45 protein-coding genes (2 of these 45 only partly in view) are annotated in these 57671 nt (G+C 48.8%); 29 read left to right on the top strand and 16 right to left on the bottom strand.

All coding sequences use genetic code 11. The annotated features are described in order from the left end of the window. The 4 genes in view from ACFQNF_RS18660 to ACFQNF_RS18645 are tightly spaced (at most 40 nt apart) and all read left to right on the top strand, a layout consistent with a single transcriptional unit that may run on beyond the window. Positions 1 to 1581, top strand: the 3' portion of a protein-coding gene (locus ACFQNF_RS18660) for an FUSC family protein (protein WP_380189544.1). Its footprint begins 456 nt before the window's first position; the window shows 1581 of its 2037 coding nt (coding positions 457-2037); its start codon lies off the left edge, out of view; it ends in the stop codon at positions 1579 to 1581. 40 nt (positions 1582 to 1621) lie between these two features. Beyond that, positions 1622 to 1819 (top strand): DUF1656 domain-containing protein, encoded by a 198-nt coding sequence (locus tag ACFQNF_RS18655; protein ID WP_046351167.1) that lies wholly within the window; start codon positions 1622 to 1624, stop codon positions 1817 to 1819. Positions 1820 to 1821: 2 nt separating this feature from the next. Next, positions 1822 to 2739, top strand: coding sequence for an efflux RND transporter periplasmic adaptor subunit (locus ACFQNF_RS18650; protein ID WP_380189542.1), 918 nt, complete (start codon positions 1822 to 1824; stop codon positions 2737 to 2739). Positions 2740 to 2748: 9 nt separating this feature from the next. Then, complete coding sequence (locus ACFQNF_RS18645) at positions 2749 to 4155, top strand: efflux transporter outer membrane subunit (protein WP_380189540.1); 1407 nt, start codon at positions 2749 to 2751, stop codon at positions 4153 to 4155. Between the two features lie 340 nt (positions 4156 to 4495). Here ACFQNF_RS18645 and ACFQNF_RS18640 read toward each other — a convergent pair whose 3' ends face one another. Further along, positions 4496 to 4876: a RidA family protein gene (locus ACFQNF_RS18640; protein ID WP_380189538.1), complete on the bottom strand. Its 381-nt coding sequence runs from the start codon at positions 4874 to 4876 to the stop codon at positions 4496 to 4498. A 213-nt stretch (positions 4877 to 5089) separates the two neighbouring features. Here ACFQNF_RS18640 and ACFQNF_RS18635 point away from each other — a divergent pair, with 213 nt between their 5' ends. The 4 genes from ACFQNF_RS18635 (at position 5090) to ACFQNF_RS18620 (ending at position 9297) form a co-directional block, all read left to right on the top strand. Further along, complete coding sequence (locus tag ACFQNF_RS18635; protein ID WP_380189536.1) at positions 5090 to 5593, top strand: Spy/CpxP family protein refolding chaperone; 504 nt, start codon at positions 5090 to 5092, stop codon at positions 5591 to 5593. 315 nt (positions 5594 to 5908) lie between these two features. Then, positions 5909 to 6592 (top strand): response regulator, encoded by a 684-nt coding sequence (locus ACFQNF_RS18630; protein ID WP_380189534.1) that lies wholly within the window; start codon positions 5909 to 5911, stop codon positions 6590 to 6592. A gap of 475 nt (positions 6593 to 7067) precedes the next feature. Further along, a complete protein-coding gene (locus tag ACFQNF_RS18625; RefSeq protein ID WP_380189532.1) occupies positions 7068 to 8291 on the top strand; it encodes a HAMP domain-containing sensor histidine kinase in 1224 nt (407 codons plus the stop codon). A gap of 253 nt (positions 8292 to 8544) precedes the next feature. Next, a complete protein-coding gene (locus ACFQNF_RS18620; RefSeq protein ID WP_380189530.1) occupies positions 8545 to 9297 on the top strand; it encodes a PEP-CTERM sorting domain-containing protein in 753 nt (250 codons plus the stop codon). 71 nt (positions 9298 to 9368) lie between these two features. Here ACFQNF_RS18620 and ACFQNF_RS18615 read toward each other — a convergent pair whose 3' ends face one another. Beyond that, entirely contained in the window at positions 9369 to 9860 is a 492-nt protein-coding gene (locus ACFQNF_RS18615; RefSeq protein ID WP_380189528.1) for a GNAT family N-acetyltransferase, read from the bottom strand. 11 nt (positions 9861 to 9871) lie between these two features. Next, entirely contained in the window at positions 9872 to 10651 is a 780-nt protein-coding gene (locus tag ACFQNF_RS18610; RefSeq protein ID WP_380189526.1) for a substrate-binding periplasmic protein, read from the bottom strand. Positions 10652 to 10747: 96 nt separating this feature from the next. On the opposite strand from ACFQNF_RS18610, the gene ACFQNF_RS18605 reads away from it, so the two are divergent. From ACFQNF_RS18605 to ACFQNF_RS18590, 4 genes are all read left to right on the top strand, one after another. Then, positions 10748 to 11266, top strand: coding sequence for a chorismate--pyruvate lyase family protein (locus ACFQNF_RS18605; protein WP_380189524.1), 519 nt, complete (start codon positions 10748 to 10750; stop codon positions 11264 to 11266). 164 nt (positions 11267 to 11430) lie between these two features. Next, positions 11431 to 12300 carry a 4-hydroxybenzoate octaprenyltransferase gene (ubiA, locus tag ACFQNF_RS18600; protein ID WP_380190001.1) on the top strand — a complete coding sequence of 290 codons (870 nt, stop codon included), beginning with the start codon at positions 11431 to 11433 and terminating at the stop codon, positions 12298 to 12300. Positions 12301 to 12315: 15 nt separating this feature from the next. Further along, entirely contained in the window at positions 12316 to 13116 is an 801-nt protein-coding gene (gene hepT / locus ACFQNF_RS18595) for a type VII toxin-antitoxin system HepT family RNase toxin (RefSeq protein WP_380189522.1), read from the top strand. A gap of 51 nt (positions 13117 to 13167) precedes the next feature. Further along, positions 13168 to 13848: a hypothetical protein gene (locus ACFQNF_RS18590; protein WP_380189520.1), complete on the top strand. Its 681-nt coding sequence runs from the start codon at positions 13168 to 13170 to the stop codon at positions 13846 to 13848. 339 nt (positions 13849 to 14187) lie between these two features. Here ACFQNF_RS18590 and ACFQNF_RS18585 read toward each other — a convergent pair whose 3' ends face one another. Continuing rightward, positions 14188 to 14736: an NUDIX domain-containing protein gene (locus ACFQNF_RS18585; protein ID WP_046351156.1), complete on the bottom strand. Its 549-nt coding sequence runs from the start codon at positions 14734 to 14736 to the stop codon at positions 14188 to 14190. A 490-nt stretch (positions 14737 to 15226) separates the two neighbouring features. Between ACFQNF_RS18585 and ACFQNF_RS18580 the strand changes: the two genes are divergently transcribed. Then, positions 15227 to 16780 carry an MvaI/BcnI family restriction endonuclease gene (locus ACFQNF_RS18580; RefSeq protein WP_380189518.1) on the top strand — a complete coding sequence of 518 codons (1554 nt, stop codon included), beginning with the start codon at positions 15227 to 15229 and terminating at the stop codon, positions 16778 to 16780. Positions 16781 to 16920: 140 nt separating this feature from the next. Here ACFQNF_RS18580 and ACFQNF_RS18575 read toward each other — a convergent pair whose 3' ends face one another. The 6 genes from ACFQNF_RS18575 to ACFQNF_RS18550 form a co-directional block, all read right to left on the bottom strand. After that, positions 16921 to 17208 (bottom strand): very short patch repair endonuclease, encoded by a 288-nt coding sequence (locus ACFQNF_RS18575; RefSeq protein WP_380189515.1) that lies wholly within the window; start codon positions 17206 to 17208, stop codon positions 16921 to 16923. Beyond that, positions 17174 to 18601: a DNA (cytosine-5-)-methyltransferase gene (gene dcm, locus ACFQNF_RS18570; protein ID WP_380189513.1), complete on the bottom strand. Its 1428-nt coding sequence runs from the start codon at positions 18599 to 18601 to the stop codon at positions 17174 to 17176. Before dcm ends, ACFQNF_RS18575 begins: the two co-directional genes overlap by 35 nt. A 247-nt stretch (positions 18602 to 18848) precedes the next feature. Then, the gene (locus tag ACFQNF_RS18565; protein ID WP_380189511.1) at positions 18849 to 21296 is read right to left on the bottom strand and encodes a glycogen/starch/alpha-glucan phosphorylase; all 2448 of its coding nucleotides are present in this window, start codon (positions 21294 to 21296) and stop codon (positions 18849 to 18851) included. A 216-nt stretch (positions 21297 to 21512) separates the two neighbouring features. Next, entirely contained in the window at positions 21513 to 22949 is a 1437-nt protein-coding gene (glgA, locus tag ACFQNF_RS18560) for a glycogen synthase GlgA (RefSeq protein ID WP_380189509.1), read from the bottom strand. Positions 22950 to 23255: 306 nt separating this feature from the next. After that, positions 23256 to 24524, bottom strand: coding sequence for a glucose-1-phosphate adenylyltransferase (gene glgC / locus ACFQNF_RS18555; RefSeq protein WP_380189507.1), 1269 nt, complete (start codon positions 24522 to 24524; stop codon positions 23256 to 23258). Between the two features lie 161 nt (positions 24525 to 24685). Beyond that, a complete protein-coding gene (locus tag ACFQNF_RS18550; protein WP_380189504.1) occupies positions 24686 to 26299 on the bottom strand; it encodes an NAD(P)/FAD-dependent oxidoreductase in 1614 nt (537 codons plus the stop codon). A gap of 732 nt (positions 26300 to 27031) precedes the next feature. Between ACFQNF_RS18550 and ACFQNF_RS18545 the strand changes: the two genes are divergently transcribed. Next, complete coding sequence (locus tag ACFQNF_RS18545) at positions 27032 to 29047, top strand: bifunctional 2',3'-cyclic-nucleotide 2'-phosphodiesterase/3'-nucleotidase (protein WP_380189502.1); 2016 nt, start codon at positions 27032 to 27034, stop codon at positions 29045 to 29047. A 63-nt stretch (positions 29048 to 29110) separates the two neighbouring features. After that, positions 29111 to 29857 carry a tetratricopeptide repeat protein gene (locus ACFQNF_RS18540; protein ID WP_380189500.1) on the top strand — a complete coding sequence of 249 codons (747 nt, stop codon included), beginning with the start codon at positions 29111 to 29113 and terminating at the stop codon, positions 29855 to 29857. A gap of 65 nt (positions 29858 to 29922) precedes the next feature. Here the strand turns inward: ACFQNF_RS18540 and ACFQNF_RS18535 are convergent, their stop codons facing one another. After that, the gene (locus ACFQNF_RS18535) at positions 29923 to 32649 is read right to left on the bottom strand and encodes an ImpA family metalloprotease (RefSeq protein ID WP_380189498.1); all 2727 of its coding nucleotides are present in this window, start codon (positions 32647 to 32649) and stop codon (positions 29923 to 29925) included. A 408-nt stretch (positions 32650 to 33057) separates the two neighbouring features. Here ACFQNF_RS18535 and ACFQNF_RS18530 point away from each other — a divergent pair, with 408 nt between their 5' ends. Next, positions 33058 to 34518: a catalase gene (locus tag ACFQNF_RS18530; protein WP_380189496.1), complete on the top strand. Its 1461-nt coding sequence runs from the start codon at positions 33058 to 33060 to the stop codon at positions 34516 to 34518. A gap of 123 nt (positions 34519 to 34641) precedes the next feature. Here ACFQNF_RS18530 and ACFQNF_RS18525 read toward each other — a convergent pair whose 3' ends face one another. Next, complete coding sequence (locus ACFQNF_RS18525; RefSeq protein WP_380189494.1) at positions 34642 to 35088, bottom strand: SRPBCC family protein; 447 nt, start codon at positions 35086 to 35088, stop codon at positions 34642 to 34644. Positions 35089 to 35543: 455 nt separating this feature from the next. On the opposite strand from ACFQNF_RS18525, the gene ACFQNF_RS18520 reads away from it, so the two are divergent. The 4 genes from ACFQNF_RS18520 (at position 35544) to ACFQNF_RS18505 (ending at position 39237) form a co-directional block, all read left to right on the top strand. After that, entirely contained in the window at positions 35544 to 35996 is a 453-nt protein-coding gene (locus ACFQNF_RS18520; protein ID WP_380189492.1) for a disulfide bond formation protein B, read from the top strand. Further along, on the top strand, positions 35993 to 36637 hold the full coding sequence (locus tag ACFQNF_RS18515; RefSeq protein WP_380189490.1) for a DsbA family protein: 645 nt from the start codon (positions 35993 to 35995) through the stop codon (positions 36635 to 36637). The genes ACFQNF_RS18520 and ACFQNF_RS18515 overlap by 4 nt, the downstream gene beginning before the upstream one ends. Positions 36638 to 36775: 138 nt before the next feature. Further along, positions 36776 to 37213, top strand: a complete 438-nt coding sequence (locus ACFQNF_RS18510) for a hypothetical protein (RefSeq protein ID WP_380189488.1) — start codon at positions 36776 to 36778, stop codon at positions 37211 to 37213. Positions 37214 to 37620: 407 nt separating this feature from the next. Then, positions 37621 to 39237 carry a TIGR04141 family sporadically distributed protein gene (locus ACFQNF_RS18505; RefSeq protein WP_380189486.1) on the top strand — a complete coding sequence of 539 codons (1617 nt, stop codon included), beginning with the start codon at positions 37621 to 37623 and terminating at the stop codon, positions 39235 to 39237. Between the two features lie 28 nt (positions 39238 to 39265). On the opposite strand, the gene ACFQNF_RS18500 is transcribed toward ACFQNF_RS18505, so the two are convergent. Beyond that, positions 39266 to 40159, bottom strand: a complete 894-nt coding sequence (locus ACFQNF_RS18500) for a LysR family transcriptional regulator (RefSeq protein WP_380189484.1) — start codon at positions 40157 to 40159, stop codon at positions 39266 to 39268. Between the two features lie 691 nt (positions 40160 to 40850). Between ACFQNF_RS18500 and ACFQNF_RS18495 the strand changes: the two genes are divergently transcribed. From ACFQNF_RS18495 to ACFQNF_RS18455, 9 genes are all read left to right on the top strand, one after another. Continuing rightward, on the top strand, positions 40851 to 41540 hold the full coding sequence (locus ACFQNF_RS18495) for an MlaE family ABC transporter permease (RefSeq protein WP_380189482.1): 690 nt from the start codon (positions 40851 to 40853) through the stop codon (positions 41538 to 41540). Beyond that, positions 41537 to 42082 carry a hypothetical protein gene (locus ACFQNF_RS18490; RefSeq protein WP_380189481.1) on the top strand — a complete coding sequence of 182 codons (546 nt, stop codon included), beginning with the start codon at positions 41537 to 41539 and terminating at the stop codon, positions 42080 to 42082. The genes ACFQNF_RS18495 and ACFQNF_RS18490 overlap by 4 nt, the downstream gene beginning before the upstream one ends. Further along, a complete protein-coding gene (locus ACFQNF_RS18485) occupies positions 42072 to 43022 on the top strand; it encodes an MlaD family protein (protein WP_380189479.1) in 951 nt (316 codons plus the stop codon). The genes ACFQNF_RS18490 and ACFQNF_RS18485 overlap by 11 nt, the downstream gene beginning before the upstream one ends. 139 nt (positions 43023 to 43161) lie before the next feature. Continuing rightward, a complete protein-coding gene (locus tag ACFQNF_RS18480) occupies positions 43162 to 45822 on the top strand; it encodes a type VI secretion system Vgr family protein (protein ID WP_380189477.1) in 2661 nt (886 codons plus the stop codon). 35 nt (positions 45823 to 45857) lie between these two features. Beyond that, positions 45858 to 46790: a hypothetical protein gene (locus tag ACFQNF_RS18475; protein WP_380189475.1), complete on the top strand. Its 933-nt coding sequence runs from the start codon at positions 45858 to 45860 to the stop codon at positions 46788 to 46790. Beyond that, positions 46780 to 49347 (top strand): T6SS effector BTH_I2691 family protein, encoded by a 2568-nt coding sequence (locus ACFQNF_RS18470; protein WP_380189473.1) that lies wholly within the window; start codon positions 46780 to 46782, stop codon positions 49345 to 49347. Before ACFQNF_RS18475 ends, ACFQNF_RS18470 begins: the two co-directional genes overlap by 11 nt. Before the next feature lie 2 nt (positions 49348 to 49349). After that, on the top strand, positions 49350 to 50264 hold the full coding sequence (locus ACFQNF_RS18465) for a DUF6708 domain-containing protein (RefSeq protein ID WP_380189471.1): 915 nt from the start codon (positions 49350 to 49352) through the stop codon (positions 50262 to 50264). A 75-nt stretch (positions 50265 to 50339) separates the two neighbouring features. Next, complete coding sequence (locus ACFQNF_RS18460; protein ID WP_380189469.1) at positions 50340 to 51236, top strand: DUF6708 domain-containing protein; 897 nt, start codon at positions 50340 to 50342, stop codon at positions 51234 to 51236. Positions 51237 to 51282: 46 nt separating this feature from the next. After that, positions 51283 to 52215 carry a DUF6708 domain-containing protein gene (locus ACFQNF_RS18455; RefSeq protein ID WP_380189467.1) on the top strand — a complete coding sequence of 311 codons (933 nt, stop codon included), beginning with the start codon at positions 51283 to 51285 and terminating at the stop codon, positions 52213 to 52215. A gap of 136 nt (positions 52216 to 52351) precedes the next feature. Here ACFQNF_RS18455 and ACFQNF_RS18450 read toward each other — a convergent pair whose 3' ends face one another. The 3 genes in view from ACFQNF_RS18450 to ACFQNF_RS18440 are tightly spaced (at most 9 nt apart) and all read right to left on the bottom strand, a layout consistent with a single transcriptional unit that may run on beyond the window. Beyond that, on the bottom strand, positions 52352 to 53734 hold the full coding sequence (locus tag ACFQNF_RS18450) for an efflux transporter outer membrane subunit (RefSeq protein WP_380189465.1): 1383 nt from the start codon (positions 53732 to 53734) through the stop codon (positions 52352 to 52354). Next, complete coding sequence (locus ACFQNF_RS18445) at positions 53727 to 56864, bottom strand: efflux RND transporter permease subunit (protein WP_380189463.1); 3138 nt, start codon at positions 56862 to 56864, stop codon at positions 53727 to 53729. Before ACFQNF_RS18445 ends, ACFQNF_RS18450 begins: the two co-directional genes overlap by 8 nt. Positions 56865 to 56873: 9 nt before the next feature. Further along, on the bottom strand, positions 56874 to 57671 hold the 3' portion of the coding sequence (locus ACFQNF_RS18440; protein WP_380189461.1) for an efflux RND transporter periplasmic adaptor subunit. 360 nt of this gene lie beyond the right edge of the window; 798 of the gene's 1158 nt are visible here — the last part of the coding sequence; its start codon lies off the right edge, out of view; the stop codon is at positions 56874 to 56876.

Below are 57671 nucleotides of genomic sequence, written 5' to 3'. Positions count from 1 at the left end.
CACAGCCTGATCCTGCCTGTGCCCGTCGGCCCTAACTTGCTGGCACGGATTGATGAAGCACGGGATAAAGCAAGAACATGGATACTTGATGTTTTAAAAAGCAGCAAAGATAACGATAGCGATCGACGAAAAATGGCCGGCACCATTTCTGAACTGCGCCTTTTAGCCACCCACCTGCCCTTTGATACCTCGCGTCTGAGCTGGGCCTCGAGACTAGTCAATGGCCTATGCGATCAACTCGCCCTAGCGCTGCCGCTGCTTTACGCCATTGAAGACCGTAAGCTGGCACTGGGCGAGATCCCCCCAGAGTGGCAGGCTCTGCTCAATCGTATCGCCGCCTGGATTGAAGCGGGTACCGATGCCGCACAGGCCGATGCGCTTTATGCAGAAATTGCTGCGATCAATCCCAAGGCCAACGCGCAAAGTACCTGGCAAGATGTGCTGCTGATTAATTTGGGCACGCGGCTTACGGCGCTGATTCAGTGTTGCACTCATGCAGCAGAGATTCGCCGTGCGATGAATCAGTCATCCTCGATACTGAGCGCTGATCTAGAAAAAATTCTGATCAAAACCAATACCGATAAACTGCACCGAGACAGAGGCCTTGCCTTTAGATCGGCACTTACGGCCTTTTTGGCCATTACCCTTAGCGGCGCTTTCTGGATTGCCTCCGCATGGCCATCGGGCATGATGGCACCGGTCATGGCGGCCATCGCCTGCTCGCTTTTTGCCGCGCTGGATGATCCTGCCCCCGCCATTAAAGCTACTTTTATTCTGACAGTAGTTACCATTCCCCTCTCTGCTTTTTATCTGTTGGTGGCGCTACCCGCCACCCATAGTTTTGGCATGCTGGCGATGCTGATGTTCCCTGTGTTTTTTATTTTAGGCATTTTTATGATGCGGCCAGCCAGTGCTTTTCCTGCACTGATGATTACCTTGGTGCTGGCTAGCACACTGGCTTTGCAAGACACCGCAATGGCCGATATGAATACCTTTTTAAATAATAAATTTGGTGAATTAGCAGGCATCGCCAGTGCCCTTGTTGTAACGGGGCTTATTCGATCTTTATCAGGTGAGTGGGTCGTTAATCGCCTATTACTTGCCGGCTGGCAAGATTTAGCCAAGCTTGGCAAGGCAGCAACACCCGATAAAGCCTTTGCCTCACGCATGATAGACAGGCTAGGTTTACTTGCGCCGCGCTTAGCCACCCTGAGCGATCCCTCCCCTGCCGCCAGCGTGCTCAATGATTTACGCATCGGCCACGAAATGACCATTTTGATTCAGCACCAGGATCAGTTGCCCTTGCATATTCAGCCACTGCTCACGCAGCTATCGCAATACTTTGCAGGCCGCGCCAAACAGGCGATCCCTTCTACGAATCTACTTAGCCAATTAGATAGCACCTTGCGTGGGGCCATTCAGGAAACCGCCTCGGCGGCGCAGCTTGCCTTGATTGCCGCCTTAGTCGGCATCCGTCGTGATTTATTCCCAGATACCGTAGCAAATTTATCTCATCAACCCATCGCAGACTTATCGCAACAAGCCATAGCCCTGCCCAATCATCAGGACGAAAAACCATGATTAACCTTGCTTGTTTTCGGCCCGCTCAGGAGCCTCAGCAATGATGGAAATTGAATTGTTTGGCTTGTTTATGCCGCAGCTCTTAGTGCTCAGCATATTGGCCTTTCTACCTTACTGGCTCACCCGCTGGGTTTTTCAGCGGCTTGGCGTTTATCACTGGGTATGGCACCCAGCGCTGTTTGATACGGCACTCTACGTCATCCTTTTAGGCCTTATCAACACGCTTCTATCGAGTTAAAAATGAAAAAAATAATCCAGATTCTGATTACCTTAGCCGTAGTGGCCGCTGCCATTTTTATCGGCATGCGTTTATGGAATCACTATGAAGTAGAGCCCTGGACAAGGGATGGCCGCGTGCGCGCACAAGTGATTCAAGTGGCTCCCGATGTGAGCGGCCAGGTCACCGCGGTGGCCGTGCGTGATAATCAGGAAGTGAAAGCAGGCCAGCTCTTATTTGAAATTGACAGGGAACGCTTTGCACTCTCGTTACGCCAAGCCGAAGCGGCCGTACAAGCGCAGCGCAGCGCTTTAAAGCAAGCGGAACGAGAAGCCAGCCGCAACAAATCACTCGGCGGCATTATTTCTCAAGAAAGCATCGAGCAAACCCTTTCAAAAGTTGAATCCCTGCAAGCCGCGCTAGCCCAGGCCATAGCTAATCATGAAGTAGCCAAGCTTAATCTGGCACGCTCACGCGTCTACGCCTCGGTAAATGGCGTGATTACCAATCTGGATTTGCAAAAAGGCGGCTTTGCTACCGCTGGCAGACCCACACTGGCACTGGTTGATCGGGATTCCTTCTATGTGGAAGGTTATTTTGAAGAAACCAAACTGGGGAAAATAAAATTAAATGCCCCCGTCACCATGAATATCATGGGGCAAAAAATAGAAATTAAAGGCCATGTAGAAAGCATTGCCGCAGGGATTGCGGATAGGGATCGCGGTGCCAGCAGCAATCTTTTGCCCAATATCAACCCCACTTTTAACTGGGTGCGCTTAGCCCAGCGTATTCCGGTACGCGTGGCCATCGATCAAGTTCCAAGCGAAATCCATCTGGTGGCAGGGCAAACGGTGACGGTTAAAGTCCAGCCTGCAGACAAGAAGCATCAGGCCGCAGGGCCAGCGGCAACTGCAAGCTCCCAGCCTGCAGCAAAGAAATAAGAGATGATCATGAAAATACCTTTATTCGCCATAATTGCCTTGGCGGGCTGCGCGGCCGTTGGCCCTGATTACCAAGGCCCGAAGGATAGCAAAGTAGATAGCAGCGCCGCACAAGGCGGTTTTTTAGACGCTAAAAGCGAAGCAACCCTGCCTAAAAACTGGTGGCAGCTTTACCGTGAGCCTGCACTCAATAAACTGGTTGAGCAGGCCTTTACCGCCAACACCGATTTACGCCAAGCCGCCGCTAATCTCGCCCGCACCCGCGCCTTATTGGGTGAAGCACAGAGCCTGCAATCGCCCAATATCGGCATGAGCCTTGCTCCTGGCTATGGCCGCCCTTCTGCTGCCGCCAAAGGTTTACCCAAAGCGTTGGACGACGATTTTAGCTACGACACCGGCGTAAGCGTGTCTTACCAATTTGATTTGGTCGGCAAAATCAGTAGAGGGATTGAAGCATCACAAGCCGATAGCGAAGCTGCCAAAGCGGCTTATGATTTAGTCCGCGTCTCTGTTGCAGGCGAAACCACCCGTGCCTTTGCCGATATCTGCTCATCGGGCAGGCAGCTGCAAGTGGCTGAGCAATCGGTCAGCTTGCAAAAGCAAAGTTTGGGTTTGGATGAAAAGCTATTTAAAGCAGGCCGAGGCACATCCTTAGATGTAGTGCGTTCACGCGGGCAATTGGCTCAGTTGCAAGCAGCCCTGCCGCCCCTGCAAGCACAGCGCCGTATCGCGATGTACCGCCTTGCCGTACTCACCGGTCATGTGCCTGAAGCCATCGAATCGGTCTTGCCTGCGTCAGTTTTGCAGTGCAATACCACACCACAACTCGCCAGCACGATTCCTAGCGGTAAAGGCAGTGATTTACTGCGCCGCCGCCCGGATATCCGCCAAGCCGAACGCAGCCTAGCCGCAGCCACCGCCCGCATTGGCGTGGTAACGGCCGATCTTTACCCGAGCATCAGTCTAGGATTAACCGCAGGATCCACCGGCGCTTTAGATCAATTTGGCGATAGCAACACCATGCGCTGGGGCATCGGCCCGCTGATTTCATGGACCATTCCCAATACGGGCGCAACCCGCGCCAGAATTGCAGCGGCCACAGCGGGTGCAGATGGTGCATTGGCGAAGTTCGACTCCACCGTGCTCACCGCCCTAAGAGAAGTAGAAAGCGCCCTCACCGTTTACGCAAGGGAGCTAGACCGCAATGCAGCGCTGACCAACGCCAAAGCGGCCAGTACCGAAGCAGCCAAACAAGCGCAACAACTCTATAAATCAGGGAAAACATCGTATCTCACCGTACTCGACGCCAACCGCAGCCTAGCCAGTGCAGAAAGTGCCCTCGCCAGCTCGAACGCCGCACTCACGAGTAATCAGATTGCGGTGTTTATGGCTTTAGGCGGGGGATGGGAGGAATAAGTTTTATGGGCTGTTAAGACACAATAAATCTGAGGCTTTATAAAGACGCATTGCGCCGTGTGTCCGTCACGGTCATACGGCGTAATGCTGCCAAGCAATAAGGCATTGCCTTTGCTATTAAACGTGGGCGTGCTGCTCTGGCTCAACAGAAAGCCGCATGCCTACTGTCTTTAAAACGGCTAACAATGTTTTTAAGGTCGGATTACCTTTGGGTGACAATGCGCGTCAACTAGCTACACTTAAAAAAAGTCCCCTCCAATGAGTTACGGCGTAACCAAGCGATAGTTACGCCGTAAAAATAAACCACATAGAGCCAGATGCTTTTAGAGAACCAAAAACCTTAAGCGCGCAGTGCGATCACTTCAATTTCAACCATGGCATCTTTTGGCAGACGCGCGACTTCTACGCAGCTGCGTGCTGGGTAGCTGCCTGTGCCTTCAAAGAAACGGCTATACGCTTCGTTGACTTCGGCAAAATGGTTTAAGTCTTTTACAAATACCGTGGTTTTGATGATATTTGATGCGTTCAAGCCCGCTTCAAGCAAGATTGCCGCTACATTGGCTAAGCACTGAGTGGTCTGTGCGCTAGCTGTTGCTGGCATTTCGCCTGTAGCCGGATCAATAGGCAATTGGCCAGAAGTAAAAACCAGCTGGCCAATATCTTTAGCTTGTACATAAGGACCGATGGCGGCTGGGGCATTGCTGGTGTTCAGGTCTTTCATGGAGTGTCCTTTAGTCAAAATAAAAATTAATGCTGTATAGACAATGATAACACCCCAAGCGGCGCGGCTTAAGTGAAGGTTACCCAATGAGTTAAGAACGCCAGCTACTACACATAACTTTACACAAACAACACATGCGCTTTACCTCGGTCAACTATTCTGCAGTTGTTGCAAGCCATCTTGCAAAGCCAAACTACTCTCAAGGAAATCACCATGTTCAGCGCACTTAAAGCCAAATTTCAACATCGCCAGATGAAACGCCGTGCAGCTATTATTGCTGTAATGGGGCTTTCTTTAGGCGGTTTAGCTTACGCAGCAGCACCTGACAATTGCGGTGGCAGGCCCGGTATGCGTCACGGCAATCCTGAGCAAATGCACAAAATGATGCAGGGCCGTTTAGATAAAGCGTTGCAAGAAGTAGGCGCAACAGATGCGCAAAAAGCCCAACTGAATCAACTTGCCGAGCAAGCCTTTAAAGAAATGAAAACGCAACGGATCGCGATGCATGCTGATAAAGATGAGCTGCGCAAAGCCTTAAGCCAAACTACGGTAGACACCGCACAGCTAGAAACACTGCGCGCAGCCAAGATTAAGGCAATGGATGAATCATCCCGTAAACTGACAGCGATCCTTAGCGACGCCAGCAAAATTCTGACTCCGGAACAAAGGCTTAAACTGGTAGAAAAAATGGATAGAAAAGGCCGTAAGCACGGTTAAGCAAACTTGGCTTAGCGCTCTAAATACGCCGTCATCCCCGAGTGCTTTAGTCGGGGATCCAGCAGCACAGCTGGATTCCCGCTAGCAGCCTGTCGGACTTAAGCGATCGTAGCGAGGGGAGGTCCGGCTTGAGACAGATTTCATGCATTTTTGAGGCGAATAGCTGGCTATTCAACGAGAAAATGCGTGAAATATGGCCAAATCCGGCTTTTCCGCAGTAGATCAGTCTTAAGTCCGACAGGCTGCTAGAGTCATGCGGGAATGACGTCATTTAAAACACCAATAAGCCAGCATTAATCCAACCACAGGAATCTCATGTCCAAGCAGCTTTTACTCATCGACGACGACGAGCGCCTTACCGCCATGCTAGCCGAATACTTGCGGCTGCAAGGCTTTGCGGTGGACGTGGCGCACGATGGTAAACGCGGCTTAGCAGCCCTTGCCAGCCGCAGCTTTGATGCGCTGATTTTAGATTTAATGCTGCCCGATGTAGACGGCCTTGATTTATGCAGGCAGATTCGCCAGACCCAGCCGCTGCCCATTCTGATGCTTACCGCCAGAGGCGATGTCACCGATCGGATTGTAGGGCTGGAATTAGGAGCCGACGATTATCTTGCCAAGCCCTTTGATGCAAGAGAACTACTCGCCCGATTACGCGCCATCTTGCGCCGCCAAAACAGCACTGACAGCAGCTTGCTCACCTTTGGCAAGATAGAAATCGACGCCGATGCCCGCAGCGTAATGGTTGCGGGGCAAGCGTGCGCCATCACCAGCTACCAATTCGATTTACTGCTGTGCCTTGCCCGCCACGCCGGTAAGGTGCTGAGCCGAGAACAAATTTTAGATCAGGTACGCGGTGAAACGCTGGAAGCCTTTGATCGCAGCATCGACGTACACATCTCCAAACTCCGCGCCGCGATTGGGGACGATTCCAAAGCCCCCAAACGCATCATCACCGTGCGCGGCGTGGGCTATGTGTTTGCTAAAACAGAGGATTAATTGATGCTCCGTCGTCATTCTCTTTTTAGTGCCTTCGGCACGTTGATTTTGGTGCGGTATCCCCGCGGGGGACTCACTTTCTTGTACGGCCAAGAAAGGAAGCAAAGAAGGCCGCCCCGACCAGCACGAAGGCCCCTCACTGCGGATAATCAGCTCGGCGACAAAGGCTGCTCGCTCGCTGCCTCGCTACCCCTTTGCCGAAACCCCGAGCCGCTTATTCCTCGCTTCGGCGTGCTTCAAGGGGTGACTTAAGCCCCGTGCCACGTACCGTGCCATGATAAAGCCTAGATTATTATGCTTAGAGGATATTGAAACACCTTAATTCAAAAACTGTTTTTCTCCGTGAAACTCCGTGTCCTCTGTGTCCTCCGTGTTTCAAGATTTGGGTTTTACTCCGTAATATCAGCAGCAAATGACAACATCAACAGGCATAGCACCTTAAGCGCCTTACTTCTTTAGCCTTAAAGGACTCCTCGTGCGGCATAAGCTTTACTGGCAGATTTACTTTACCGTGGTCGGCAGCCTGGTTTTATTTGCGCTGCTTGCGGGGCTGCTTTATCAATGGCATGACGATCCGCCGCCCAGACGATTAATCCATGGCGCCGCCAATTTGCTGGCGGCTGCGCTTCCACCTGCTGATCGGCCTATCGGCACACAAGCAGCTGCATTTACTCAGCTGACTCAGGAATTCGATATCCCGATTAGCCTTTATGCAGCGAACGGGCAAATGATTGCCAGCGTGGGAGAGCCTTTGGAATTAAGGCGGGGCAAACCACGTATTTTTCAATTACGCCTACCCGACCAGCGCCTGATTCTGATTGGCCGCCCGGCGCATAGGGAAAAAAGCCCCGGCCTATTGGCAGGCTTTGCCATGCTGGCTCTTGCCATTGCCATCGCGGCGATTCCATTGGCGCGTAAGCTCAGCCGCCGCTTAGAAGCGCTCGCTAATCAGCTGGATGCCTTGGGCGAAGGGGATTTTTCGGTGCGGTTGCCGGTGCATGGCAAAGACGAAGTATCGCGGCTATCGATTCACTTTAACCGTGCTGCCGGGCAAATTGCCGAGCTGCTGAACGCGCATAAAAACCTACTCGCCCATGCCTCGCACGAATTGCGCTCACCACTGGCTCGCTTGCAAATGGCCGCCACCCTACTGGGCGATCATGCCCCCGTCCATTTGCAGAAAGAACTCAGCCAGAATATCAGCGAGCTTAATGAGCTGGTCGAAGAAATCCTGCTGATGAGCCGCCTTGATGCAAGGCCAGAAAGCCTGCAAACCCAGCGCCTTGATTTGCTTGAGCTATGCCAGATTGAAGCCGCGCCTTATGCAGCCAGCGTAGCTGGCCCTCATACCGAGATCGAAGCCGACCCGCGCCTCTTAAAACGCTTAATTCGTAACCTATTAGAAAACGCCAACCGCTATGGCGCCGCGCCATTAAGTATCCGCATTGATATTGAGGCCGATTGGGTGCGGCTTTACATTTGTGATCAGGGCGCTGGCATTGCAGCCGCTGCCCAGCCACATATCTTTGAGCCTTTTTACCGCCCGCCCGGCACACCCGAGGGCAAAGGCGGCCATGGCTTGGGGCTGGCGCTGGTTAAACGGATTGCCGAGCATCATGCTGGAAGCGTTGAATATCAATCGCCGCCAAGCGGAGGCAGCTGTTTTAAAGTGAGTTTAAAAAGAAGCACTCAAGCTTAATCTGCAATAAATATCCCGCCATTTTCTAAACAAAAGCCCTCGCTTCTGAAGCGTAGCGTCTGCTTGCTTTTGCACCTGCTCGCCCGCTTAAAATAAGCCAACACACATTCTGCATCGCCTTCACAAAGGCATCACCGAATCGTCACGACCAAGTCACATGCTTTCCGCATAGTGGATATCAGTTTATATAGGGCCAAAAGCTTGCCCCGGCACGCTTTCTCTTAATCGCAAAAATTTTTGTAAGGCCATCCACATGCTGAAATCCTCACTCCTTGCGCTGACTTTAGCCATCTCTGCCGCTAGCCACGCCGGTCTGGCTAGCGGCGATATGGCTTTCACTACTTTTAATGCCGATGAAGACGGCTGGGCCATGGCCACTTTTGTTGATATCGCAGCCAATACCAAAATCTATTTCACAGATAATGAATGGAATGGCGCTGGCTTTAATAAAGGCGAGAGCTTTCATCAATGGCTAAGCGGCTCTGCAAGCATCGCTGCAGGCACGGTGATTCGCTTTAGTGCTACAGATGATGCACGTAAGCTCTCGTCTTCCTTAGGTTTATTCAGCCGCAGCAATGTATCTGGCAGCAATAACTTTGGGCTAAGCCAATCTGCCGAAACGGTTTATGCCTATCTCGGCACCTCAGCCACTGCCCCCACTACTTTCCTAGCAGCGATTTCTACTGGTGCTTTCAGTAGTGCAGAAGGCGGCTTAACAAATACCGGCCTATCGATTGGCAATGGTGCAATCCGGCTAAAAAATGGTTCTGATTTCGCGGAATACACCGGTTTACGCACTGGCCAGGCACAGATGAGCGATTACAAAACGCTGGTCAATAACACAGGCAACTGGTCTGATCTAGGCAATGGCAACTTTGCCAATCTGGCCGCCAATACCAGCTCTTTCGGTAAAACCATCACCCCCGTACCAGAGCCTGAAACCTACGCGCTGATGGGGCTGGGCATGATTGCTTTACTCACCCGCCGCCGTAAGCTGCGAGTGTAAAGCAGGCTGTATTTTGAAAACGGGTGCATGCCAAAGTTTGCACCCGTCCTAAAGTTGGCTCCTACCGTAGCTCAATCCGCAGCCAACCATTGATACATCACTAGCGTATCCACAAAACCCAGCTGCTTATGCCGGTAAGCTTTAGGCACCCTGCCCACCACTTCAAAACCCAGCTTTTGCCACAACGCCACCGCCACGGTATTGCTTGAAACCACAGCATTAAATTGCATGGCTTTAAAACCCAGCGCCAAAGCACGCTGCTGTGAATGCTGGCATAGCGCTTTGGCCACGCCTTTGCCTCTGGCGGCATTTGCCACCATATAGCCGCAATTGCTTACATGAGCGCCCGGCCCGCTGGCGTTGGCTTTAATGTAATAAGAGCCAAGCACAATGCCCTCTTCTACTGCCACATAAGTCTCGGCGGGCAATGTGCACCACAGCTCAAATGCTTGCCGCTCGTTTAAATCGGGGTCAAATGCATAGGTTTCTTCTGCTTGAATAACAGCAGAAAAAACCGGCCAAAACTGGGTAAATAACGCTCGATCCATTGCAACAATATTCATCAGTACTCTTCTCAATCTGCCTGAAGATAAGCAGGCATGCGGGTTTTTAAAAGTTTTTCACGCTCATCGCCAATGCTTTTCCAAATGCACGCGCTGACTTTAGGGTGCTCTGCATAAAAATCTTTACTAAAAATTAAAAAATAATCTTTCTTGCTAATTTCCGGATCTAATCTTTTCACTTTTAAATGTTTATTTCGCAATAAAAAGGCCTCCCCCACATTCTGCTGGGTGGCATAGGCATCGATGCGGCCCGCATTTAATTTTGCAAAATTATTTTCAACACTCAGCGCCGCTTCATAAGGAATCGTTAAACGCTCTAAATCTTTAATCACCGACCAACCCAAATTAACCCCCACCTTATTCTGCAAATCATTAAACGCCTTGCCATCCCATGTGAGTTTCGATTGTTTATTTACAAAAAAAGAATAACTCAGCGTGGTTAAGCGCTGCCCATGATCGGGCACTTCACCCCGCATTGGATATACCGCAAAATCGGCCCTTTCCTCGGTATAAGAGAGCATCAGCACGCCCTGCACCAAATTGGTTTTTAAACTATTTAATAAACGTAAAGGAGGTAAGCGCTCCAGCTCTAGCAGCACATCACAGCGCCCTGCCACTGAGCGAATTTGCTCAATCGCAATCCCCGGCAAGGGCTGCAATTGCAAGCTATCACCCATAATATATGGAGGGGATGACTGCTGATTAACCCCGATACGCAGCGTGACGCGTGCCTGCGCGCCCGTTGCTAATATTAAAGCCAAACCAACGATAATCAGCGTTATGCTCTTCATGCCTTTAGCTTAGCAGCTTCAAATGAACAAAACCCCCTTCACACAAGCAAGCTGACACTGCTTATAATCTAGCCTCTGCTCACCCTGGCCATTTTTATGTCTTTGCCGCAATACTGGCGCACCCCGCTCTGCCTTGCTCCCCGCCCTTTACACCCCTGGCTTACCGAACGCGGCTCTCTTACCGCCATGCTGATGGCGCATTTTCCTGAGATCTCGGTCAAAGTGCTGTTTCAAGGCTGGCAAAAAGCGCATCTAGACGAGGCAGATTGCCTAGGCAAAGCCCAAATTGCCTGCCGAGAAGTACTTTTGAAAAGCCAACACACCCCGCTGGTTTACGCCCATAGCATCACCAGCGCCGCTGCTTTACGCAAAGGATTTCATTTATTTGGCCGCACTGGCAGCCGCCCTTTAGGCGCATTACTCTTTGCGGATCCCACCATCTGCCGCTCTCACTTAAGTTGGTGCTGCATCGATCAGCGCCATCCGCTCTGGCAAAAAGCACAAGCCGCGGTCGGCACATTGCCGCAAAAGCTCTGGGCAAGACGCTCGGTATTTTATGCAGGCAGTGACAAGCTGCTGGTGACCGAAGTATTTCTGCCTGCGTTATTCACATAGCACGGAGTGGTAGGCTAGCCAAAACACGGCAGCAGTATGCCTTTAGCGCAAAATACCCCCAAAATGTAAGCAATCACTTTCGCCTTGCGAAAAGACCATAAGCCTTGACGCCAGCGCTTTCCAGCAGCAAAGTAAGCGCACATTTTTTGAAGCTGACTCACCCTATGCTATCCCGACTTCCTGCTTTCGCCCGCCTGATGCGTATCGATAAACCCATCGGCACTTTATTGCTGCTCTGGCCAACATTATGGGGGCTATGGTTTGCCAGCAATGGCCGCCCCGACCCGATGCTGCTCGTTATTTTTTGCCTAGGCACTTTTTTAATGCGCGCCGCTGGCTGCGTGATTAACGATTATTGCGATCGCGATTTTGATGGCCATGTAGAACGTACCCATGCCCGCCCCTTAGTGTCTGGTGAAATCAAACCCAAAGAAGCGCTATTGCTGGCGGGTGCCTTAGCCCTCACCGCATTTTTACTGGTGCTGCCTTTAAACCGGCTGACGCTACTGCTCTCTATACCCGCTGTATTTCTGGCGGGCACTTACCCGCTCACCAAACGTTTTCTGGCACTGCCGCAAGCCTATTTAGGCATCGCCTTTGGCTTTGGCATCCCAATGGCCTTTGCTGCCCAAACCGGCGATGTGCCCGCCTTTGCTTGGGTCTTACTGCTAGCTAATATTTTATGGACCATCGCTTACGATACCGAATATGCCATGGTCGATCGGCCTGACGATTTAAAAATCGGCATTAAAACCTCGGCCATCACCTTTGGCCGCTTCGACGTTGCCGCCATCATGCTCTGCTTTGTGGGCTTTCTCGCCCTGATGGCATGGTTGGGATTAGAGAGCCAGCGCGGCATCATTTATTTTATTTCCCTACTGATTTCAGCAGGACTCGCTCTACAGCAATACAGCCAAATCATGGCCCGCGAACCAGCCGATTGCTTTAAAGCTTTTTTAAGTAATAACCGAATTGGCGCGGTGATATTTATCGGGCTGGTGCTGGATTATTGGCTGTCCAGTTCTATCAGATAGGATTCAGGGCACAAAATGAACACTTCTTTAATCACAGATCACAGCAAGTTATTAGCAAAACTACACTCAACCCTACCCAATTTATTGGCGCTATATTTATTTGCTAGCCAAGCAAGGGGGGATGCCCATACCGCAAGTGATGTTGATTTAGCCGTACTGCTAGCAGGGTCGGCAGATGCGAGCATCCTATGGAATGTGGCGCAAGAATTAGCAATGATGCTGAATAAAGATGTCGATTTAATCGATTTACGCCAAGCATCAACCGTAATGCAGTATCAAATTATTAATGACGGCCACTGCTTATGGGCGGTGGATTCGCAAGCCAAGCTTTACGAGAGCTTTATCCTGAGCGAAAAAACCGCCTTAGATACTGCCCGTGCGGCTTTATTAGTAGATACAACACATACTGTGTATGACGGGTGGGCGGCAACCATTGAGCGTTGCGTCGCACGGGCCCGCGAAGAGTACGACAAAGATCCAGCCAGTTTTTCAACTAACTTCACGAGGCAAGATGCTGCAGTTTTGAATATAAAAAGAGCCTGTGAAGCCGCGCTAGATATGGGCCAGCATTTAATTCGCCGCGAACGCCTTGGCGTACCCCAAAGTGCCCGCGATGTATTCGAACTTCTCGCGCAAGCCCATTGGATCGATCAAAACTTAGCCGATAGCCTCAAAAAAATGGTCGGCTTTCGCAATATCGCCGTCCACGACTACCAAACCTTACAGCTACCCATTACCGTCATGATCATCACCCAGCATTTAGGTGAATTTACGCAGTACAGCCAAGCTTTATTGCTTAAAGATGCGCAAAACTAAGTCGTGACTTATCTATAACATTCTTCACCTCGCTCACAAGGAAATACTCCCTTGAAAACAGCCATCACCTTACTTATGCTCAGCAGTCTGGCGCACAGCAGTTTTGCCGAAACAAAGCCCGTAAACAACTTGCCCGGCCATTATTATTTGCAAGGTGTGCGTGAAGTGGGCTCCGAGCTGTTACTCGGCAAGGATGGTCAATTTCAATGGATGATGAGTTATGGCGCGGTGGATCAATACGCCCAAGGCACTTGGCTAGTGGATAAGGGCAACGTTTTGCTCGCCTCCACCCCTGCCGCAGAAAACCCTAGCTTTCGCTTATTTACCGAAGACGAAATGCGCATCCGTAAGCCCGCAAAAACAGGCACTTGGGTGGCTATCGTTGGCGTGCCACGAGTTGGGCCGACACCCGGTATTGAAGTAAAGTTTGAAAGCAAAACAGGTAAGACGCTCACCGCCATCAGCGATGCGAATGGTGATGCCATCGTTAATATGCCGGATAGCGAGGAATGGATGCGAGCAGGTTTACGTGGCGCAAAAAGCAAAAGTGACTGGCAATGGTTTGCGATTCCCGCAGAGCGCAAAAAAGACCGAATTGCCGCTTTTGCAAATAGCGATGAAAACCAAACCAGACCCGCTGCCTTTGAAAAACTACAACTAAAAATAGAAGAAAAAGGCCTGCGCATCAGCGACCAAGAAGCGATGCCTCGCGGCCTTTATACCAAGCAATAAACCACTTAAGCCTAGAGCTTGTCTGCAAGCTCTAGGGTCTGTTGACACTTCATTCACGGCTGCGTTGGCTGCAGTTTTGGGGCTGAACAAGGCAAAAGACGCGAGGTGGTACGAGTACCATGAGCGTCTTTTAACGCCGTGCAGCCCCAAAAATGCAGCCAACCCTCTGCGTGCGAGGGCTTTTCCTCGCTCAGCAATGGGGCTGAGTCGGAAAATAGCCATTCACTGCGTTATGCTCCTCGGAAATAACCCGTTATTGCCTTCGTCGCATGCCTTGTGCTTGGCCGTTTTCCGGCTCAGCGCAATTGTGAATGAAACGTCAACAGACCTTAGGCTTAATCAACCACGCAACATCTTCTCTGCCCAGAAAATTCCGCTGACCGTTTTGCCATCGGTAATCGAGCCATCCAACACACCTGCAATCAAATCATCGAGGCTCACCGCCACGCATTCTACAAACTCGCCTTCATCAAGCTGAGGCTTGCCCGCTGTTAGATTTTGCGCCAAGTAAAAATGAATTTCTTCGTTGGTGTAGCTAATGATGGGATGGTGAACGCCTAGCTTTTGCCATTCTTGTGCGGTGTAGCCCGTTTCTTCCAAGAGCTCCCGCTTGCCGCAAGCCAGCGCATCTTCACCCGCATCCAGCTTGCCCGCAGGGAACTCCAAATACACGCGGTGCATAGGGTAGCGATATTGCCGCTCCATCAAAAGCTTGCCATCGGGCAACACCGGAATAATCATCACCGCACCAGGGTGGATCACATATTCACGCGTGGCATGGCTACCATCGGGCAAGCGCACGGTGTCACGGTTGATATGCAAGAGCGCACCATCAAACACCCGCTCGCTACTGATTTTTTCTTCGATTAAATGTTGATCTTTTTGCATGGATTCCCAGCGTTTTAATAATTAAAAAATTCTGTAGACACAGAGATAGATAAGTACACAGAGGTCACGGAGAAAAAAGAGGAAAACATCACTGCAATACCCCACCACGCCACAGATTGAACTTTTCATCAATGTTCAAAAGCCGTCATTTTCGAATGTTTTTATCGGTAATCCAGTGGCAGGACTAGACCCACTCCTATCAATTAAAGCAAAAGCATGATTTTTCGTAGGAGTAGCTTTAGCCGCGAAAGCTCCGCTTATAAAAATATTCACAACTAAATCAGTTTTTACAGCACAGATCCTTAAATTGACAGTATTGGTATAGAACCTCGATAGCAGCACTCGAAGATAATCGCTACATAAAAAAATCATACTTAGTTTATATGAAATTAAAATTATTTTTTACTTAAAAAAACACAATCAGCTCCAGATTTAAGCAGTTTCAAACCAAAAAATATAAAATAAATTTTTATATATAACAATTGTTTGTGTGATTTTATCGACAGTTTTAGATGGTCTATTATTTTATTTTGTTATCTTTGTGAATGTTTCCAAAGCTGGCCTCACAAGGATGCAAAAAATGAATGCCGTATTCCCATCTGAATTTGAGCGTACAGCATCAGATCTGGCTGAAATTAAACAACAGTTACTTGAGCTGGGTGCTGACAAAGCGCTTTTAAAAATTTTACCCAAAAATGCCAATGATAAAAATCAGGTTTACTGGGCCAGTAGCTTCAGCTCTCTGTATAACAATTTTGACCTTTCGCTCGCCGAGCGCGGGACAAGTACCAGCCTGACCAAAGACAGCTCACAACCTGGATCCAGAATCCCTGAAGCCGTGTTTAATCATTTTTCATGGGCGAGGCGAGATGGTTCACTGATTAAAGCCCGTAATGTAAAAGCAATTATTTATACCCAATATCCTGAAGCACGTCTTTCCGGTTTTTTGACGATTGAAAACACAATGCCGCAGTCGCTTTCAATTACTTATACGAAAGCCCAGCCAGAAATCAAACGCCTGCTGGTGCTTGGCCGTCTGCCTGGTGGCGCATGCGTGGCACTGATGTATTTTGATTTGTCTGCAAAGCTTATTCGTGAAGTTGAAACGCTACAGAGTCTGGAAGGCTCCAAAATCTGCAAGCTTCTGCAAATTAAGCAGAGCTCGGCCGGAAAATTACTCCGCCAGTTGGGTGGCGTGGTTTCCAGACCAATGAAGGGCTGCCGTCTAGATGCTTTAGGTAATACGCTGCCTTTTACCGGTACGCAGGTATGTGGTTATACGCTGGAGCATGCACTGGGAATTATTCCTAATTCTGGTAAAAACGGTGATTTGTATGGAATCGAGCTAAAAACCCACACTCAGGTAAAAGTGACTCTGTTTACACCAGAACCAGATTTCGGGCTATATGCGGAAAGTTTTAACGATTTCATGCTGAAATTTGGCAATGATAAAGGAAGCAAGGGTGAGTACCGACTGACCGGTATTCACCGGGCAGGTGAACGCTGCAATAGCTCTGGGCTAACACTAAAAGTACGCGAATACCGGGTAGCCCCCAAAAGTAAGCAGTCCAAGCCTGAGTGGGTATGTGATGCTGCCGGTAAAAAGTTGGCTTTCCCCTATAACCCGGCAACATCCCTAACCTCAAAAATGGACGCAGTTGAAGTCGTGCTGGAAGATGATAATGGCTTTATTGCTGCGGGCTGGAGTTTGGAACGGCTGATGAATAACTGGGGAGTAAAACACAATGAGGTGGTGTACATTTCGGCAGAAAAATCGGCGAATACCAACGCAGAAGAAGTCAGTGCAGGATTTGAGTACCAAGTGACTTATGCTCCAAAAGTGATTTGGTGCCAGGAAACATCGGCTGAGCATTTGCTGCGAGCGATCAACAATGGGGTGATTTTTCTGGATCCGGCCCCTAAATATGTACCAGCAGATCCCTCTAAAAATAAACGCAGGGCTCAATGGCGGGTTAATGATGTGACAAAAGCCATTTATACTTTATATGAGCATGTAGAGGTACGCGACCTGTCACAAGGTTAAATTTTTACTGACTAATTTCTGCCACACCGGGCGATGGGCAGAGTTGCTGTTTTGTTAGGCAAGCCAATATCCACCGCGTCACTTCCGCCAGCCCTAGCCCTGACGAGCAGAGGCTGCATTCCCATATGATAAGAACGCGCCTAGCCCAGCGCGATTAATCTTTCAATATTGCACTGATCACGTCTGCGATTGCCGCTGATTTTTTCACCCCAAAATTCAGACCTGGTTTTAGGCAAACGGAAATATTTGCAACTATGACCATGCCAGAAACAACCATGAATAAATATCACGGTATGAAATTTTGACAGTACAAGATCAGGTTTACTGGGAAGGTCAGCCTGATACAGCCGGTAACGGATACCGGCTGTATAGAGGCCTTTACGAATCAGCAGCTCAGGGCGTGTATTGCAGCACCGAATCGCCCGCATATTCTTCGTGCGGGCTTGCAGGCTGTGTACGTCGGTCGTCGATGTCCAGCCGGAGTTGTTCATGTCTTGCCGCAATTGCTGCTGTAATACGAGGTTGCATCAGCCGGGCAATAGCTGAAAATACCGGTACAACAACAGAATTACCAAACTGTTTATAAGCTTGGGTATCTGAAACCGGAATCCGGAATTCTGCGGTTCCGGCAGCGTCATATCCCATCAGCCGGGCGCATTCACGCGGAGTCAGGCGGCGTGGCCGGTATTTAATATTCTGCGGATCATAAAAATCTTTGCTGCGGTCAAAGCCACGATCAAGCAGAATTTCAGAGCCGTCCTTGTAGTAACGCGCAGACAATGTGCGGGTGATGTCGGTTGCTCCGACCAAACCATAACCAAAACCATTGCCTTTGGCTTTATGTTTAATCGAGTAATTGAACAGGTATTCCCACAGTTTTTCTGTGAGGATGTATTTGCTATCAACCTGCGGTTCCAAAATATCACCCAGAACGGGCTTCACTCTTGGGAAAAAACGGCGGATATCCCTCAGGGTAAATCCTTCATGAATACCCAGATCTTTGCGAAAACCTACCAGCGCAATTCGTTCACGGTGTTGGGGTACAAAATGCTGACCATCTACAACTTTTGGATCGGTCGGGCCATCGTAATTTGCATCTGCAACCCAGTAACCCAGCTCATCCAGTGCTTCCATGATGACTCTGAATGTCTTGCCCTTATCATGACTTTTCAAATTCTTGACGTTTTCCAGCAAAAAAGCCGCAGGACGTTTGACCTCCAGTATTTTGGCCACATCAAAAAACAGTGTTCCCTGTGTTTTGCATTCAAATCCGTGTGCCCGGCCCATAGAGTTTTTCTTGGATACGCCGGCAATTGAAAATGGCTGGCAAGGAAACCCCGCCAGCAGCACATCATGATCCGGAATCATCCGGTCAATATTTTGAATCACTTCATCATCCGTAACATCATCTCGATCGCTCAGGGTGACTTTGCGGATATCATCATTGAAGCGGTGCAGCGGGTCTGCATAATGATTGGCTTTGTAGGTTCTGACAGAATAAGCATTCCATTCACTGGTAAATACACAGCGCCCGCCTGCGGTCTCAAACCCTTTGCGAATACCACCGATCCCCGCAAACAGATCAATAAAATCAAAACCGGGCCGCCGATAATGTGCCGGACGCGCTGGCAACAGAGTTTGCAACGCTTCAAATTCATGATGACTCAAGCGGGGGCTGGCCTTGCCGTTAATCCAGCGGTTGATGGTTTCCCGGCTCCAATGCCCCGGAGTAATGTCGTTCAGAAAGCCCGCGACAAATTTTTGGTCATATATTTCTAAAACTTTCTGGAGAAGCTTCAATTCTTCATTGTGTTCGGACATACCGGTAAACCTTCATGCTGGGTTAAATCTATGACGAATTATCACACAATTAACCCAGCGAATCCAGAACGAACGTTCTGCTTTACCAAGATGTTTTTACCGTATATCGGATACAAAAGAAATATCCTACAGCAGAGAAACTTGAATTTTTTACGCTCTAAAAAAATAGCGGTGAACCGGCATTCTTGGATCAACCGCTAAAACTGACATGTTGCATTTACTACAAAGCCATTTTGTGCAATAGCAATTACAACTTAACACTGCTGCTATTCCATATTTTACGTGCGTATTCGCTGATGCTGCGGTCTGATGAAAAGCGGCCCATTCCGGCCACATTCAGCAGGGCTTTTTTATGCCATTCCAATGGCTTTAGATACAGCGCATCCACTTTTCCTTGCACTTTTACATAATCTGCAAAATCTGCCAGTAATTGATAATGGTCGCCCCAATTGACCAATAAATCAAAGATAACTCGATATCGCTCTGGCTCTTCCGGGCTAAAAAAGCCGGAGGCGATTTGATTAAGCACTTCATGCAAGACCGGATCAGCCTCGTAAATCGCACGGGGATCATACGATTCTTGCCGCAGGCGCTGCACATCGTCGCTATTATTGCCAAAAATAAAGATATTATCTGCCCCCACCGCTTGGCCAATTTCTATATTTGCCCCATCCAAAGTACCAATCGTCAATGCACCATTTAATGCAAATTTCATATTTCCTGTGCCCGATGCCTCAGTGCCTGCGGTGGAAATCTGCTCGGATAAATCTGCCGCAGGGATAATGATTTCAGCAAGGCTTACGCTGTAATTAGGAATAAACACCACTTTCAGTTTATCGCCCACTCTAACATCGTGATTAATTTTTGCACCTACATCATTAATCAGGCGAATTAATAATTTGGCCATTTTATAAGCCGATGCCGCTTTTCCCGCAAATACCACCACCCTTGGCACAATGGCAGCATCTGGATTTTTTAGAATAAAGTTATAGCGGGTAATCACATGCAATACATTAAGCAATTGCCGTTTATATTCGTGAATACGCTTTACCTGTACATCAAATAAAGCGTCAGGTGAAATAACGCCACCGAGGTGCATAGCGATATAGCGTACTAAGCGCTCTTTATTGGCCCGCTTAGCCGCCATAAAATCGCCAATAAAACCTGCATCTTCAGCCAAGGGCTTTAGCTCGGCTAATTCATCTAAATTAACCCGCCATGTTCTACCTATTTTTTCGTCGATCAAGGCAGCTAAAGGCCGATTAGCCTGAGCCAGCCAGCGCCTTGGCGTAATGCCATTGGTCACATTGGTAAAGCGCTCTGGATAAATCCGCGCAAAATCAGCAAAGATGGTCGATTTCATTAATTGTGAATGCAGTGCCGAAACACCATTCACTTTATGGCTAGCCACTACGGCAATATAAGCCATGCGAATTTTCCGCTCCCCTGATTCGTCCACCAAAGAAACGCGGCGAATTAACTCAGTATCTCCTGCAAAACGTTGTTTTACCTCGGCAAGAAAGCGCTCATTAATCTCAAAAATAATTTTTAAGTGTCGGGGCAGCCAATGCGCAAACATTTCCACTGGCCAGGTTTCCAGCGCTTCGCTCATTAAAGTATGATTAGTGTATGAGAAAATATTCTGCGTATATCCCCAAGCGACATTCCAATCCAGATGATATTCATCCATTAAAATACGCATTAATTCTGGCACCGCCAATACAGGATGCGTATCGTTTAAATGAATGGCGGTTTTATCGCTAAGTTGATTAAAATCTTCATGGGTAAATAAATAGCGATGCACAATATCTTGCAAAGAAGCAGAAACAAAAAAATACTCCTGCCGCAATCTAAGCTCTTTACCATGCTGGGTAGAATCGTCAGGATATAAAACTCTAGATACATTTTCGCTATGATTTTTTTCTTCTACCGCCGCAAAATAATCGCCTTGATTAAACATATGTAAATTAATACTGCGCGAAGCCCTAGCCGACCAAAGCCTGAGTGTATTGGTAGCCGTTGTTTGATAGCCGGGAATAATATAATCATAAGCCATCGCCAATACATCTTGCGTATCCAGCCAATGCACCGTATTGCCTGTGGTTTCTATTCGCCCGCCAAATTGCACCACATATTGAGTTTCATCACGGGGGAATTCCCATACATTAAGGGCTGAAAGCCAAGTATCCGGTGCTTCAACCTGCTGACCATCAATAATGCGCTGCTTAAACATGCCAAAATCATAGCGTATTCCATAGGCAAACCCCGGCACGCCCATGGTGGCCATTGAGTCTAAAAAACACGCGGCCAATCGGCCCAAGCCGCCATTACCCAACGCCGCATCAGGCTCGTAATCCAGAATCTCATTTAAATCCACACCCATTTCATCGAGTGCGGCTTTAACCGGCTCGAATAATTCCAGCGCCAATAGCGCATTAGATAAAGCACGGCCAATCAAAAACTCCATTGATAAATAATAAACCCGCTTTAAATCCTGAGAATACTGCGCCCGCGTAGTACGCATCCAGCGCTCAACTAATCTATCCCGCACAGCCAAAAAAGTCGCATTCAGCCAGTCTTTAGGCTGAGCCACAATGGGGTCTTTGCCAATAAAAAACACCAGCTTATTGGCAATAGCATGTTTTAAAGCATCGCTATCATTGCCGGGAGAATCATATTCAAAAGAAACCGTCATTGGGTGCTCCTTTAAAAAACGCGTGGAATCGTCGCCCTAAATCATGTGATTTTCTTAGTGTGTGCAAGTGTTTTTCTTGCGCACCGCCCTTGGTGCAGAGCGACTTCGTCGTTTCACACCCTACGAAAAGCCTATCCTTTTAAAATGCAGAATGCCGCACAAAAGCACTTACTGTAATAGTGCCTTCAGCGTTCTTTGTAGCCACATATTTTGTCCTCATTCATCAATCAACCTTTCATACAAAGCCACATACTGCGCTGCCGCGGCGCTCCAGCCAAAGTCGGCTTGCATGGCGCTGCGGCGGGTTATTTTCCAGTCTTTTGGCCGATGCCAAAGGATGAAGGCGCGGCGCAGGGCGCGGGTCAGGGCAGCTACATTAAAATCATCGAAGACAAAGCCGGTGGCGCTGGCGTCTTCTAGGTTTTCTAGGCTGCAATCGATCACGGTGTCGGCAAGGCCGCCGACTCGGCGCACCAGCGGCAGTGCGCCGTATTTTAGGGCGTAGAGCTGGGTGAGGCCGCAGGGCTCAAAACGGCTGGGCACGAATAGCACATCGGCGGCGGCCATGATGCGGTGCGAGCAATCTTCGTCGTAGCCAATTTGCACGGCAATTTGCGCTGGATTGGCTGCGGCAGCGGCTTTAAATGCGTCTTCCAAGGCCGTATCCCCACCACCTAGCAGCACAAACTGCCCGCCACGGTGGGTGATTTCATCCAGCGCGGCCAGCACCAGATGCAGGCCTTTTTGTTCGGTAAGGCGGCTGACTACAGCAAACAGCGGCTGATCGCTGCTTTGATCTAATCCCATGCGCGTTTGCATATCCAGCTTGCACTTGGCCTTGCCCTGCATTTTTTCCACGCTGTAATTGGCGGCGATCAACGGGTCGAGATTCGGGTTCCAGACCTGATCGTCTACCCCGTTCAAAATGCCTGTCAGATCTGCTTTTCTGGTTCTAAGCAGGCCATCAAGGCCGCAGCCTTGCTCGTCATGAGTAATTTCGCTGGCGTAGCGCGGGGAAACGGTGCTGATATGATCGCAAAAATACAGCCCTGCTTTCATAAAAGAAATCTTGCCGTGAAACTCGATGCCTTCCAACGAAAAGAATTCAGGCGGTAATTCTAAACTGGCAAAAGCCGAGGCCGGAAACACCCCCTGATAGGCTAAGTTATGCACGGTAAATACGCTTTTTGCAGGCCGGCCCGCAGCCACTAAATAAGCTGGCACAAGGCCCGCATGCCAATCATGGGCATGCACCAGCTCTGCCCGCCAAAAAGGATCTAGGCCACTGGCAAGCTGTGCCGCTACCCAGCCCAACAGGGCAAAGCGCAGGTGATTATCGCTATAAGGCTGCTGGCCCACGTCCAGATAGGGGCTACCGGGGCGATCAAAGCAATGCGGCGCGTCGATCACATATGCGGCAATGCCACTATCCGTATGGCCAAATAGAATGCTGATCGGCCCCGCCATGCTATTCACGGCGGCGACTTCACCTTCAATTTTTAGCCCCGCCAAAATCGCCGGAAAGCCAGGCAAGAGCACGCGCACATCACACCCCAAATCCCCTAGCGCCAAGGGCAAAGCCCCCGCCACATCAGCCAGCCCACCGGTTTTTAACAACGGAAACAGCTCGGCACAAACATGTAACACACGCATAGATGGCTACCCTTGATGTTAGGTTTTAGCAAACTTCGTCAACACAAAAGCCCCCAAACCCAAATCTTGAACCACAGAGAACACGGAGGACACAGAGTTACACAGAGAAAACCAAATGATTCAAAGATGATATGTCCGCTTTAGGCTTTGGCTAGAAATCAACAAAAACAAGGCAAGCCGTGATCCCCGAGTGTTTTTATCGGAAACTCAGCGAAAATGACGCTATTTCAAAAATAGGACGTATCAGGTTTTCTCCGTGAGACTCCGTGTTCTCTGTGCCCTCCGTGGTTCAAGATTTGGGTTTCACTACAACTTCGCCAGCATTTCTCTTGTCACCAGCACCACGCCGCCTTCTGAGCAATAAAAGCGGCGCTCGTCGGCGCTGCGGTCTTCGCCAATGACGGTGCCTTCAGGAATTTGGCAGCCTCGGTCTATCACGCAGCGGCGCAGGCGGCTGGAGCGCCCTACCGTAACCGAGGGCAAGATCACCGCCGAATCGATGGTGCAAAAAGAATGCAAACGCACTTTAGAAAACAGCACCGAGTTATTGACCAAAGAGCCAGAAACAATGCAGCCGCCAGAGACGAGGGAATTGAGTGTCATGCCGTGGCTGCCATTGATATCCTGCACAAATTTTGCAGGGGAAAGCTGCTCTTGGTGGGTCCAGATCGGCCAATTTTTATCGTAAATATCCAGCTCAGGCAGCACCGAGGCGAGGTCTAAATTGGCCTCCCAATAAGCATCTACCGTGCCCACATCCCGCCAATAGGGTGGCGAATTGGGATCACTAGAAACGCAAGATGCACTAAATGGATGAGCCAGGGCTCGGCCCTCCGCCACAATGCGCGGAATAATATCTTTGCCAAAATCGTGGGAAGATTCTTCATCGGCTAAGTCTTCGGCCAGCATGCGATTAATATAATCAGCATTAAAAACATACACGCCCATCGATGCCAAAGCCTTATCGCTTTTATTAGGCATGGCAGGCGGATCGGTGGGTTTTTCAATAAAAGCAGTGATTTTTCGCTGTTCATCCACGGCCATCACGCCAAAGGCGGAGGCTTCAACCCGATCGACTTCGATGCAGGCAATGGTGCAGGCGGCGTTGTTTTCGACGTGATCGAGCAGCATGCGGGAGTAATCCATTTTATAAATATGGTCCCCCGCCAGAATCACCACATATTGCGCTTTATAGCTGCGGATAATATCCAGATTCTGAAATACCGCATCGGCCGTGCCGCGATACCAGTGTTCTTCGTCCACTCTTTGCTGAGCAGGCAAAAGATCAATAAATTCATTCATTTCATTGCGCAAAAAAGACCAGCCGCGCTGCAAATGCCTGAGCAGGCTATGCGATTTATATTGGGTAATCACGCCAATACGGCGAATGCCCGAATTAAGGCAATTAGACAGGGCAAAATCAATAATTCGGTATTTGCCACCAAAATGCACCGCAGGCTTGGCGCGGTGATTGGTTAAGTCTTTTAATCGAGAGCCACGGCCACCAGCCAGCACCAGCGCCACGGCCTGATTAGGGAGCTGGCGAGCCAGAACCAGCTTATCAATTGCTTCCATCTCACCACTCCCATCTGCCTGCTTATATGAATATTAAGCAAGCTTGAGAGTAATTTCTTAGAAAGATTTTTAATCAGGCGAATCAACATGCCCGTGGGCACCAAAGTGCCCACGGTTTTACACCCAATACTGATGTGTTTTACGCTGGTTTTATTTTAGATTTAAGACCGTGGATTCAAAATACTTAAGGCCACCGCTTCGGCAATTTTAATACCGTCCACACCGGCAGATAAAATTCCGCCTGCGTAGCCTGCACCTTCACCGGCAGGGAATAAGCCCTTGGTGTTGATGCTTTCTAGCGTGTCGTTATCGCGCTTGATGCGCACGGGTGACGAGGTGCGGGTTTCTACGCCGGTAAACAGCGCATCGGCCATACCAAAGCCTTTGATTTGCTTATCAAACGCTGGCATTGCTTCACGAATAGCGGTAATGGCGTATTCAGGCAGGCAATCGGCTAAGTCAGTTAAATGCACGCCCGGTGTATAGGAAGGCACCACCACGCCAAACTCGGTGGATGGCTTGCCCACAAGGAAATCGCCCAGTTTTTGGGCAGGGGCTTGATACGTGCTACCGCCCACTTCAAAAGCCTTACTTTCCCACTTACGCTGTAGCTCAATCCCCGCCAGCGGATGGCCGGGGAAATCTTCCTCTGGTGTAATCCCCACCACAATCGCCGCATTGGCATTGCGCTCATTACGCGAATACTGACTCATGCCATTGGTGACCACACGGCCCGGCTCGGATGCCGCAGCGACTACCGTGCCACCGGGGCACATACAGAAGCTATATACCGAGCGGCCATTGCTGGCGTGGTGCACCAATTTATAATCTGCCGCGCCCAAAATCGGATGACCCGCACTTGGGCCGAAACGTGCTGTATCGATTAAGGCTTGCGGGTGCTCTACTCGGAAACCCAGCGAAAACGGCTTGGCCTCCATATACACGCCCTGCTCAAATAATTTGTAAAACGTATCGCGCGCGCTATGGCCAATTGCCAGCACCACGTGCTTGGAATGAATTTTTTCACCATTGGCCAGCTCTACACCTTCAACTTGGCCGTTCTTCAAAATCAGCTGCTCTACCTTGCTAGAAAAGCGCACTTCGCCGCCCAGCTCAATAATATTGGCACGCATGCTTTCAACCATGCTGACTAGGCGAAACGTACCGATATGGGGCTTGCTGACGTACATAATCTCGTCTGGTGCGCCCGCTTTTACAAATTCTTGTAAAACTTTATAGCCTAAATGCTTAGGGTCTTTAATCTGGCTGTAAAGCTTGCCGTCAGAAAACGTACCCGCACCGCCTTCACCGTATTGCACATTTGATTCAGGGTTTAGCTCGCCCTTACGCCATAGGCCCCAAGTATCTTTAGTGCGCTCACGCACCGCCTTGCCGCGCTCGAGGATAATCGGCTTAAAGCCCATTTGCGCCAGCAATAGCCCCGCAAACAAGCCACAGGGGCCCGTGCCAATCACCACAGGGCGATCAGTTAGCCCTTCCGGCGCGTGGCCTACGTATTGGTATTCAATATCTGGCGAGATCATGATGTGGCGATCTGCACTCAAGCGCTTGAGCACCGCCGCTTCATTTTTGACTTCTGCATCGAGGGAGTAGATCAGCAGAATGGCCGCCCGCTTACGCGCATCGTAGCTGCGCTTAAAGAGGGTGAAGCTGATCAGATCAGCTTCAGGAATCGCCAAACGCTTGAGCAGTGCTTGCTTTAGCTCGTCTTCCGAATGATCAAGCGGCAGTTTTACTTCATTTATTCTTAACATTCTGTCTTTCCGAAATTCAAGGTGCGCATGAGATGACTTTGTTTGATTATTTTAGACAAAACAGCGTATGAAATAAGCAAACAAAGTCACGCCACGCGGATTCAACCCGCTATTTTGCCGGTTTTCTGCGCATCGTGCAGAACTATGGCAGCGCAAATAAACCCGTCAGCAAATCTGCCAACCCAAAAAAGTTAAATCTTTTAAAAACACAGGCTTAAAGACCTTGGTTTTACGTAGCTCTCTTGCTTGGTAAAAAATGCGTTTCTACAAAATAAGACGGGTAAAACACACCAAATAATAGGTAAGAAAAACGACGGGGTTCACCACCCTACAAAGGCTATTTTCCTTAACAAAACGGCTCAAGTTGATACCTATAGAGGCACGTTTATCTTTTCCAACGCTGCAAGCTAGGGTGTGGACGAGTGCGCATAAAAACGGCCCCCTCACTTCTGTAGCTTGAGAAATACTATTTCTTTGGGTCCGCCTTCTTGCATGGAAAATTAAGAAACTCGTAATTAAAAACTAGAGCGGTGTAAGATCATCAAATAATTTAAGTGCTTCTTTTGCTAATTGTTTAGCAAATTTTTGCTTTTTTTGATTGTTTCAAAGCATATCTAACCCAAGGTCACAAAAAATTAACCTAACTGCAACACAAAGATAGTCTTGCTGCAAACTTTAAACCTTACTCTCGCGCCTCAACACAAGAACCCAATAACAGAAGAGAGAAAAGCAATGCGCATTACATTATTAGCCAGCTTAATTTGCAGCTCCTTAGTATTAGTAGCGTGCAATGACAGTGATACAGACACGCCCGTTAGCCCGCCGGCTACGCCAACTGTTGCTGCAGGCACCAAGCTTGATTTAGCAGTACTGCAAACCACCGACTTGCACGCCAATGTGCTGAGCTACGATTACTACAAAACCACCGAAGATGTCACCCTTGGTTTTGAGCGCACCGCCACGCTGATCGATACCGCACGTCAAGAAAACCCAAATAATCTGCTCGTTGACGATGGCGACACCATTCAGGGCACGTCCCTCTCTGATTTTCAGGCGCAAATTGAGCCAGTAAAGTGCGACACCCAGCTTGCCATTCATAAAGTCATGAGCGCCATGAAGTACGACGCAGGCAATATTGGTAACCATGAGTTTAACTATGGCCTAAAATTTCTTGGCCAAATCACGGGCAACGCTATGAAAGCCGGCCCGGAAGCAGGCCAAAACTGTAAAGGCCCGGATTTCCCGCTAGTGGTTTCTAATGTAAACAACGCGAGCGATGGCAAACCGCTGTTTGCGCCTTATGTGATTCTGGATCGCACCTTTAAAACAGCAGATGGCAAAGATGTAAAACTAAAAGTAGGCGTGATCGGTTTTACCCCGCCGGGCATTATGAATTGGGATAAGCGTAATCTGGAAGGCAAAGTCACCGTGTTGCCCGTCGTGGATGCGGCCAAAAAATACGTGCCGCAAATGCGTGCCGCAGGCGCTGATATTGTGGTTGCCCTCTCGCATGGCGGCATTTCGAGCGCGGCTTATAGCCCAGAAATGGAAAACGCTGTGTATTACCTAGCCAAAGACGTGCCGGGTATTGATGCCATTGTTTCTGGTCACTCGCATAGCTATTTCCCGGATGGCAAAAACTACGCAGATATCAAAAATGTCGACAATGTAAAAGGCTTGGTAAACGGCATTCCAACCGTCATGTCTGGCTTCTGGGGCAATACACTCGGGGTGCTGAAGCTTAATCTCACCTTTGATGGCAAGGCATGGAAAGTCACTAACTCGCAAGGCGAGCTTAAATACGTCAGCAGCAAAGACAGTGCGGGAAAAGTGACCGCTGTTCCCGTTAAAACCGAGATTGCCAAGCTGGTTGATAAAGAACATCAAGGCACGATCAAATATGTGAGCGCCGGGGTTGGTAAGAGCGAATACCGCATCAGCTCTTTCTTCTCGCAAGTGGGCCCAACTGCAGCAATGCGCCTGATTAATCTGGCGCAAACAGATTATGTGGCCAAGTTTGTGAAAGCCAATTTACCGCAATACGACAAGCTGCCTATCCTGTCAGCTGCTGCACCGTTTAAAGTCAACTTCCGGGGTACTGGCTTTACCGACATCATGGCCGGTGATGTGGCGATCAAAAATATTGCGGACCTTTACCTTTACCCGAACACGCTGCAAGCCGTAAAAATCAACGGTACTGCGGTGAAGCTTTGGCTAGAGAAATCAGCAGAACAATTCAACCAAATTGACCCTGCTAAAACAGCCGATCAAAACTTAATCAACAGCGCATTCCCATCGTATAACTTTGATCAAATCGACGGCATTACTTATGAAATCGATGTGACCAAAGACAAAGGCAGCCGCATTGTTAATCTAAACCTTGATGGCAAAGCGCTTGATTTAAAGGCTGACTTTATCGTGGTGACCAATAACTACCGTGCCAGCGGTGGTGGTGGCTTTGCGGGGCTAGATGGCAGCCAGATCGTGATTGATAGCGGTGGCGATGCCAATCGCGACATCATCGTTAATTACGTTAAAGAGCAAAAAACGCTGACACTGGCAAAACAGGGCCCAGTGGCCAACTGGCGCTTTGCCAAGGTCAAAACAGCAGGCAAAGTGCTGTTTGAAACCTCGGCTGATGCGGCAGCCGCCAGCGTAGCCGCTCAGGACAAAATCAATAATGTTTCGCTCGATTCTACCAAGGCAGATAAGAGCGCAGCGGTATTTAGTATTGATCTGAGCAAGTAATGATTCGCTGATCGTTTGATTTAAAAATCCTCAGGGTGCAGGCCCTGAGGATTTGGAGTTTTTATGAAAGCCTTATCCAAACCCATGCTTGCCCTCGTTGCCATCACGCTTTTTGCCACAGGCGGCATCGCCCTCAAGCAATATCAGCAAGACCAACAAACCCGCTACCTTGCCATGCCCAACGAAGCGGTGCAGCAATTACGTTTTGATGCAAAAAATGGTGCTGCACGTTTGCTTGAGCTTGCCACGGCAGGCCACCCGCTTGCAGCTCGCTTAATGGCCGAGCAAAGCACAGATAAACAAGCAGCCCTGCACTGGTATGAAAAAGCCGCTGAAGCAGGCGATCAGAAAGCCCGCTATCAGTTAGGTATGGCTTATTTAAAAGGTGATACCGTCAGCGCAAATCCAGAAAAAGCGCGGCTCTGGTTCAGTACCGCAGGCCAGTTGGGCGTTTACCGGCTAGGCATGATGACGCTTAAAGGTGAAGGCGGGCCCAAAGATCAGGCCAAGGGGATTGAAATGGTGCAAAGCGCTGCAAAAAGCAACGACCCCGCCGCGATCTACACGCTGGGCAATTGGTATCGCTATGGCGACTATCTGGCACAAGATCAGCATGCCGCCATCCGGCACTACAAAAAAGCGGCCAATCTGCAATACGTACCGGCACTGCAAGAGCTGGCACTCGCTTATGAAATGGGCGAAATGGGGCTGGATATCAACCCGGCCCAAGCTCACAGCCTGGGCGAAATGGCAGGCCATATCAGCCGCTGCAAACAAAACCATGAGCATGAGGTTAAGGTGTTTGATTAGCCGCCTAAAGCTTCCGGCATGCAAAAAGCCCACGTTCACCGTGGGCTTTTCTCTGCATGCGCCGTTTATTGCGGGTAGGCTGGCGTGGCTGCTGATAAATCCAGCCATTTGCCGCTGGAAACCTGATTAAATTTCTTTTGAGCAAGGGCATAAAACTGCTCTGTGGCAAGCGGCAGCTTTAGATCGGCCACCGAATCAAGCGCCATCTGGCTTAAAGGCAAGCCATACATAGCAAAGATTTTACGCACATCCTGCCCGATGATTTTGGAGCTAAGCACATAGAGCAGCTCATGATTACTGATGGTGTTATCTGCATAACGACTCATGCCATATTTATGACCGGTTGCCCATTCTTTTTTAACTAAGCGATCGGCCTTCGTCAGCAGGGTGAAGTAATCCATGCTGGCCTGCATGCCAGGCACGGCTTCATTGGCGCGGTATTTACTGAAGAGAAACGCTAGCTGAAAATGCACCGCCCGCATCGGGTCTTGCGAATCGCCACCCCAGAGGCGGTTTTCCATATCAGCGCGTTGCGCCTCACCGCTCTTGCCGCTTTGGCGGTTTTGTACAATGTATTGATAAAGAGCGGGGTGATCGGTGATATGCCCATTATCAATTCCTGTAAGAGCGTACTGGCGCATCATATGGGCGCTGGCAAGGATATTGTTATCGCATTCCACTAGGCAGCCTTTGCCATTTAGCTCGATATGCATCACGCGCTGCACGGTGTTGTGGCCCAGCTCGTGAGCGTGCCCCCAACCTGTGCCGCTGATACCAGCAAAACCATCCGAAGGGTTCCCAGAGCACAAATAGCCGCAAGCCGCTATCCAGCCCACAAAATGCTGCACACCCGGTGCACGGTGGATTGGTCCGTCGCACGTCCAGCCCAGTTGCGTACACAACGTGGCCACATTGGCCGACATCGGCATATTGCTATAGCCATTGGCAATATGGTTTGAATCGAACAGCATGCCTTTGATTTGATCGACGATATAAACTTTAGGCTCCAGATTGCCCATCGCCTCATTGGCATAATTAATCGTCTGCTGGATTTCCCCACCCACAAACTTAGCCGTTTGCCAGCCAAAATCTTTGCGCTTTAAAGCGGCAACGGCTTCATTAACATCCGCATCGCTTTGCACCTTGGTGAAATCAAAATGCGAATATTTGGCTGCGCCACGGATCTTTAGCGTCACACTTTGACCTGCTGTAGCGCCCGCATAATTCAAATAAAGCGGGCCACCAAAAGGGCTAACCAAGACTGTTTCACCGCTCGCTTTAAGAGGCAGCGCAAACGAATGCGGATGGCGAGGCCGCTTATAGCCCTCGCTCACTGCATCGGTGAGCGGGTTGCCCCAGCTACGCAGATAATTACTTTGCACGCCCAGCTTGCCGTTGCTTGCCAGCACTTCGATATAAACCGGCTTGCCGGGCACAGCCGCCCGGCCAATCGCCGTTATGCCATCGGCTTGAGCAATCGTCACTTCAATCGTTTCGGCACTACTGCTTACCGGCAATTGCTGCGCAGCCTGCGGCATAAAATCGCCCTGCCCCGCCCGGGCAACGGTGGTATTTGCCCGGTTAAAAGCCAGCCATGAATCAGAAGCATAGGTACGCAAAAACTCGGCAGGCTGAGTGCTGCGATTAATTTTTCCGTACTCGATATCCGGGCGGTATAGATCGGCCCACAAAACCAGCAACTGATGAAGATCGGCTGTAGACTCTGCAAACACTTCGCCACCCGTGCTTTGCAAGCTCGCTAACTCTTTATGCAACGCCGTAATCGCATCGGCAGATGATGTGTCTTTGCTTAAATCAAGGCTTAAGCTGGTGCTGCCCAACTGCTGAATAGCTTGTATCAACAGCGCTAACTTATCGCCCTGCTTCAGGGTATCGCTCAGTGTGCGCTGGCTGCCTACCGACATCCCCGCCGTGCTTGCAAAGTAATTACCGCCATAGCCACCCAAATCCATGCCCAAGGCTTGCAATACTTTACGCCCACCTGCCGAATCCCCCCAGCTTGGGTGCATATAGATCACGGCTTTGCCGCTTTCTAAATATTTGCGCACCTGGCGGCTTAGCTCTGCATCGTCTTTTACCCCTGCACCAAAAAACAAGACATCGGCATCTTGCCAACAGCTATTGTTGCTGGCGGCTAAATCACAGACCACGGCTTGCGGCGTTTTGCCCAAGCGGGTCAGCAGCTTAGTGACACTTTTGGCATCGTAGCCAGCGGTTGCAAATTTAATCGTGGCGGGCAGCGGCCCAGCCGCTTTGCCCGTCACCACCCAGTTAAAGGCGCGGCTAAACAAGGGGAAGTGCTGGTTTTCTTTTGACTGATCGGCCATCCAGGCCAAGACATCAGCGCCATAAGCCAAGCCTCTTCCCTTGCCATATTGGCTAATAGCCGCCATGCCCCGACCCTCATCCGACCAAACTAAAGGGGTGGCAATAGTCGATAGGCTTGGAGTAATTAAATTGCTGTTTTTGCTTAAATTAAGCGTCAGATCAAGGCTAGCACCGCCATAGATATCGTTCAGCGCGGCATTGTTCTGCTGCTGATAACGCTGAGCCAGCATTAAAGCCTGCTGCAATAAAAGCGCACGATGTGGAGCACTTAAGCCTGCCGTACTACCATTTTTAACTGCAGCCGCAATTAAACTTGCATCGTTGCTGCTGATCGGCACGCTGGCTGTGGATGAGGCCGTAGCCGGTGAATCAGAGCCACCACTGCCACCACAGGCAGTGAGCACGCCCAACATCAGCATGCTCAGAAGAGATTTATATTTCATCAGGGAAAGTGCCTCGTTGAAACTGCGCGATTCGCTCTAGTCCTTAGACAAGAACGGCATTAGATTTTCATGATATTACCAAGCGCGCCCAAGGTATGACATTGGTGTTTCTAATCAGTAAGGGTAAAAAAATCACCTGCCACTGCTCTGCATAAAACCCCTGCCGTCTATCAGGCTTAGCCGCCATCCGCCGTAACTTGGTCAAAAGTAATACAGACCATAAGGCATACCTTGATAAAAACTATCAATCACATTTAAACAATCAATTTGTTTTAACTATCATAAAAAACCATAATCGGTTTCAACAAGGAGCCACCATGCAGCAACCCACACTCAGGGAACTCTTTTGCGAACTGCTTGCCAGCTTGGTCTGGATGCAGTGATCCCAAATCTAAGAGGAAGAAAATCATGTCATCGAAAAAACTCACCACCCAAGCAGGCGCACCCGTTAGCGATAACCAGCACGCACTGACAGCAGGCCCACGCGGCCCGATGCTGATGCAAGATGTTTGGTATATGGAAAAGATGGCGCACTTTAATCGTGAAGTGATTCCAGAGCGCAGAATGCACGCCAAAGGCTCGGGCGCTTATGGCACATTTACGGTAACGCACGACATCAGCGCCTACAGCAAAGCCAAGATTTTTGCTGAAATCGGCAAGGAAACGCCGCTGTTTATGCGCTTTTCTACCGTTGCCGGTGAGCGCGGCGCGGCCGATGCCGAGCGCGATATCCGCGGTTTTTCGATCAAATTTTATACAGAAGAAGGCAACTGGGATGTAGTCGGCAATAACACACCGGTGTTCTTTTTACGCGACCCGCTGAAGTTTCCTGATCTAAACCACGTGGTGAAACGCGATCCGCGCACCAATATGTTTAATGCCAATTCGCAGTGGGATTTTTTCTCTAGCCTGCCCGAAGCCCTGCACCAAATCACCATTGTGATGAGCGATCGCGGCCTGCCTAAAAACTACCGCCAGATGCACGGCTTTGGTAGCCACACCTTTAGCCTGATTAATTCTGACAACACGCGCACTTGGGTAAAGTTTCACTTTAAAAGCATGCAAGGCATAGCAAACTACAGCAATGCAGAAGCTGCAGCGGTAGTTGCCAATGATAGAGAAAGCTCGCAACGCGATTTATACAACAGCATTGAAAACGGCGATTTCCCACGCTGGAAAATGTGTGTGCAGCTAATGACAGAAGCCGAAGCGGATAACTACGCGATCAACCCCTTTGATCTAACTAAAGTCTGGCCACACGGTGATTTCCCACTGCATGAAGTCGGCATGCTGGAGCTAAACCGCAACGCAGAAAACTACCATGCCGAAGTTGAACAATCGGCGCACAACCCGGCCAATGTGGTGCCCGGCATCAGCTTCTCGCCAGATAAAATGCTGCAAGGTCGCTTATTTGCTTACGGAGATGCACAGCGCTATCGCCTTGGCGTGAACCACGGCCATCTGCCGGTGAATGCACCCAAATGTCCATTCAGCAATTATCACCGCGATGGGCAGATGCAAATGGGCAACTACAACGGCAGCGCCTACCCAAGCTACGAGCCAAATAGCTTTGGCGGCCCGAAAGAAGACCCGAGCGTAGCCGAGCCGCCTTTGGCGATTCACGGCAGTGCCGATCGTTACAACCCGCTGCAAGATCAGCCTAATGATTACATCCAGGCCGGTGATTTATTTCGCTTAATCGGCAAGGATGGACAAGAGCGCTTGCTGGATAATATGGCTGGCGCGCTAAGCCAAGTAACGGTAAAAGAAATCCAAGTACGCCAGCTACGCCACTGCTACAAAGCCGATCCGGCTTATGGCTTAGGGCTAGCGAGTCGCTTAGGGATTGATGAGGCTGAGATTAAGTAAGCGGCATAGGTTTAAAACGTAGGGCGTACTGCGCTGGGCGATAAAACTTTGCCCAGCGCAGTACGCCCTACCTTACTACAACACATAAAAAACAGAGCAAACCACATTCAGTTAATAGATTTGCTAACCCAAAATCTCTGGCTCAACCAGTGTTGCCAGTTGCACAAGTGACTCTTGCCAGCCGAGATAGCACATTTCGGTGGGGATCATCGCGGGGATGCCCTCTTGCACAATGCTGATCTCGGTTCCACATGAGCACTTACTTAAAACCACGGTTACCTGCATTTCCCCTGGCAAGTTTGGATCGTCAAATTTATCGGTATAGCGAATTCGCTCAAAGGGGATGAGTTCCAGATACTCGCCACCAAATGAATGAACATTTCCAGTCGTAAAATTCGTAAACGACATCCGAAAAGTGCCGCCTGCTTTCGCATCCATATGGTGAACCTTGCATGTAAAACCGTATGGCGGCAGCCACTTCGCCATTGCGTCCACATCCAGAAACGCCCGATAAACACGCTCTGGAGGCGCCCGAAGTACACGATGCAAACGGATAGTGCCTGTAGTCATTTAGAGGCTCCAATGGCTAAGTGGAAAATAAATCAATCAAACATTGAATGATAAAACCAAGGCAGGCTACATTTTTAACGGTGGTCTATCCCTCGTTTTATCAGCTACTTAAGGCTGAGTTTTTCAGCTTATGTGCTTGTAGTCATAAATAATAAGAGCAAGAAGGCGTGACCGCATATTGAATATCTTTTTAAACGGTAGACGCAAAGGATTGTACTTAGGCGTCAGTGTTTCGTAATCAAATAGATTAGCCCGCATAACCCCCACTCCTTCGCTGTAAATGGATGAAAGTGGCGGGCTGAAATAAAACCTGCCACGCCGCAAAACCATCGGCAAAGCATGCATCTCGATCAACAAACCTGATCACAAAAAACTGACGACTAAATTGCCTTGAACCCTAAGCCCAAATTCAGGTCTATTCCTTTTTTCCAAACACTGCACACAAAAGGAATACTTTGCCTTATCGCCCTTCCCCCTCCACCCCCGCTAGCGACTCAGCCTGCTGGATGCTTATTTTTATTGCCTGGCTGATCGCTGCCAGCAGCACACTAGGTGCCTTGTTTTTTGGCGAAGTAATGGGCATGCCACCCTGCACCCTGTGCTGGTATCAGCGGATTTTTATGTTTCCATTGGCGATTTTCCTGCCGCTAGCGCTGTTTCCACTCGACACCAAGGTAGCCCGCTATGCCTTGCCCTTGGCGCTAATCGGGCTCGGTTTTGCGGTTTTCCACTGGTTTTTACAGCTTGGTTTTATTTCGCCTTCCGCCAGCCCTTGTGCCCAAGGCTCATCGTGCTCTGAAGTAGAAGCCGAATGGTTTGGCTTTCTCACCATGCCACTCATGTCGGTCTGCGCCTTTGCGCTGATCAGTATTTCTTTATTCGCAACATTTGTTCAGGGTAAAAAATGAAGCAAAAAATTATCTTTATCTCTGCAGCACTGGCCTTATTGGCACTGTTTGTTGTAAGTACGCTGACATTTAAAAATAAACAGCAATCTGCTGCCCAAGCTCATGTTCAGCTTAATCAAGACGCCTTAATGCGGATGCATTCGCCCATTATTGGCGCGCAAAATGCAAAAGTGACTATTGTTGAATTTCTTGATCCCGCCTGCGAAGCTTGCGCAGTGTTTTATCCCTTTATCAAAGAGCTGATGGCCAAAAATCCGGAGCAAATCCGCCTTGTAATTCGTTACGCCCCCTTGCATCAAGGCGCAGAACAGGTGATTGCCGTATTAGAAGCCGCGCGTAAACAAGGCAAATACTGGCCCGCACTTGAAACCCTGCTTGCTACGCAAGATCAATGGACAAAAAATCATCAAGCAAATGTCGATCTCGTTCTACCGCTGCTCGCGCCCTTGGGGCTGGATATGGCGCAATTACAAACCGATATGCAATCCAGCGGCATTCAAATGCTGATCCAGCAAGAAATAGCCGACGCGCAAGCACTGGGCGTGAATAAAACACCAAGCTATTTTGTAAATGGCAAGCCACTACAAAGCTTTGGTTATCAGCAATTGAGTGATTTAGTCAATGAGGCGCTCAATAAGTAAGCAAACTGCATCAAGAAAACGAGCCCCGATACTTAAGCCGTGGCTCGTTTTTTGTGCGTTTTTTAGCAACTCAACACCAAACTGGCCTTTCGAATAAAACGAGCTAAAGTAAATAAAAATACAGCGCTGGAGAGGATGATGCTTAAACCACTGCAAGAATGGATTTGCGATAGCTGCGGCAAAATAATCACATCGCCTACTGAGGGCTATGTGATTTGGCAGCACGATAACAATCAGCACGATTTTGATTTCAAAATCATCCATAAGTTTGTTTGCGAGCCGCCATCCTATCCCTCATCCGTCCCCCTGAATGATTTCTTAGGCAGCAAAGGCAGCACCTATTTACTCTCGTTTATTAGCCTAGGCAAAATCAAAGCACGCGGCCAATACCGCAATTACTGCCATGTGCTCGATTTCGACGAGTTCGTCGATCTATATCGCCGCGTACAAATCCCCTATTACGAAGAAGCACGCAAGAAATTTAACAACCCTCAATTACTAGCCGATATGGAAGACGCCAGCGAAGTACATCCTTATCAGGAAGAAGTGCTGAAGCAGATTATTGAAAAATATTGAAGTGGTTGTAAATAACTTCAATTAATAGACTAAAAAAATACGTATGAAAAACTTACAATAATAGCATCAAAAAAATCGTTAAAAATTGAAGGTTATGCTTAAACTTAATGCTACAAACAAGAACAGCCTCCGATATTTTAGCACCCCTTAGTTTTTCTCTATCGAATAACAAACAAGAATCAAAACCATACTACCTTACAATATAAGCGAACACTTCTACTTATAAGATTGATACCTATAAAAATTCTGATTTATTCAGCTTTGTTATTCTTACTCAAGCGGCAATCAAATGCTTGTACTGAATCCCCAGTAAAAATAGAAGATGACAATTCAACCAGCGCTTTCCTATTGCACGTACCTGCACCATAATTAGTTCTCCGATATATTTGCTCCAATTAAGGATCAAAATGAGTAAAATAAAAAAAAGAAAAGAAAAATTATCGATATACCTTGCAAAAACAGGCGCAGAACACGACATATCTAAAGTAATACACCTAGAAAAATCAATAAAACCTATTGAAATGGATGTATCAGGCATAGGAGCAACGCTCTATGTAAAAAAGGAATCACTAAAGCCACCACCTCCTTGGGTGAAATTATTTACGGAACACCAAGAACTTCCAGAAAATCTATTTGGTAATCGACAAACTGTAGGTGCGGCATTCGTCGCTCAGCTTAAAAGCAGACTCTTTATATTTACCTTTGGAACTGGTTTTCACCTTGTGAAAAACGAAGCAATTGAGAGAGACTTTGGTCTTAGGGTAACACTCAACTCTGTTGATCCAGACAAGTTAAGAAGCCTTGATAAAGCAAGCTATGACCACAATCCTTTAAACTCACGAACACAAAGCTCAATAGATTTAGGAATATTCGACCTTGATGTCGACTCCGAAATGGATATGTTATATGCAGTTACAGGGGCATCCAAAGTCCCCATATTTGGATCGCAAGTAACAGGAAGAGATGCCTTGACACTATTTTTGGAAACCAACCTAAATGAATTAAAGAATATTCTTTTAGAAGCCCTAGATAGATACGAGTCAGACTTACCTAAAGAGTTCGAATGGTTTGAAAACATACAAAGGATTAAGGACACAGATATTCAAGCGGTCCTTGATTTAGAATTAGATGATGCTTTTTCAAGAAAAAACTTCAAAAACATTTGGCTAGGCGAGCCAGAAATTACAGACTGGGAGTCACAAATTGGCTATTCTTTTGATCTCTATTCAAAAACACCAAGGCATGTAGTATTACAAATAAAGGATTTAGTGGAATATTTCAATACAAACAACATCCCATTAGAATCCGATAAATTTAAATCGCAAATAATTCACATCAACGACAACGAGTATAATTCAACAAAAAAATGGTCCGCATATCGATGCCTATATGCGGAGGTCTCTGTTGGGAAAGAACAATACATTCTAAGAAATGGTCAGTGGTATAGTGTTAATATAGACTTTGTGCAACGTATCGACAAATATTTAGAAGAACTTGATACTTACGCATTTGAATTCCCCACTTACTCCCATGATAAAGAGGAAGATTACAATGATTTTGTAGCCAAAACACAAAATAATATTGAGTTAATGGATAAAAAACTTACGCAAATAGGCAGTCCCTACGACAAAATTGAATTTTGTGATCTTATTAGAAATTCATCCGAATTTATTCACATAAAATACTATAGAAGTTCAGCGACACTTAGCCATCTCTTTTCCCAAGGCTCTGTTGCATCGGAAGCGTTCATTAGTGATTCTTCTTTTAGAAAAAGATTAAATGAAAAACTACCAAACTCAACAAAACTTGCATGCACTGACACCCGACCAGACCCAAGCTCTTATCGAATAGTCTATGCTATTGCAACGAATAGAACAATCCCTCAAGAGCTCCCATTTTTCTCAAAAGTTACACTCAAAAATGCAATAAAAGTTCTTAAAACATTAAATTACAATGTATCCATTTCAGCAATAAAGGTTAACCCTGAACTTGAAGTTAAGAAAAAATGCAAGCCGAAAAAATAAAAAAACAATAAACCAATACTAATAAGCCTTAGCTCCCACCACAAACCTCAAAAACCACGCCCCTCAGCCAGCGATGCGCAGGGTCGGCTTCCATTCTGGGGTGCCATAGCATGGAGATGGTGATTTCTGGGGAGGCGAAAGGCAGAGGGAAGTGGTGCATTCCGGCGCTTAGCGCCAAGGTGTGATGCTCTGGCACGGTGGCAATCAGGTCTGTGGATCGCGCTAGGGCAAGGGCTGCGGAAAAATCGCTGACGATGGTAGTGATTTCTCGCGTGAGGCCCAGTGGCTGCAAGGCTTCGTCGATCAACCCTCTATCCAGCCCCCTCCTTGAAACAAGCACATGCGGGCTGGCGGCAAATAGTGCAGGGGTGATTTCCACTTGGCTGAGCGCGTGCCCCATGCGCACCACGCCGATAAATTGATCCCTGAACAAAGCTCGGGTTCGCACCTCGGGGCCGGTGGTTTCGCTGATCACGCCGGTTTCTAAATCAACCGAGCCATCCCGCAGCGAGACGCTGTCTTTGTTTAGCTTTTGCACAAAACGCAGCCGCACCTTGGGCGCTTCTTCGCTAATGCGGGCGATCAGCACGGGGCCAAAGTTCTCTACAAAACCATCGCTACTTCTTAAGGTAAATGTTCTGGCTAGCTGCTCAAAATTAAGCTGATTGGCGGGGCGAAGCACGGCTTCTACATCTTGCACCAGCTGGCTGACTTGCTCTCTCAGCTCCAGTGCGCGCGGCGTAGGCACAAGGCCGCGCCCGGCTCTGACGAGCAGCGGGTCGCCCATTGTTTCCCGCAAACGCGCTAGGGAGCGGCTCATTGCTGAGGGGCTAAGACCAAGCCTTTTGGCAGCTTTAGCCACACTGCCCTCGGCCAGCACGGCATCAAGAGTGATCAGTAGGTTGAAGTCTGGAGTCGTCATGCTGGGTATTATATTTTGCTATGGCGTTAAACGCATGAATAAAGTGCAAAGCACGCGTCTTCCGCCACGCCAAACAAGGCACTATCTTGCAGGGAGTGGCTTTTGTGGGGCGGATGACCCCATACGCGCTTAGCTAATTATTTTTTCATGAGCAAACAGCGAAAAAGTATAAGGACCACACTCTTTGCATAGGGCTTTTTAAAGTCCCCTTGAAACACGCCGTAGCGAGGAACAAGCGGGGCGGGGTTTCGGCAAGGGAGCGAGGCAGCGAGCCAATCCCGCCCGCCGCCGACTCGATTGTCCGCAGCGCAGGGGCCTTCGTGTTTCGTGGGGTGGCCTTCTTTGGCTTCGTTTCTTGGCCACACAAGAAAGGAAGGTCCAGCGGGACGCCCGCACCTAAATCAAAGTGCCGAAGGCACTAAAAAGATTTTTTTGACTTTGGTTAGCGCGTATGGGACTAAGGCCAGCAAGTAATGCTGAATAAACTCATCCTACGAATAACAATATGCCTGCACTATATTACTTACATTTACAGGGGCAAAAAGGCAAAACTTACCCGTCTGCCGCCGTGCTCTCTGTTATCCTATGTAAGCAAGTTTGCACTGCACTTTTCGTCCCCTTATTAGCCCCTTTCGTGGCGCTTCCCTGTTGGCGTTTCTATACTCGTCTTACCTCGGCCGTTTTGTATCCCATGTTTGCATCCTTGATCCGACCTTTTTCTCATGCCGCCATGCACCGCGTTTTGCTGCGCCAGCTGTATTTTTCTGGTGTGCAGTCGATCGGGGTGAGTGCTTTGGCGGGCGCGGCGATGGGGGCGATTGTCATTACGCTGGTGCAGGGCAATTTTGGCCAGAGCGGGGCAAGGGCGATGAATGTGCTGATGATTAGCTGCATGCAGGAAGTGGGGCCTTTAATGGTGGCCTTGATTTTTATTGCCCGCAGTGCGTCTGCCATTGCCACTGAGCTGGCGGCTATGAAAGTAGCGGGGGAGCTGCGCACTCTGGCGCGGCTGGGCGTTTCAGTGGCGCATTATTTAATTTGGCCAAGAGTTGTGGCGGCCGCGCTAAGCTGCATGCTGCTATTTTGCTACTTTATGGTGGCGGCTTTGCTCAGTGGTGCTTTGGCTACTCCACAATCGGGGCTGATTGCAGAAATAGACCATAGTTTAAGCCAGCTTAATTTGTTTTCTTTGATGCTTGGTTTGGGAAAAAGCGCCGTGTTTGGTTTTGTGACCAGCGCCAGCGCTTGTTATCTGGGCCTGAGCGCGGGGTTTGCCAGCACCGAAATCCCAAGGCTGGCTTCGCGGGCGGTGTTGGTGAGTATTGTTGCCATCTTGCTACTTGATGCCCTGATTGCGGTGCTGATGAGTCGTGCAGCATGAGTAACGCGCAGCGCTTATTGCTGCATTGCAGCGATGCCGCACAAAAGAATCAGGCCTTGGATACCGTTTGCGCCTTGCTGCATCAGCGCGGGCAAGTGTTTGGCTTGCTGGCCTTACGGGGCGCGCTACTGAGTAATATTAATGTGGCAGAGAATCTGTGGCTGGGTATGAACTGGCATCGCCAGCAAAGTGCCGAGGCTATTTTGCCTGTGTTGCAGCAGCAATTAGTGCGTTTGGGGTTTGATGAGCACCGCGGGGCACGTTTACTCAATGCAAGGCCTGCCCAGCTTAACGCCACTGATTTACGAGCGGTGTTGTTACTCAGGGCTTTATTAATGGAGCCTGCTATTTTACTTGCCGATAATGATTGGTTTACAGGTGTGCTCTATGCAGATCGGGATTTAATGCAGCGTGCCGAGCCGCTGATTGCGCATTGCCACTGGTGGGTATTTAGCGATGATTTGGGGGATCCAACGCGTGAAGTGGATTGGGTTCCTTGTGATCTGCTTACCCTATTAAATGAGTTGAATAATGAGTGCTGATCTAAACCCCCTAAAGAAAGACAAACGCGCTTACGTGGGCCTTTTTGTGGCGGGCGCTTTGTTTTTGATTGCGATGGTGCTTTTTGTGCTTGCACGCTCCCAAGGCTGGTTTGAGCAAAGCTATACCTTAGAGTTTCGTGCTGCGAGTGCCGAGTCTTTAAATAAAGGCATGCTGGTGCGTCTATCCGGTTTGCCTGTTGGCAAAGTGACAGAGATTAAGCTGGAGGACGACGCACGGGTGCGGGTGCAAATGCAGATTAATAAAGATTTTCAGCGCTGGATTAAAAACGATTCGGCCGCCTCTTTAGCGCGGGAAGGGATATTTGGCGATAGCTTTATTCAAATCTCGGCGGGTACAAGCAAGGGGCAATTGCTGGAGGGCGGGGCGGTGCTGGCATTTGATCCGGGCAGTGGCATGAATGAGCTTTTACAACAATTACGTGAACGGCTTTTTCCCTTGCTGGAAGAAATGCAAAGCTTGGCTGCCTCACTTAAATCGCCTGATGGGCAATTAGGCAGCACGCTGAGCGAGGCGCGGGCCTTATTGCATGAATTACGCAGCACCCGTACTCAAATTGATAAAACGCTGGCCAGCGCAGCCTTGTTAACGCAAAAAAATATCCCTGCCACGCTGGGCTATGTAGATGGCACTTTGGCGGGGTTTAAAACGGTAGCGCAAAGCACCGATGCACAGCTTGCGCAGATCAGTAGCAAGCTGCAAGCCACGCTGGATCAGTACGAGCGCACCGGCAGTAGTGCGGATAAAACACTGAAAGAAGTGCAGATTTTGGTGCAAGAAACGCGGCCTTTATTGCAAAAAGCCATTAAAGACGCCGATGTGGTGATGCGTAGCGCCAATCAAACCATGATCAATATGCACGAGCGCTGGCCCTTTAGCGGCGATGCTAAGCCTGCATCAATGCCAGAATCTGAAAACTAGGCTACTGAAAATATGTAGGTGTATTTACTTACTATTTTCGTATGCATTTTGATAAAAAGTACCAGTTTTATGTAATTTTATGACGGAAATAAGCGGTTCCGGTATGCTGCGCGATTCATATTCCTTGTGGAAAAAGCCCATGCGCCCTGACCAGCTACTTGCCTCATTCGCCGCTGCTTTTAATCAAGATCAGCGACTGATCTCTTTGCAACTGGGGACCGGTGCAGCTTGGGGCGAGCAGTTGTTGCCGCAGCGAGTGGAGGGTAGCGAGGGGATTAATCAGGCTTATCGATATCAGATCGATTGCTTGTCTCCCGATGGTGCTTTAGAGCTTAAATCGCTGCTTGGCTTGCCGATTGTTTTATCTGTGGCCGATGCAAATGGCGATGCGATCGAGCGCTGTGGCGTGATCTCGCAGGCGCAGCTTTTAGGCTCGGATGGGGGCTTCGCCAAGTATTCCATCACCGTAGAGCCACCTTTTGCTCTGCTCAGATACCGACGCACTTCTCGCGTTTTTCAGGATTTATCCGCCGTTGATATTGTGAAACAGGTACTGGCCGAGCATCAGGCTAAAAACCCTGTATTTGCTTCGGTGCAAACGCTGGATTTCAAATTGTCAGGCGATTACCCGCCGCGCTCTTATTGTCTGCAATACCGCGAAGACGATTTCGCGTTTTTGTGCCGCTTAATGAAAGAAAGCGGCTTGGCATGGCGCTTCGAGCACCTGGCCGGAGACACGCCTCAAGTTCAACTTATTGTATTTGACGATGCCTTTGCCCTGCCCGAAGCGGCAGAAAGGGTGGTGAGATTCCACCGCTCGGATGCTACAGAAAAAAGTGATTCTCTCACCACATGGAATACCCAGCGGCAAATCGGTAGCAGTTCGGTTTCCCTAGCCAGCTTTGATTACAAAGCGGCCAACACCAGCCACAGCCTGAGCGATAGCGCGGTTGATCAGGGCGATGGCGGGCAACAAATCCAGTCCAGCCTGGAATATTACGACCCGCAAGCGCATTACTACGCCAGTGATTTAGACGAGCTTAATCAAGATGCAAAGCTGCGCCAAGATGCTTTAGACGGGCAAAAGAAATCGTTCTCTGGCTCTGGCACATTGCGCAGTTTGCAAGCCGGGCAATGGTTTCGCTTGGAAGACCACCCCGCCCATGAGTGGGACTCTGCCGAGCAGCGTGAATTCGCTGTCACCGAACTTAAGTTCACCGCAAACAATAATCTGCCAGCAGATCTTACCCAGCAACTTAGCCTAGTCGCTCCAAGTTTGTTGGCAATTGTAGGTTGGGCTGAGCCTGCGAAGCCCAACACCGCACCCTATCAAGTTAACTTTACCGCCCAAAGACGTGGCCAGCCTGTGCTTAGCCATATGGACGAGCAAGAGTTCACCAAGCCCACCAGCCCTGGCTTGCAAACCGCCACGGTAGTCGGCCCTGCTGGATCAGAGGTGCACACCGACGAGCACGGGCGGATAAAAATAGAATTCCATTGGCAGCGTGCTGCCGAGCACCCCGAGTTTGGCGCAAACCTCGATGACAAGTCCTCCTGCTGGATACGCGTCGCCGCGCCATCAGCAGGCGCAGGCTGGGGGCATCAGTTCATTCCGCGCATCGGTCAGGAAGTCACCATCAGTTTTATCGAAGGCGATATCGACCGCCCCGTAGTCACTGGCGCTGTATATAACGGCAGTCATTCAGTGCCCACCTTCAGCGGAGCGGGCATCTTGCCTGCCAATAAAACGTTATCCGGTATCAAAACCAAAGAGCATGAAGGTGGCCAATATGGTGAGCTGCTGTTTGACGATACTAAGGGCGAAGTTCGCACTAAATTATCTAGCGAACACGGTAAAACCCAGCTCAACCTTGGCTATCTGATCCATCCAAGAACCGACGGAAAAGGTGAGCCACGCGGTGAAGGGTTTGAGCTGCGCAGCGATAATCAAGGCGCAATCCGCGCCAATGGCCTCTTGATCAGCACCGAAGCCAAAGGCGGAGCATCGGGCAAACAGCTCGACCGCAGTCCAGCCCAAAGTCAGCTTGAATCAGCCCTTGCTCTGGCACAAAGCCTAGGTGAATCGGCCACCAATCAACTCGCCGACACCATCGAAACTGGCGATGGCGATAAAACCGTCAAGGCAGACAATAGCGAAGGCAGCAAAGCCAGCACTGGTCATCTGTACCACCACGTGCACGCCAGCAAAAGCCTTGAAGCGGGAAGCAACACCGACGGCAAAAAGTCGAAAGACCAAGCCGGTCAACAAAAAATCATCCTGCTGCACGGGGAAGACGGCATCGCCATCACCAGCCCGCAAAGCCAAACCCTCACCGCAGGCAGCAACCTGGATCTGATCGCCCAAAGAGACACCAATCAAACCTCTGGCCGCCGCTGGATTCATAACGTAGGTCAACACATCAGCCTGTTTGTGGCGGGGGTAAAAGACAAAGTTACGCTGAAACTGATCGCAGCCAAAGGCAAAATCCAGCTGCAAGCGCAGAGCGATGATATTGAAATCACTGGCGACAAAGACCTGAAAATCACCGCTTGCAAAGAAAGCATCCATGTCGTCGCCAAAGACGAAATTCTGGTTACGGCTGGCGGCGGCTATATCCGGCTAAAGGGTGGCAATATCGAGATTCATTGCCCGGGCACGGTAACTGTGAAAGGCGCGAATCATGAGATAAGCGGGCCGGCGAGCTTAAATATGCCTCCTGTTAAATTCAAAGGAACGCTCTGTGAAATGCAGGCAGCCTCAGCGGCTTCCGGTGGCGATGCTATTGTGCAGCGCCCATAAAATGGGTGTCCGCTTGATCATAAAGAGTATTCAATATGTTTGAACATACCTCCTCGAATGAGAAGCTAAATACCGTGCCCCACACAGAAAAATTACAAATGTCATTTTTGGAGGCTCACCGGTATGCGCTTATTTTGGCCGAGCAACGTGAAATGCTGCCTGCTGATTTGTCCTTAGTGCCACTGGCCCCAAAAGCATTTGCAAAAGATGTGGATTTAATGCCGCTGCTGCTAGATCTGTGGGCTCTTGATGAAAAAGTCAGATTGGCCTTGTTTGAGCAGCTCATCGCACTTCAAGAGCAAAAAGAAGCCAGCCCAATATCCGCGCTGTTGATTGCTCACTGCGATATCAAACAGCTCAGCAGGCACCTGAGCGAAATTCAGTTTCGTCGTTACCTTCAGCAATCAGGATGGCTGCGGCTTGTTGATCCACGCGTCTGGATACAGCTGCCCCGTATACTGGGGGCAAGGGAAGTGGCAAGGCTCTTTGGCCCTGTGCAGCAATGGAGCGTTTGCCTCTATGGCGATTGGATAGTGACTTTGCCTCCAGCGCAGGAAACGCCTGAGGCACTGAAACCCCTTCACCTTGCACTGCGCTGGCCTGCGTTATTAAGAGTAGGGATTGTTAACCGGGCTTTGGCGCACCTAGGATGGCTTAGCTATTTGCAAGCACAGGCTCAAAGTGAGCTATTGGATGCCTTGGTCTACCAAGGGCAAAGCAAACATCAACTTTTTCGTACCGAAGAGTTGGTTGCCTATGCCTGCCTAGGCATCCATTGTGGGCTAGCGTTTGATGAGCACCCGATAGCTCTGGCCGCGATTGCAGGATTGGATCGAGATGAGCCGGATGCCAGCATCGTTGATGCGCTCAATGAAATACCCCAGGAGCAATGGGAAATCATTCAAAAAGAGACCCATTCCAAAATGTACGCGACTCAATTACTCCTAAAGGCCAACAATGGCAGATAAGAAAAGTACCCCAAGCTGCGACTACTGTGAGAAACGCGGCGTGCCTATTTTACCGCTGCGCTATGCGATTGCGCTTCCAGATGCCGGTGCACCACTGCCCGTAACTGCGCCAGAAATTTCGCTAGATAAAAATGCGGCTCAATATACGACACGTTTGTTACGCTCAGGCTATCTCTATGTTTTTGATGAGGCCCGTAAACGCTGGGATGATTATTTTGTTACCCAAGATGGCTATTATTTCAAATTAAACACAAAGCCAGGCGCGGTTATCGTTACGCCTAAAGAGCCTTTTAATTGCAAGACAGAAGGTCACCGTGAAATTGCCAGCTGCATAACGATTCCTAATGCAAAATCGGCAACCAAAGTATGGCTTGCATTTTCTGATGCTCAGTGGTCCGAGGCCGTTCGTGCTCGGCATAATGCCGAAAGCTATCGTAAGCAGCATATGCGCTGCGTCGATGTTAAAGCTTTTGCTAGCAGCGTAGATGCCAAGCACTGTTTTAGCATCAAAGAGATTGGCAAGAAAGTTGCCGAATATTCCCTCAATACAGCAGCATTAAAAAAAGCAACTCAGTTTAGTGAATTCACTGCACAAGAGCGTTTTGGCCAAGATAAATTATTACTTGAACAATGTGAAAGTCTTTACCCTGGCAAAGGGTTTACTGTTGTATTAGACGATCCAGTTGGGGTTGCCGCAGAGCTGGCTGCGCTGATGAATTACCGAGTCTATGCATTTAAAAAAGCAAATAAAGACGATCGATTACGTAAGCTTTATGTTTCAGAAGTGGTTGGCGCTTTAGAAAAATCAGTCAAAGACGATGCTAGATTAGGCGTGGAAAAACAGGCCGCAGCGGCTGCCATCATGGACCATATGATGGTAGGGGGAGCCGATGATGGTCAGTATTTTGAAAAGTTTCGTGAGAATCAACGCAAAAAAGGCATTAATGTTGGCGCACAAGTAAAGAAAAATGTTGAGGATGCCCAAATACGAAGCTGGGCTAAATATCAAGCCAAGTTTAAAGAACAAGAAATGAAAGATTGGCAAAAAACACACGAACAAGAGCTTAAAGACTTAGATAAAAAAATGATTGAGCCTTTAGCCCTGGCACACACTAAGTGGATGAAATCCACCATTATTCAGCACTATTTTGAATGCAATTATGATAATAAAAGTGCAGAAAGTGGCATCGTCTATGCCAAGGCGGTGACGCAATGCCTTCAGGGGGTGCAAGATAAAGGGGCTAGCTTTGATTTGATCTATAAATGGTTGGATGGTGATATCACAGATAAAAATAATTTCATCCTCAGTGCCTTAGTCCTTAATCAAGAAAAAACCAAAGAGGACATAAAAAAAGCCATGACCGTGAGCTTGGATTGGCGAGGTCTTCCTCTTGATCCAATTGCGGGTTCTTTTGCTTTGGCTACGAGTAATGTGATTGAAAATAAACCGGATGTAATGGCTCATTACTTGGCCGTGATCGCTGGTGCATTTGGCAAGCTATTAATGAAGGCCTCTGATGGCATTGTTCGCCCAGCGATGGTGGCGTGTAATTTGCATATGGAGCAGCGATTTATTGTTGTCACTATCAATGGCACCAGAAAAGCATTTGTGAGTATGTTGGCCAGTGACATTGTCCGGCACAGCGGTCAACATTTAAATAAAAGCCAACTACAGCAAGCCGTCCGTCAACAAATAAAGAGCCTGCAAGTGGCAGGTGTACCACTGGATGGCACTAGCGATAAGCGCTTCCTGCTCTTGCTTGATCCAGAGCATTTACAGCTGATGCCCCCTTCGACGGCATCACCAGTAGACAAGGCTAAATGGTTGGCTGGCGCAATTAAAACACCGGAGCAGTTAGAAGCACTCAACTTAAGTAGCTGGCGCAGCAGGGTGCAGAATAGTTCTGTGGTTCGAGTTGCCGCAAAAACAGGCAACTTCACCCTACACAGCATTCCTTTTGTAGCAGGGGTGATTGGCGGGCTATTGCAGTATGCTGCATGGCAAAAAATGGCCGAAGATAAGAGCACCACCTTAAGCCAAGATGCTTTAGAAGCCATGAGCCGGATGTATGTGGGGATGACGGGGCTGGCGGCGACAATCGCTGATTTATCAGGGAAAGGCTTAGGTAAAATTGCAGGGATGCGGCGACTTTCTATGGAATGGGGCTTGGGTTTTAAGATGGCAGGAGAGGGGTTGGAGTGGCTTGCTAAAGCAGTGGGAATGGGGGCTGCGATTGTGGTTGCTGGCTGGGATTTTTATCAGGGTGTGAATGCAGTAAAAGAAAAAAATGATGGATTGGCAGTGCTATATTTTTCCTCTGCGTTTATTGGGCTTGCTGCATCATGGCTTTTAATTTATTCCACTTTGGCTTGTGCCTCTGTGGTTGGGTTGATTTTGGTTGGTTTATTAATTGGGATCACAATTATTATTGAATATTTAAAAGATAATAAATTACAGGATTGGTTGGAACGTACCATTTGGGGGGTAAAAGATAAATCGCATCGCTATAAAAATTTAAATCAAGAGATTGAACAATTAAATATTGCAAGGTCATAATTATGAATTATTTAGGTTTGCTAGGTGATTATCCCGTTAGTCGCTATTTAAACGATGTGGAAATGGCTAATAAATTAGAACAGAAGAAGAAGCTTAGTGTTCAACCCGCCCATCAATTAAGTGCAATTAAAATTAACTCTCAATTTATTGAGTTGGTTGATAAATATTTTATGTGGAAAGGGTTTCTTACAATATTTACAACGTGTGCTATCTTTCTTTCTATATACATGATTTTAGGGACTTTAATAGCGGGATACACCCGAGAAGGTGGTTTGTCTGGAGCTTTGTGGATAATTTCTTTTGTATTCTTACTGGGTGTTCCTTTTATTTGTTTTTTTATCAGCAAGCTAAAAAAAGAGGCGTTTGCCTACACTCACTACCCCGTACGTCTTAATCGGCAAACTCGAATGGTGCATGTATTTAGAATTGATGGCACTGTGCTGAGTGTGCCTTGGGATGAGGTGTTTTTTTGTATTGCCTCTGCGGGAAAAGGCAATTGGGAAATTCAAGGTCATATTTTAGGAAAAGACAAAAAAACAGTATTTGATACCTTTGCTTTTATGCTGGTGACGAGTAGTAAGGCTGGGAATGCGGTATTAAAAAATTATTGGGAATTTGTTCGCCGCTATATGGAAGAAGGGCCAGAGTCTGTTATTGAAGGTATTACCGCCTACTTGCCGATTAGTGATCAGCGCGAAACCTTTAAGGCGGCATTTCTTCGTATGCATTTTACGGTTGGTGCTATGCCTATTATATTGCAAATCCCGCTATTACTTGTTTATCTCATCATCTACCCAGCCCGCTGGTTTGCCATGCGCACCAGTAAAATACCGATGTGGCCTAAAGAAATTGAAGATCAATGCCCCGTTGAAGAAAATGACCCTTATGCCCGTGATCATAGAAATAACCCTGCTTGATTTTTAACATGCAAATAAAAGCCTATTCGCATTGCGGGCGGGCTTTTAAATTACTCCAATTGGCGGTTCAATAAAATGGGATATACCGGTTTACTTCAGCCTTATAAAATTAATCGCCCTCTATCCGATGTGGATAGAGCTAATCAAATGCATCAGAAAAAGAAACTCGATGTAAAAACCAGTCACGAGCTCACGGTTATTGAAATAAATTCAAGTTATATTGAAGTTGTTGATAAGTTCTTTTATTGGAAAGGAGGAATGACAACTGGCTGTATTCTCTTGCTAACAATGATGGGATGTGCATTGCTTTCACTAGCGTACATCACTGCATTTGTAAATAAAGATTGGGAATCATGGGTGTTTCTCTTGTTTGCTTGCTTAGGATATAGCCCATTGGTCTGGCTATTTACAAAATCAATCCGAAAAGAAATCAATTACACCCATTATCCCATCAGGCTTAATCGTAAAACGCGAAAAGTGCATGTTTTTCGTCAAGATGGTACGGTGCTAACAACCTCTTGGGATAAATTATTTATCACTCAAGTCCCTGTTACAGGTCGGGATTGGGAGTTTCAATGCCATGTATTAGCGCCTGATGGTATTACTATTTTAGAAACATTTGGGCTTCCCGCCTTGGGCTATGGTGAGGCAGGGCGAGAGCAATATAAGGGCTATTGGGAATTTATTCGCCGCTATATGGAAGAAGGCCCTGCGCGTGTTTACGATGAAATTACCGGATGCCTGCCGATTAAACAACAGCGGGAGACTTTTAAATTTATTTATCATCGTTTAGCTTATTCCGTTGGGTCTTATAATCCAATGATTCTTGGATACTATGGGTTTTATTACCCCGGCCGCTGGCTTGCCATGCGCTATTCTAAAATCCCGCAATGGCCTGCTGATATTGAGGCTCAATGCCCTGTTGAAGCGAATGATCCATATTTTAAAGATGCATCAACGAATCCATTGTAAATAATGAAAAAAGAAATAAATAAACTTCAAGTGGCGATTAAATAAAATGGAATACACAGGTTTAATTTTTCCTTATAAAATTAATCGCCCTCTGTCCGATTTGTATAGAGCTAATCAAATGCATCAGAAGAAAAAGCTTGATGTAATAAAAAATTGCCACGAGCTCACGGTGATTGAAATTAATTCAAGTTATATTGAAGTTGTTGATAAGTTCTTTTATTGGAAAGGATTGATGACTACTGCGTGTTTGCCGATGTTAGTATCAATTGTAAGTGGCCTAATATATTTTTCATATATTTCAATCTATCTTAGGTATGAAAGACTCTCATCTTGGCTTTCTTTACTGTTTTTTCTTTTTGGTTTTAGCCCCTTAATCTGGTTGTTTACAAAATCAATCCGAAAAGAAATCAATTACACCCATTACCCCATCAGGCTTAATCGTAAAACGCGAAAAGTGCATGTTTTCCGTCAAGATGGCACGGTACTCACTACCCCTTGGGATAAATTATTTATTACTCAAGTTCCTGTTACAGATAGGTTTTATGAATTTCAATGCCATGTATTAGCGCCTGATGGCGTTACTATTTTAGAAACATTTGGGCTTCCCGCCTTGGGTCATGGTGGGGCAGGGCGAGAAGAATATAAGGGCTATTGGGAGTTTATTCGCCGCTATATGGAAGAAGGCCCTGAGTGTATTTATGATGAAATAACGGCTTGCCTACCGATTAAACAACAGCGTGAGACATTTAAATTTGCTCATTATTGCTTCATTTATGCAATAGGCTCACTTTATCCATTTATTATTTTTTACCTTATTCTGCTGCCATTTATTCTGATGTATTTTGTATGTTTTTACCCCGGCCGCTGGCTTGCCATGCGCTATTCAAAAATTCCGCAATGGCCTGCCGATATCGAGGCTCAATGCCCTGTTGAAGAAAATGATCCTTATTTTAAAGATTCATCAATGAATCCATTTTAAATAATGTAACGTGATGGTGCATCAGCAGCAGCTAGCCACTGCTACGCTCATGGATAAGGGCCAGTGCTTTTCGTCTAAGCGCTGGCCCTTATTGTTTACTAGAGGCGTGGTGCACTTTTGTGCGCCACTTGGGGTGTTATCCCTTTGCTTTCCACCCTCCACCCATGGCTTTGTAAAGGTCTACTGTGGCATTAAGCTGGTCGCGCTGTGCTGCGGCAAGGTTGAGCTGGGCTTGGAATAGGGATCGCTGGGCGTCTAGCACTTCCAGGTAGCCAGAGAAACCGTTGTCGTAGCGTAGCGTGGCGAGTTTTAATTGCCGGCTGAGCGAATCCAGTTGTAGCTGCTGGGCGGCGACGATTTTTGCGCTGCTGCTGCGGGCGATCAGCGCGTTTTGTGTTTCGGCAAAGGCTTGCTGAATGCTGAGGCGGTAATTGGCCACGGCTTGTTTCTGGCGCGCGGTAGCGCCATCTACATTGGCGGCGGTGCGGCCATTATCAAACAGTGGTGCGGCCAGATTGCCAAGGAAAGACCATGTTCTGGCCGGGCCTGAGAATAAATCACTGATCGATGCGCTTTCCGTGCCCAATAGCCCCGTGAGGGAGATGGTGGGGTAGTAAGCCGCCCGCGCTGCGGCGATGCGAGCACCCGCTGCTTTTAGTGATTGCTCGCTGGCTTGAATATCCGGGCGGCGAGTTAGTAGCTCGGAAGGCAGGCCCAGTGGCACATTCACAGGTAGGCTGATTTGCTTGAGCGTTTTGCCACGGGCAACCCCTGATTCGATCATTTCACGCGGGTTTTGGCCGATCAGAATGCTTAGGCTGCTGGCGACTTTGGCAATGCTTTGCTCAATGCCGGGTACGCTGGCTTGCGCGGCGGCGAGCTCTACTTCGGCCTGACGCATATCCAGCTCAGAGGTCACTCCGCCTTCAAAGCGGCGCTTGCGGAGCTGAAAGCTTTCCTGCCTTGTTTTAAGGGTGTCCACTGCAATAACAAGCTGCTGATCGAGTGCGCGTAAATTAAAGTAGGTTTGCGCCACATTGGCGTAGAGCGCCAGAGCCACTGCATCACGATTGTATTCACTGGCTAAAAGATCGGCCCTGGCGGCGTCGTTGGTGTTTTTAATGCGGCCCCAGAAATCCAGCTCCCAAGATGCGGTGGCACCCAGCAAGTAGCTGTCTGATGGGCTGCCGAGCAGGGGCGACATGCCACGGCCCGCTTTGCCACCCAAATCGAGCCTTGGAAGCTGGTCGGCAGAAGTAATCCCCAGTGCTGCGCGGGCTTCATCGATGCGGGCGGCGGCAATCACTAGGTTCTGGTTATGCGCTTCTGCGGCGCTGATTAAATTATCCAGCGCAGGGTCGTCAAATTGCGCCCACCAGTTGCGGCCTATGCTGATATCGCTCACTGAATCGCTACGCCATGCACTGGGCAACTCGGTTTTTGTGTCAACCACGGGCGGTGTTAGAGCGCAGGCGCTTAAGGTGGATGCAATCAGAAGTGCGAGTATGGTTTTACGCATGGTGATCTCCTGCTGCTGGGGTTTTGGCTGCTTTTTTCTCGCTCTGCTGCATAATCAGGCGGAAGAATAGCGGGATAAAGAAAATCGCAATAAAGGTGGCAGCGAGCATCCCGCCAATCACGGGCGTGCCCAGTGAGTGACGGCTGGCCGAGCCTGCGCCGCTGGATAAAACCAGAGGCACGCAACCTAAAATAAACGCGAGTGAAGTCATCACAATCGGGCGGAAGCGTAAGCGTGCGGCAGCAAGGGCAGAATCGAGCAAGCTCATGCCTTCTTCATGCTTCATGACGGCGAATTCCACAATCAGAATCGCATTTTTTGCCGCCAGCCCCACCAGCGTTACCAGACCAATCTGGAAGTAAACGTCGTTGGTTAAGCCGGTTAAAAATACCGCCAGTAGCGCACCAAATAGCGCAAAAGGCACGGCGCTAATCACGGCAATCGGCAGTGTCCAGCGCTCGTATTGCGCAGCCAGAATCAGGAACACCATGATAATACCAAAGCCAAAAGCCAGCGCTGCAGACGATCCTGCGGATTTTTCCTGATAGGCCGAGCCTGTCCATTGCAGCTTGTAGTCGCTACCCATCACGCTGGCTTCGACTTCTTCGAGTGCTTTAATGGCCTGACCAGAGCTGACGCCCGGTGCAGGTTGCGCCATGATTTTTGCGGCCTGGAACACATTAAAGCGCTCAACCAGCTCTGGGCCAACCGATGTTTTAACTTGTACAAGGCTGGTGAGTGGAATCATATCGCCTTTATCTGAGCGTACATAAACATTGCGGATATCATCCGGGCGTGCACGGAAATCGGCTTCAGATTGCAATTGCACACGGTAAGTACGGCCAAACTGGTTAAAGTCGTTGACATACACTTGGCCAAATGTGGCTTGCATGGTGTCAAACACCTGGTTGATGCTTACTCCCAACGCCTTGGCTTTTTCTCGATCAAGATCGAGATAAATCTGCGGCACATTGGCGCGGAAAGTGGTTGAAACGCTGGCAAATTCTGGACGTTTCTTGGCTTCATCCACAAAGCGCTGTGTGGCCTTGGAAAACTCCTTGGTGTCGCCCGTGCCTCGGTTTTGCAGATAGCCTTCAATCCCGCCGGTGGTCGACATCCCCTGAATAGCCGGCGGGTTAAAAGTAGCCGCAAAGCCGTCTTTCATGCCCATATAGGCCATGCCCTGGAATGTTTTAGCCAGTGTAAATGAGCTGTCTGCCGGGTCTTTACGTTCTTTCCAGTCTTTAAGCGTAGAGAACACAATGCCGCTATTGCTGATAATTGCGCCGGAAAGAATATCAAACCCCACAAAGGAAATGACGTTCTCGACATTCTTATTGGCCATCAGCATTTTTTCAAACTGATCACTAGAAGCGGCAGTACGGTTGAGCGAGGATGCGTCCGGCAGCATCACCGCGCTAATTAAAGTGCCCTGATCTTCATCAGGAACCAGCGCGCCGGGTACTTTTTGCAGCAAAACAAAAATCGCCAGTAATACGGCAGCAAACAGCACAAAAGCCACGCCAACCCGGCGGTTTAAGAATGCCACGCCACTGACATAGCCATTGGTAACGCGATCAAAGTTTTTGTTAAACCACACAAAAAACTTGGCGGGTTCGCTATGGCTATTTTTAAGCAAGATGGCACAAAGAGCAGGGGTGAGTGTTAAGGCCACAATCCCGGAGATGGTGACTGAAACCGCAATGGTGACGGCAAATTGCTTATACATCACACCGGTCATGCCGCCCATAAAGGCCACAGGCAGGAATACGGCGCAGAGTACTAACACAATGGCAATCACGGGACCGGCTACTTCCTGCATGGCCTGAATAGACGCTTCTTTGGCCGAACACTTGGTTTCGCTCATGATCCGTTCAACGTTTTCCAGCACCACAATGGCGTCATCCACCACAATACCAATGGCTAGCACCATACCGAACAGAGTTAAGAGATTGATCGAGAAACCCAGAAGCAACATCCCTGCAAACGTACCGATCAGTGAAATCGGCACAGCAATACACGGAATCAGCGTGGCGCGGAAGTTTTGTAAAAAGAGGTAAACCACGATGAATACCAAAATCATGGCTTCAAACAGGGTGTGAACCACTTCTTCGATAGAGATTTTTACAAACTCGGTGGTGTTATAAGGAATGGAGTAGGTAATGCCCTCGGGGAAACGTGTTTTTAGCTCTTCCATCTTGGCTTTTACGCCTGCGGCAACGGCAACGGCATTGGCGCCGGGTTGCAAATACAGCCCGATAGCCACGGCAGCTTTGCCATTGAGGCGGGCTTGCAGATCGTAATCTTTCCCGCCCATTTCAACGCGAGCCACATCTTTTAGGCGGATTTTTGCCCCATCCGCAGTCGAGCGGATAATGATGTTTTCAAACTCCTTTGCGTCTTTTAAGCGGCCCTGCGTATTTACCGTGTAGGTAAAATCAATCGGTGTTGTCGTCGGCTGTGCCCCGATTTTACCTGCGGCAAATTGCGCATTTTGCTCACGAATAGCACCAATCACATCGGATGGAGATAGCTTAAGCTGCGCCAGTCGATCCGGGCGCAGCCAAACGCGCATGGCGTAGTCTGTGCCCCCAAACATGCTTAAATCACCCACTCCGGGCAGGCGCTTTAGCTCGTCCACAATATTGAGCAGCGCGTAGTTAGAGAGGTAGGTGGTGTCGTAGCGATCATTCGGCGAATTCAAAGCCACTACTTCAAGGATGGATGTTGATTTCTTTTTAACCGTCACCCCCTGGCGTTTAACTTCTTCGGGCAATTGCGCCAACGCCGCAGAAACACGGTTGTTGACGTTAATCGTGGCCTGATCGGGATCTGTGCCAATTTCAAAGTAAACGTTCATGCTCATCTGGCCATTAGATGCCGAGCCAGATTGAACATAAATCATGTTTTCTACACCGTTGATTTGCTGCTCAAGCGGTGCGGCCACCGTTTGGGCAATCACATCGGGGGTAGCACCGGGGTAAACGGCAGAAACAGAAACAACGGGAGGGGTAATGCCGGGGTATTGCTCGATAGGCAACGAGCGCATCGCGGCCAAACCTGCCAGCACAATCACGATCGAAATCACGCTGGAGAAAATGGGCCGCTCAATAAAGAATTTAGAAAACATAGCGTGTCCTTATTGGGCAGCAGGGCTGCTGGCGGGAGATGGATTTACTACAGCGCCCGGCTTGGCTTTCATCAAGCCATCGATAATGACTTTCTGCCCCGCTTTTAGCCCTGATTCAATAATCACTTTGCCTCCCACCACCTGGCCTAGTTTTACCGGCACAGGCACTACTTTATTGTCGGCGCCCAGTGTCATCACAATATGATCGGCTTGCGACTGAACTACGGCGCGCTCAGGCACTAAAATGGCATTTTTGTGTTTACCTAGCTCCAGCGTCACGCGAACAAATTGCCCCGGCAGCAAATCACCGTTAGGGTTTTTGAAAATAGCGCGGGCGCGGATGGTGCCGGTTTTAGGATCGACGCGATTATCCGAGAAGTTGATTAAGCCTGATTGTGAATAAACGCTGCCATCAGCCAGCTTGATTCTGGCAACGAAATTTTTTGAATCGTTTAGCGTAATTTGCCCGTTACGGGTTGCGGCTTCCAGCTCTTGGCGATCTTGCTCGGAGTAGGAAAAGTTCACATACAGCGGATCAAGCTGGCTAATAGTTGTAAGACGGCCGGAATCCCCGGTGGCAGAAATTAGGCTCCCTTCTGATTGCACCAGCTTGCTAGTGGTGCCTGCAATTGGCGCAGTGACTTTGGTGTAGCCTAAATTAAGCTGGGCTTGCTTCACACTGGCCTGAGCGGTTTGGCTGCTGGCCAGGGCAGAGGCGTAAGCAGAAAGCGCATCGTCGTAGTCTTTACGGCTGACTGCGTTCTCTTTAAATAGCGGAATAATCCGATCACGATCGGCGCGGGCTTT

Origin of the sequence: Iodobacter arcticus, from assembly GCF_042664895.1 — a bacterium.
Classification (GTDB): Bacteria; Pseudomonadota; Gammaproteobacteria; order Burkholderiales; family Chitinibacteraceae; genus Iodobacter; species Iodobacter arcticus.
The sequence above is the reverse complement of the archived record's forward strand: the minus strand, read 5'-3'. Positions and strand labels throughout refer to the sequence as shown.

Bases quoted from the DNA above. Each gene is read 5' to 3' on its own strand.
- ACFQNF_RS18655 (WP_046351167.1), top strand. From the start codon at position 1,622: ATGATGGAAATTGAATTGTTTGGCTTGTTTATGCCGCAGCTCTTAGTG.
- ACFQNF_RS18650 (WP_380189542.1), top strand. From the start codon at position 1,822: ATGAAAAAAATAATCCAGATTCTGATTACCTTAGCCGTAGTGGCCGCT.
- ACFQNF_RS18645 (WP_380189540.1), top strand. From the start codon at position 2,749: ATGAAAATACCTTTATTCGCCATAATTGCCTTGGCGGGCTGCGCGGCC.
- ACFQNF_RS18640 (WP_380189538.1), bottom strand. From the start codon at position 4,876: ATGAAAGACCTGAACACCAGCAATGCCCCAGCCGCCATCGGTCCTTAT.
- ACFQNF_RS18635 (WP_380189536.1), top strand. From the start codon at position 5,090: ATGTTCAGCGCACTTAAAGCCAAATTTCAACATCGCCAGATGAAACGC.
- ACFQNF_RS18630 (WP_380189534.1), top strand. From the start codon at position 5,909: ATGTCCAAGCAGCTTTTACTCATCGACGACGACGAGCGCCTTACCGCC.
- ACFQNF_RS18620 (WP_380189530.1), top strand. From the start codon at position 8,545: ATGCTGAAATCCTCACTCCTTGCGCTGACTTTAGCCATCTCTGCCGCT.
- ACFQNF_RS18615 (WP_380189528.1), bottom strand. From the start codon at position 9,860: ATGAATATTGTTGCAATGGATCGAGCGTTATTTACCCAGTTTTGGCCG.
- ACFQNF_RS18610 (WP_380189526.1), bottom strand. From the start codon at position 10,651: ATGAAGAGCATAACGCTGATTATCGTTGGTTTGGCTTTAATATTAGCA.
- ACFQNF_RS18605 (WP_380189524.1), top strand. From the start codon at position 10,748: ATGTCTTTGCCGCAATACTGGCGCACCCCGCTCTGCCTTGCTCCCCGC.
- ubiA (WP_380190001.1), top strand. From the start codon at position 11,431: ATGCTATCCCGACTTCCTGCTTTCGCCCGCCTGATGCGTATCGATAAA.
- hepT (WP_380189522.1), top strand. From the start codon at position 12,316: ATGAACACTTCTTTAATCACAGATCACAGCAAGTTATTAGCAAAACTA.
- ACFQNF_RS18585 (WP_046351156.1), bottom strand. From the start codon at position 14,736: ATGCAAAAAGATCAACATTTAATCGAAGAAAAAATCAGTAGCGAGCGG.
- ACFQNF_RS18575 (WP_380189515.1), bottom strand. From the start codon at position 17,208: ATGCGGGCGATTCGGTGCTGCAATACACGCCCTGAGCTGCTGATTCGT.
- dcm (WP_380189513.1), bottom strand. From the start codon at position 18,601: ATGTCCGAACACAATGAAGAATTGAAGCTTCTCCAGAAAGTTTTAGAA.
- ACFQNF_RS18565 (WP_380189511.1), bottom strand. From the start codon at position 21,296: ATGACGGTTTCTTTTGAATATGATTCTCCCGGCAATGATAGCGATGCT.
- glgA (WP_380189509.1), bottom strand. From the start codon at position 22,949: ATGCGTGTGTTACATGTTTGTGCCGAGCTGTTTCCGTTGTTAAAAACC.
- glgC (WP_380189507.1), bottom strand. From the start codon at position 24,524: ATGGAAGCAATTGATAAGCTGGTTCTGGCTCGCCAGCTCCCTAATCAG.
- ACFQNF_RS18550 (WP_380189504.1), bottom strand. From the start codon at position 26,299: ATGTTAAGAATAAATGAAGTAAAACTGCCGCTTGATCATTCGGAAGAC.
- ACFQNF_RS18545 (WP_380189502.1), top strand. From the start codon at position 27,032: ATGCGCATTACATTATTAGCCAGCTTAATTTGCAGCTCCTTAGTATTA.
- ACFQNF_RS18540 (WP_380189500.1), top strand. From the start codon at position 29,111: ATGAAAGCCTTATCCAAACCCATGCTTGCCCTCGTTGCCATCACGCTT.
- ACFQNF_RS18535 (WP_380189498.1), bottom strand. From the start codon at position 32,649: ATGAAATATAAATCTCTTCTGAGCATGCTGATGTTGGGCGTGCTCACT.
- ACFQNF_RS18530 (WP_380189496.1), top strand. From the start codon at position 33,058: ATGTCATCGAAAAAACTCACCACCCAAGCAGGCGCACCCGTTAGCGAT.
- ACFQNF_RS18525 (WP_380189494.1), bottom strand. From the start codon at position 35,088: ATGACTACAGGCACTATCCGTTTGCATCGTGTACTTCGGGCGCCTCCA.
- ACFQNF_RS18515 (WP_380189490.1), top strand. From the start codon at position 35,993: ATGAAGCAAAAAATTATCTTTATCTCTGCAGCACTGGCCTTATTGGCA.
- ACFQNF_RS18510 (WP_380189488.1), top strand. From the start codon at position 36,776: ATGCTTAAACCACTGCAAGAATGGATTTGCGATAGCTGCGGCAAAATA.
- ACFQNF_RS18505 (WP_380189486.1), top strand. From the start codon at position 37,621: ATGAGTAAAATAAAAAAAAGAAAAGAAAAATTATCGATATACCTTGCA.
- ACFQNF_RS18500 (WP_380189484.1), bottom strand. From the start codon at position 40,159: ATGACGACTCCAGACTTCAACCTACTGATCACTCTTGATGCCGTGCTG.
- ACFQNF_RS18495 (WP_380189482.1), top strand. From the start codon at position 40,851: ATGTTTGCATCCTTGATCCGACCTTTTTCTCATGCCGCCATGCACCGC.
- ACFQNF_RS18490 (WP_380189481.1), top strand. From the start codon at position 41,537: ATGAGTAACGCGCAGCGCTTATTGCTGCATTGCAGCGATGCCGCACAA.
- ACFQNF_RS18485 (WP_380189479.1), top strand. From the start codon at position 42,072: ATGAGTGCTGATCTAAACCCCCTAAAGAAAGACAAACGCGCTTACGTG.
- ACFQNF_RS18480 (WP_380189477.1), top strand. From the start codon at position 43,162: ATGCGCCCTGACCAGCTACTTGCCTCATTCGCCGCTGCTTTTAATCAA.
- ACFQNF_RS18475 (WP_380189475.1), top strand. From the start codon at position 45,858: ATGTTTGAACATACCTCCTCGAATGAGAAGCTAAATACCGTGCCCCAC.
- ACFQNF_RS18470 (WP_380189473.1), top strand. From the start codon at position 46,780: ATGGCAGATAAGAAAAGTACCCCAAGCTGCGACTACTGTGAGAAACGC.
- ACFQNF_RS18465 (WP_380189471.1), top strand. From the start codon at position 49,350: ATGAATTATTTAGGTTTGCTAGGTGATTATCCCGTTAGTCGCTATTTA.
- ACFQNF_RS18460 (WP_380189469.1), top strand. From the start codon at position 50,340: ATGGGATATACCGGTTTACTTCAGCCTTATAAAATTAATCGCCCTCTA.
- ACFQNF_RS18455 (WP_380189467.1), top strand. From the start codon at position 51,283: ATGGAATACACAGGTTTAATTTTTCCTTATAAAATTAATCGCCCTCTG.
- ACFQNF_RS18450 (WP_380189465.1), bottom strand. From the start codon at position 53,734: ATGCGTAAAACCATACTCGCACTTCTGATTGCATCCACCTTAAGCGCC.
- ACFQNF_RS18445 (WP_380189463.1), bottom strand. From the start codon at position 56,864: ATGTTTTCTAAATTCTTTATTGAGCGGCCCATTTTCTCCAGCGTGATT.